Genomic DNA, 56,549 nt, shown 5'->3' on the forward strand with positions numbered 1-56,549 from the left:
CATAAATGAGTCGGCGCAATGTTTTCATGCGCTCGCCTCTTGGCGGCGACGTGGGCCCAGCAGCTGTCGCCAGCTCCAGTTGTTGTGGCGAATGTTCAGCCACATCAAGCTCAGGCACAGCATGCCGCCGTGCAAGCCAAGCACGTAGGGAACCCACTGAACTTTGCCCGCACCGATCCAGCTTTGGCCCAAGTTGATGAAGTTGTAATAGACCACAAAGATGAACAAGGCCAACGCCAAGTTACCGCCTCGTCCCACACGTGGGTTGGCGCTGGTCACGGCCAAGGCGACCACCAAGAGATTGATGGCGGCCAATGCCATGCCCAAGCGCCATGAGAGCTCGCCCAGGTAGGAGGGGATGGGTTGTTGAATCAAGCGCAGCGTGCTGAGCGCCTTGGGTGGCGCATCGGCGGCCACTTTGACGTCTTTGCCAATGCGTGAGCCATAGACTTTGAATTCGCTGATCTTCAGGTCGGGTTCGCCCACGGTTTGCTCGACACGCTGGCCCCTGTCGAGCATCAAGAAGCGCTCGCCATCAATCAGTTCAATTTGTCCGCCTTGGGCCGAGGTCATGGCTTGTTTTCCGTGGTCTGTCGAGGAGATGAAAACGTTTTTGCCTTTTTTGTTTTCCACGCTGTCTTTGTCCACAAAGAACACACGTTGGCCACTGGATGACTCTTGAAACAAACCAGGCGATACCCGTTCTAAATCGCCCCGGCGCTCAAAACGTTCGCGCAGCTCACTGATTTGGCTGTTTGACCAAGGCCACACCAAGAGCACCAGCACAGCCACGGTCACCAACATGGGCCAGGCAAAGTGCAACACGGGCGAGAGAAAGGCGCGCAAGCCTTTGCCGCTGGCCAGCCAAATCACCATTTCGCTGTCGAGGTACAAGCGAGAGAGCGTGCCCACGGTGGCAATGAACAAGCTCATGGTCAACACGGTGGGCAGGTGACCGAGCATGGTGTAGCCCATGACCAGACTCACTTCTGAGGGGTTGACGCTGCCTTGCGAGGCTTGGCCCAGGGTGCGGATCAGCATCATGGTCATGACGATCGTGACCAACACCACCGAGGTGGCGCCGAAGCTGCGAGCCAGCTCTTTACGGAGGGAGGAATGGAATAACATCAGAGCGAAAGAAAGACGCAATTATGAACTTTGAACTTAAGACGCTGGATTTGACCGCAGCAGCCGTGCTGAAAACCGATGCGCTGATTGTGCTGGTATCGGCCACGTTCAAGCCCGGACGTGACACGCTGTCGCAACTGATTGTTGAAGCCCGCAAGAGCGGTGACTTGGACGCCAGCCCGGCCAAGATGTTGAGTGTTTGGCGTGCCGACGGCGTGAGTGCTGGGCGTGTGTTGTTGGTCTCCATTGGCGAGGGCCATGCACGCCACGTGCGTCAAGCGGTCACGGCGGCGGTGAACGCGCTCAAGTCAATAGCGCCCAAAAGTTTGGCTATTTGCCTAGAGGATGCCACTCAGCAGCGCCTGCATGCGGCCACCCAAGCCGTGGCCGATGCCAGTTATGTCTACACCGCTACCAAGCCCACGGCCAAAGCCAGTGTGTTGAAACGCGTGGTGTTGGGTTTGCCCAGCGCCAGCCAAACCAAAGCCGCCAAGGCTGACTTTGACCATGCCTGCGCTCAAGTGGCGGGTGTGGCACTGGCCAAAGAATGGGGCAATCGTCCAGCCAACCATGCCACGCCGAGCATGCTGGCCAAGGTGGCACAAGCTTTGGGCAAAAAGCCCCGCGTGCGCTGCGAGGTGTTAGGGCCTGCCGAGATCCTCAAGCTGGGCATGGGCTCGTTTGCTGCCGTGGCACAAGGCTCGCGTGAGCCGATGCGTTTCATCGTGCTGCATTACAACGGGGCTGCCAAAAGTGAAGCGCCAACGGTGTTGGTGGGCAAGGGCATCACGTTTGACACGGGGGGTATTTCCATCAAGCCCGCCGCAGGCATGGACGAGATGAAGTTCGACATGTGTGGCGCTGCCAGCGTGTTGGGCACCTTCGAAGCTTTGGCGCAGTTGCAACCTGCCATCAACGTGGTGGGCTTGATACCCACCTGCGAGAACATGCCCGATGGTCTGGCGTTGAAGCCCGGTGATGTGGTGACCAGCATGAGCGGGCAAACCATTGAGGTGTTGAACACCGATGCCGAAGGCCGCTTGATCTTGTGCGACGCCTTGACCTATGCCACGCGCTTCAAGCCCCGTGCGGTGATTGACATTGCCACTTTGACCGGGGCGTGTGTGGTGTCGCTCGGCCATGTGCGCAGCGGTTTGTTCTCGGCTTCTGATGAATTGGCTCATGCGCTGCAAGCGGCGGGCGAAGCGGCGTTAGACCCTTGCTGGCGTTTGCCCCTGGACGACGAATACGCCGAGGGCCTGAAGTCCAACTTTGCCGACGTGGCCAACGTCGGTGGGCGTGATGGCGGGGCCATCACTGCCGCCAAGTTCTTGCAGCGTTTTGCCAAAGACTACCCCTGGGCGCACTTGGACATTGCGGGCTCGGCTTGGAAGAGCGGCGCGGCCAAAGGGGCCACGGGTCGCCCTGTGGGCTTGTTGTTGCATTACCTCTTGAGCGTGGTGCCCGCCGCCAAAGGCCGGGCCGCGACCGTCCCCGCCAAACCCGTGGTTCGTCGTCGCGCACCTGCACGTCAGGCATGACCGAAATTGCTTTTCACTTCAATGCGCCCGACAAGCTGGCCTATGCCTGCCGCTTGTTGCGCAAAGCTGTGGCCAGCGGAGCCAAGGTGGTGGTGACGGGCGATGAAACCAGTTTGCAAACCTTGGACACGCTGCTGTGGACCTTTTCTGCGTTGGAGTTTTTGCCGCATTGCCGTGCCGACAGCCCGCTGGAGCAGCGCATGGTGTCGCCCATTGTGTTGGCTGCGCAAATCGACGGCAACGAGGCTTTGCCGCATCACCAGGTGTTGCTCAACTTGAGCGATGCCGTGATGCCGGGTTATGAGCGCTTCGAGCGCACCATCGAGGTGGTGACCCTGGATGAGCAAGACCGACAGAACGCACGTCAACGTTGGAAGCACTACGCCGACCGGGGCTACGCCATCACACGGCATGATTTGAAGTTGCGAGAGAACGCATGAGTTGTTCGCGTTGCTCGAAAGTTATGATTTTCTCGTCCTCGTTTTATCCATAAGGAGTTTTCCATGCGCACCCCTTTCAAACTCACGTTGATCGCCAGTTTGGCCGCACTCAGTGGCTTGGCGTTTGCACAAGAACAAGTGGTCAAAATTGGCCATGTCGGGCCCGTCAGCGGCGCGATTGCGCACTTGGGCAAAGACAACGAGAACGGTGCCCGCTTGGCGGTGGAAGAACTCAACGCCAAAGGCGTGAGCATTGGCGGCAAGAAAATCAAATTTGAGTTGCTGGCTGAAGACGACGCGTCCGATCCCAAGCAAGGCACAGCCGCTGCGCAGAAGTTGGTGGATGCCAAAGTGTCTGGGGTGGTGGGGCACTTGAACTCAGGCACCACGATTCCTGCATCCAAGATTTACAGCGATGCGGGCATCCCGCAAATCTCGCCTTCTGCCACCAACCCCAAGTACACCCGCCAGGGCTACAAAACGGCATTCCGTGTGGTGGCCGATGACGTGCATCTGGGCGGCACCCTCGGGCGCTATGCGGTGAAAGAACTCAAAGGCAAATCGATTGCGGTGATCGACGACCGCACGGCCTATGGCCAAGGCGTGGCCGAAGAGTTTGAAAAAGCCGTCAAGGCCGCAGGCGGCAATTTGGTGGGCCACGAGTTCACCACCGACAAAGCCACCGACTTCATGCCCATCTTGACCACGATCAAAGGTAAGAAGCCTGACATTGTGTTTTTTGGCGGCATGGACGCCGTGGGCGGGCCGATGCTCAAGCAAATGAAGTCGCTGGGCATTGCTGCCAAGTTCATGGGGGGCGACGGCATTTGCACCACCGAGTTGGTCAAGCTCGCGGGCGACGCCATGGCCGATGGCCAAGTGATTTGTGCCGAAGCAGGTGGTGTGGATGGTGCCTTGAAGAAAGGCATGGAAGATTTTGGTGTGAAGTACAAAAAACGCTTCAACGACGACGTGAAGCTGTACGCGCCCTATGTGTATGACGCGGTCAATGTGATGGTGGACGCCATGCAACGCGCCAAGTCCACCGACCCCACCAAGTACTTGCCTGAGCTGTCCAAGACTGCGGGCTACAAGGGCGTGACGGGCACCATTGCCTTTGATGCCAAAGGCGACATCAAGAACGGTGCGCTCACGCTGTACACCTACAAGGCGGGCAAGCGCGATCAAATTGCCGTGGTGCGTTAAGCCTTGATGGCAACGCCCATGAGAAGAACCACCTTCGGGTGGTTTTTTATGGCTTGGGCGGCAGGTAGGCGAACGCGATGTAGGCAAAGGGCTTGTGCAGCGGAAAGCGCAAGCCCTGGCTGGCCACCGTCAACTCAATCGCTTCAGGCGTTTGTCCTTGTGCGCTCAGCCAGGCGCGCATGTCTTGTTCGCAGCTGCTGGATTCTGGCTTGTCGACCGGGCCCAAGGGACACAGCAACAAACCTGCTTGTTGCTGCCAGTGGGGCAAAGGCGTGACAGTGGCAGGAAACTGATCGGGCACACCGGGCACCACCCGCAAGGCAGGATTGCCATAAAAGGCGAGCAGGGCGTTCTCAGCCCATTGCCCCCCTACCCAACGCAGGGCTTGGTCAGGGTAGCGTTCATGCCAAGTGGCCAGCAATGCTTGCGCGGCTTCGCGCCGTGGCAGGTAGTGGTTGGGGGTGCCGTTTTGGGCTTGGTGCCAGGCGTACCAAGGGCTGACCAGCACCACCAAGGCACACCAGACCATGAAAACTTTGGTGAGTTTGGCGCTAGGGTCTTGAACATTGCCGAGGCTCAGGTTGCGCAACCACAACAACGAAAACCCATAGCCGATGGGAATGGCCCAGGGCATGGACAGCTCGACAAAACCTGTGATGCCAAACACCAAGGTGATGGCCCAGGGCAGAATCGCGACCCAAAACAAAGTGTCACCCCAGCCTTGTGGTTGCCAACTGCGCAGCAAACGCTGTGGCCAGCCACGCAACCTTTGCCACAAGCTCAGGTTGTTGGGGGCGTACACCCAAGCGCACAACAGCCAGGGCAGCAGCCAGTAGGCCGCAGGGGCCAACGCAAATTTAAGCACCATGCCCCAGCTCACACCGTCGTCACTGCCTTGTTCGCCGACATAGCGCAGGGTGACCCAGTCGTGCGCCTGAAGCCACAGCAGGTGAGGGGTCAGACACAACACAAACACGCCCAGGGTGAGCCAAGGTTTGTAAGTGGCAAACCAACGACGTCCGTTGGCAGAGGCGAGCGAGCTCATGAAAATGGCCAGCAAAAACACGCCGCTGTAATACTTGCCGAGCATTGCCAGCGCACTCAGTACCCCCAGCGCCAGTGACCACAGCACACCTGCCCGTCCCGTGCTGGCGACGCAACGCACCCAGGCCAAGACCACCCAAGGCCAGGCACTGAGCAAGATGGCATTGGCGTTGAACTTGACCGCCAAGGTGCTGTACGGAAAAGCCAGGCACAGCAGCAGCACCGCAGGCAATGCCAACTCAGGGCGCTCGATGGCCTGAGCCAAACGGTAAACGCCGAACAGTCCCAGCGCCACGTTGAGATAAGACAACAGGTGGTACGCCGCATCTAGGTGGGGGAAAACGGCAAACCATGCCCCTGTGACCCAGGCAAACAAAGGTGGGTGTTTGGCGCTGCCCCAGGCCCAGTTTTGCCCCCAGGCAAAGTTCTCCAGCATGTCGGCATAGCCGTCCAGGTTGGTGTCTGAGATGCCATGCGCCAGCACCCATGCCAGCACGTGCAGGCCAAGAACAAGGCCCACACCGGTTGTGAATCGGGGGGGAGAGACGGTAGAAAGGGGAGGGGGTGACAGTGACAGAAGGGGCTTTCAGAGTGAAAAAATTATAGAAGTCTTGGCTGGTGCCAAGCAGACATCCACGTGCTGAGGCTATAAAAATCAATCACTTACGATTTTTTTATGTTTTTTTCATTTCATGTGTCCACCAAATCTTGCCGTCATGCGTTGTTTGCTGATCAAGTTCTGAGGAGCCTGCAATTGGATAAGTCAGTATTTCAAATGGATCCCCCTGATGTGGCGCTGGAGCGTCGCTTCAAATTCGTTCCCCCCGAGAAGTCTGGGATCAAAGCCACCTTTGACCGCATCCGTGCGCAATTGGCGCAAGAGGCGGAGCAACGCAGCCGCCCGGCCTCACGCATTTACTCTGGCTTTAGGGCTGTGAAAGCTTAAGTCGTCACTTTGTCTGTCGCAGACAGACACACCTACAACGGGCCCCTTGGTGGGCCCGTTTCGTTGGGATAATCGCTTTTTTATCTGAGCGCACAGCGCTTTTTATAGCCTCATGTTGTTTGTGCTCAGTTCTTTGGCCCCGGTGGTCTTGTTGATCGCCATTGGCTTTTGGGTCGGGGTGCGTGGTTGGGTCAGCTCAGACGGGGCCAAAGAAATCTCTAACCTCGCGTTCATGGTCTTGGCACCCGCCTTGTTGTTTCGCACCATGAGTCAGGTTCATCTGGACCAGTTGGATGTGCAGCCCGTGGCCATGTACTTTGTAGGGGCGATTGGCTTATTCGCTGTGCTGTTCTTGAGCTTGGGTTGGAACCGCCGCGCCACTGTGCTGGCCTTGGCGGCCACCTTCAGCAACACCGTCATGCTGGGCATTCCCTTGATCGGGTTGATGTATGGCCCGCCTGGCTTGGTGTATTTGTTCACCCTGATTTCTTTACATGCACTGGTCATGCTGACCTTGGCCACCGTGGTGTTGGAGTTGGTGCTGGCGCGTGAAGCTGCCTTGGACCCCACGGTAGATTCAGCCCAGCGCCATCCGCTGATGACCATTGCCGTGGCTGTGCGCAATGCGGTGATTCATCCGGTGCCATTGCCCATCTTGCTGGGGCTGGCTTGGGGTCAACTGGGTTGGGTGATGCCCGAGGTGTTGGACAAACCGATTCAGTGGATGGGCAGCACCTTTGGGCCTTTGGCCTTGCTACTGGTCGGCATCACCTTGGCCGGGGTGTTGCATGACGTGCGTCAATCTTGGGCCGGACAGAGCCGATCAAAGGCCATGCGGCCCTTGTGGGTGGCCACCAGTTTGGCCTTGCTCAAGAACCTGGGCCACCCCTTGCTGGTGCTGCTACTTGGCTGGGCTTTTGGCGTGACAGGCTTGGCACTGGCGGTGATGGTGAGCGCAGCCTCCATGCCCATTGGTGCCAATGTGTTTTTGTTTTCCCAACGCTACGCCGTGGGTGAGGATGCAGTGCCAGCGGCAGTCGCGCTATCGACCTTGTTGGCGATTGTCACGGTGCCTTGGGTGTTGAGTTGGGTGAATTGATGCCTTAAGAACGGGCGGGATAAGGCTCAAGCCAGTTCAGCAATCAATTCAATTTCCACGCAGGCACCCATGGGCAGTTGGGCTACGCCAAAGGCGCTGCGCGCGTGGGCACCTCTGTCGCCAAAGACTTCGCCAATCAGCTCGCTGCAACCGTTGGTCACCAAGTGCTGTTCGGTGTAGTCGGGCGTGGAGTTGACCAAGCTCATGACTTTCACAATGCGTTGCACTTTGTTCAAGTCGCCCACTGCCGCGTGCAAGGTGCCCAGCAAGTCGATGGCGACCGCGCGTGCGGCGGCCTTGGCTTGTTCGGTGGTCATGTTGAGGCCCAGTTGTCCGACCCAGGCTTTGCCGTCTTGCTTGGCGATGTGGCCGCTCAAGAACACCATGTTGCCGCTTTGCACAAACGGTACATAGGCTGCCGCAGGCACAGCCACGGGGGGCAGGGTGATGTGGAGGGCTTGCAGGCGGTCGTAAATGTTCACGGTGTGGTCCTAAAAAAATTTCAAGTCGAAATTTTAGAAGGCTCAGACAGCAGCGGGGCCGATTCGATGGCAAGACCGTCGATGGGGAACACGGTGACGCCCACTTCTAAGGTGTGGCTGGCGCCACCGTGGATCACGCCACGTACGGGGGAGACATCGCCAAAGTCGCGTCCGAACGCCAGGCTGACATAGTCTTCGCCCGGTGAGTTCAAGCCCCAGCGGTCGTTGGTGGGGTCGAGGTCAAACCATTGGCCTTGGGTGGTGAGTGTGTCGTCCACCACATCGGGCACATAGACAGACACCCAGGCATGCGAGGCATCACTGCCAATCAGGCGGGGTTGTCCAGCGGGTGGCTCGGTCAGCAAATAGCCGCTCACATAACGCGCTGCCAAACCTTGGGTGCGCAAGCAGCACAGCAGAATGTGCGCAAAGTCTTGGCAGACGCCCTGGCGCTTGGCCAAGGCCTCGCGTGCGGGGGTGTTCACATCGGTGCTGGCGCTGGCGTATTCAAACTCTTGATGAATGCGCGTCATCAAATCGCAGGCCGCAGCCAACACCGGTCGCTGGGGGGTGAAGCTGGCGCGTGCAAATTCAGCGAACTCGGCATGCGGGGTGACGTAGGGCGAAGCGAACACAAATTCGTTGGCAGCAACCCAAGCTGCGCCTGCGTGATAGACAAAGTGGTCTCGCACTTTTTCCCAGCTGGGCGTTTGTGCCACTTGGTTCAAGTCAAACGGTGTGGCGTGGGTTTGCACCAAGCTGCTGGCTTCCATGTGCAGTGTGCTGTGTGCCACGGGCAATGAAAAGAAGCTGCGCAGGTTGCCAAACACATCGGTGTGATCGCTGCGTGCGGCAGGCGCTGGCGCAATTTGCAAGGCCGCATTGCGTACCGTTTGCGAGGGAAGGTTGCGCGGCAACAAATGCGCCATGTGCTGGGCGGTTTCTACTTGCGGTGCGTAGTGGTAGGTGGTGGTGTGTAGGACGTGCAAAAACATGGTCAAGCTCCCACACTGTCGCTGTCTTGGGTGTGGCTGAAGTACTGCCCTGAGATGGCATCAGACACTTGCCAGGCAGCTTGTACGCAGGCCAACAAGTAAGCGCGAAGTTGGGGCAAGTGACCTTGGGCATCGCGTTGACACAGGGTATCGAGCTCAGTGTGTTGCACATCTGGCACCAGCTTTGCCAATGCATCGGGTTGCCCCATGGGGGTGCCGGCCAATTTGGACAAGCGCGCACGCAGTGAGCGTGTCACCCAAGCGAGCGAGCGTGGGTTGTCGTTGTCTTGCATCAGCAACTCGACCAACGGCGCGAGTTCACGGCTTTGCTGGTATTGGGATTGGAAGGTGATGGTGCTGTCAAACAAGGCCAGCAATGCGGTGAAGTGTGAGCTGTTGTCTAGGGTGGTGCTGAGCAAGGGGCCCGTGGCCGTGTCTTCTTTGGGCAGATCAAAAGCGCCCACCTCGACCGCTAGATCCAGGGCTGCGGATAAAAAGCCCAAGCGCTCTACGTGCCTGCCAATACTGAGCAGTTGCCAACCGTCGTCGCGTGTCATGCGGTCGGTTTGTGCACCTGTGATGGCGGCCAGCGTGGCGCTGGCGGCTTCGAGCGCCTGCAAGGCTTGAATGGCTGAAAACTCGGGCCGAGACAGGGTGTGTTTGCAGTCGGCACTGAATTGTTCGACGCAATGCACGATGGCATTCCAGTGTTCGGGGGACAAGCGTTCACGCAGCGAGGACGCGGCTTGATGCACAGCGCGCAAGTTGTAACCCACGCTGGTGGTGTGTTCGTCTTGGTCCAGGCAGGCGATCAAGGTGCGTTCGAAAACGCGCCGCCGTGTGGCCATGTTGGGTGTTGATGCACTGGCGTCGTCGGCGGTGCCGGTGGGGGCGGACGGAACGCCCACAGGGATCAAGCCCTGACGCTGGGTGAGCAGCTGCAACCAGGACCACAGACTGCGTGAGGTGGGGTCTTCACCGTTCAATGCTTCCAGGCACAAGCGCACCAAGCGCACCATGTTCTCACTGCGCTCGGTGTAGCGGCCTAACCAATACAGGTTTTCTGCGGCGCGGCTGGTGACCACGCGTGGCCGATGCGTGAAGTTCACGGAGCTGGTGCTCTTGACCAGCAAGGTACTGCGATCCACATCGGCATCGGTTTGTACCCAGACATCCGCACTGCTGCCCCCGCGCTGCATGGACGCAATTTCGGCATGCGGTGCCGCAATGCGCGCTAAACCACCGGGCAAGACACGCCAGCTGTCGGGGCCGCTGCGCAGCGCAAAGACGCGCAGCATGACCGAGCGGGCGACGATGCCTTCTTGTGCGTTTTTCCAAGTTGGCATTTGCGACAGGGGCACATACGCTTGCAGGGTGTGACGGTCCGGCTGGCGCGTGATGCGGCCCACCCATTCGTCACGCTGAGATTCGGTGAGTGAGCGCCCCAGGGTCGCGTCAAAACTGCCATGACTCTCAGACCCAGGGTAGGTGGGCTTGATGACCATTTGGTCGAGTTGCGGCAGCACCGACGACAAGGCCGCGCGTTCGCCGCACCACCAGGTGTCCAAGGCCGGCAGTTGCAAGGTTTCGCCAAGCAGGGTTTGGCTCAAGGCGGGCAAAAAGCCCATCAGCGCGGGTGACTCCAAGAAGGCTGAGCCGGGTGTGTTGGCCACGACCACATGGCCTGCACGCACGGCCTGTAGCAAACCCGGAATGCCCAAGGTGGAGTCGGCACGCAATTCGAGCGGATCTAAAAATTCGTCGTCCAGGCGTTTGAGCAACACATGCACGGGCTCTAAGCCACGCAAGGTGCGCAGGTACAAGCGCTCGTCGCGCACAGTTAAGTCACTGCCCTCGACCAAGGTCAGGCCCAAGTAGCGCGCCAGGTAGGCATGTTCGAAATAGGTTTCGTTGTAAGGCCCGGGGGTGAGCAGTGCCACATGGGCTTGGGCACCTGCGGGACTGTGTTGCTTGAGGGACTCGATCCACACCCGGTACGTGGCCGCTAAGCGCTGCACGTTCATGGTTTCAAACGCTTGCGGAAATTGGCGTGAAATGAGCAAGCGGTTTTCCAGCAAATAGCCCAGCCCCGAAGGCGCTTGCGTGCGCTGCGACACCACGGCCCATTGACCGTCGGGCCCGCGCGCCAAGTCAAACGCGGCAATGTGCAGGTGCGTGCCACCGACCGGTTGGATGCCATGCATGGCGCGCAAATAGCCGGGGTGACCTTGCACCAGAGCGGGCGGGATCATGGCTTGGCGAATCAGTTGCTGCGGGCCGTACACGTCGGCCATCACACGCTCCAACAGGCGTGCGCGTTGCTGAACACCGGTGTCAATCTGCTGCCAGCTTTGTGGCGTGAGGATGAGTGGGAACAGGTCAACGGCCCATGGCCGCTGAGGACCGCCTTGGTTGGCGTAAACGTTGTAAGTGATGCCGTTGTCGCGCACCTGGCGGGCCAGCGTTTGCGTGCGTCGGTCGAGGTCGTCTAGGCCGACTTGCCCCAAGTGGTCGAAGAATGTTCGCCAGGGTGCTGCCAATGCTTGAGAGGGCTGAGGCAGGGTGGCCGCAGGGGTGCTGATACCTCGACCAAGGAGAGGGCTGAGTGACTGGGACTGCGATTGCGACTGCGACTGCGACTGCGACTGCGACTGAAATTGCCCCGCTGCGTGGGCCAGGGATGACGTTGGGGTTTGCGTTTGCGAGACAGGGGGCGCGGGTTCTTGGACAGATTGACTGCTCGTGCCCAGCAGCTCGTCGAAGTGCCCCTGGTCTGCGTGGTGTGACAAAGCGCTCACCACATCAGCCAAGGCTGTTGGGGGTGAGGGCTTGGCGGTTTGCGTTTGGGGTGTCTCCACAGTGGACACATTGTCTCACCGGCGCAGGCTCATCGGCGCAAGTCCAGCGTGAACGGAAACTCTTTGCTGGCAGCGACACCCACGGTGGCAGGGCCAATGTCGAGTTTGCCGGGTGTGTGTCCAAGCGGGAAGAAGCGCGACAGGCGACGGCTTTCGGCCTCGTTGGCATTGACAGGCAAGGTCTCGTAACTGAGCCCACCTGGGTGAGCCACGTGGTATTGGCAACCTCCCACGGACCGTTTCATCCAGGTGTCCACGATGTCAAAAATCAGTGGCACATGCACACCAATGGTCGGGTGCAAGGCCGATGACGGAGCCCATGCGCGGTAGCGCACACCGGCCACGTATTCGCCCACGGTACCGGTGGGTTGCAGGGGCAGGGCGCGGCCATTGACGGTGACGGTGTGGCGGCTGGGGTTCAAACCGGTGACGTGCACTTCGATGCGTTCAAGAGACGAGTCCACATAGCGCACAGTGCCGCCGCTCGACCCCTCTTCGCCCATGACGTGCCAAGGTTCCAAGGCGTTGCGCAGGGTCAAGGAGATGCCCAAGGTGTTGAGCCCCCCCGCACGTGGGAAGCGGAACTCAAAGTGGGGTGCAAACCACGCCGGGTCGAAATGAAACCCGGTGTCGCCCAGCTCGGTGAGCACATCGTCAAAGTCGGCTTTGACAAAGTGAGGCAGCAAGAAGCGGTCGTGTAGCTCGGTGCCCCAGCGTGTGGCCGGAGCTTCGTAGGGTTGCTCCCAAAAACGAGCCACCAGGGCGCGCAGCAGCAACTGCTGCACCACGCTCATGCGGGCATGGGGGGGCATCTCAAAGGCACGCAACTCCAGCAAGCCCAAGCGTCCGGTGGACGAGTCGGGTGAGTAGAGCTTGTCGATGCAAAACTCTGAGCGGTGGGTGTTGCCCGTGACGTCAATCAGCAAATTGCGCAAGCTGCGGTCGACCAACCAGGGTGGCAAGTCGACGCCGTATTTGGCGCGGTTGTTGCGGATTTCGGTCAACGCAATTTCGAGTTCGTAAATTTGGTCGTTGCGCGCTTCGTCCACGCGGGGTGCCTGGCTGGTGGGGCCAATGAACATGCCGCTGAACAAATAGCTCAGGGACGGGTGGTTGTGCCAATACAAAATCAAACTGGCCAGCAGTTCGGGTTTGCGCAAGAACGGACTGTCAGCTGGCGTGGCACCCCCCATAACCACGTGATTGCCGCCGCCTGTGCCGGTGTGGCGGCCATCGGTCATGAATTTTTCGGCAGACAGACGCGACTCGAAAGAGGCTTGGTACAAGAACTCGGTGTGCTCCACGATTTCTTGCCAGTTGTGGGCCGGGTGGATGTTGACCTCGATCACGCCGGGGTCGGGTGTGACGGCCAAAACTTTCAGGCGTGGATCGCGCGGTGGGCCATAGCCCTCCAGCACGATGCGCATATTGAGTTCTTGGGCGGTGGCCTCGATAGCGCTGAGGAGTTCCAAGTAATCTTCCAACCGCGTCAAGGGCGGCATGAAGACATACATCAAGCTCTGCGCTGCGCTGCCTGCCTTGCCTGCCAATTCGACGTTGGGGCCGTTGGCCCGAGCCGGGTCGCGCACTTCCACGCAAATGGCGGTGCGGGTGATCCACGCTGCCGACTGAAATTTGGTGGGTGGAGTGTTGGGGTCAATGGTGCCTTGCACAGGGGGGGCTTTGCCACTGCCGGCAGGGGCCATGCCTTTGACAGCAACCAAGTTCTCGGCATAGTGGTTGGCACCCAATGCCACGGTGCCGCCCTCGGCAAAGCCGCCACCCGTCACGTGGGCGTTGTAGTGGGTGAAGCGGGCGTGGTGCGCGTACTGTGCTTTCAAGGCCGCAGCATGCGGCAGTGGTTGACGCTCGGCGTAGTGGTCTTGCGTGATGGGATAAGGGTAGTCGGCTGCGGTGACCCAAGGCAATGAGTCCAGCGGCAGTCGATAGCCCATGGGAGAGTCACCTGGCACCAGGTACATGCGCTCGTCGCGCAAGAACCAAGAGCCACTGCTCCAGCGCGGGCCAGGCAGCTCAGGTTCGTTGGCTTTGAGGGGGAGCACATAGCCCACGACTTGTTTGAGTCCTTGGGTAAAGACTCGGTGCAGTCGGGCACGCTCCATCTCGTCTTCTAGACGCGAGTCAAACGGATCGACGTTGCCGGGCAGGCGGCGTTCGCGCCAGAGGTAGTACCAGGTGTCTTCAAAACCGGGGGTGATGTGTTGACCGTCCAGCCCTAGTTTGCGGGCCAAGGTGTGGGTGAATTTTTCAGCGTCCTCGCTGGTGTAGTGGCTGGGCACGCGTTCGTCGGCAAACAAATCGGGGTTGTGCCAGCAGGGCTGACCGTCTGCACGCCAGTAAATGCCCAAGGCCCAGCGAGGCAATTGCTCACCCGGATACCACTTGCCTTGGCCAAAGTGCAGAAAGCCACCTTGGCCGTATTCGTCGCGCAGCTTGTGCACCAATTCGGTGGCAAATGCACGTTTGGTGGGCCCCAGGGCGTCGGTATTCCATTCCGGTGCGTCACGGTCATTGACGGCCACAAAGGTGGGTTCGCCACCCATGGTCAGGCGCACATCACCCTCGGTGAGGCGGCGGTCCACTTCGTCACCCAGGGCCAGCACTTCCATCCACTGGTCTTCTGTGTAGGGTTTGGTCACACGGGGGGACTCAAGCACCCGAGTGACTGTCATTTCATGGCTGAACTCAACCTCGGCTTCATCCACCAAGCCTTCAATGGGCGCAGCACTGGAAGGTTGGGGCGTGCAGGCCAAGGGAATGTGTCCTTCTCCCGCAAACAGGCCGGAGGTGGGGTCTAAGCCAATCCAGCCAGCACCGGGCAGGTAGACCTCGCACCAAGCGTGTAAGTCGGTGAAGTCGACTTCGGTGCCGCTGGGGCCATCGAGTGACTTGACGTCGGGCACCAGCTGAATCAAGTACCCCGATACAAAGCGGGCCGCCAAGCCGCATTGGCGCAACAGCTGCACCATCAGCCAAGCACTGTCACGGCATGAGCCGCTGCCCAGGGTGAGGGTTTCTTCAGGCGTTTGCACGCCGGGTTCCATACGGATCAAGTAATCGACGTCTTGATGCAGTTTTTGGTTGATTCGAACCAAGAAGTCGATGGTGCGAATGGGGTCGCGTTGGAGCGCTTCCATGTCAACCGACTGGCAGTAGGCCTGAAATTGAGGTGTCAGGGGGAGCTTGTCCAGGTAGGGGGCCAGCTCCAGGGACGTAGCTTTGTCGTAGCTGAAAGGAAATTTTTCGGCGGTGGGCTCAAGGAAGAAGTCAAACGGGTTGTAGACCGCCATCTCTACCACCAGGTCCACGGTGACCTTGAATTCGGTGGTTTTTTCGTGGAAAACCAAGCGCGCCTGGTAATTGGCAAACGGGTCTTGCTGCCAGTTGATGAAGTGTGCGGGCTCTACTTTGAGCGAGTACGACACCACATGGCTGCGGCAATGCGGGGCAGGTCGCAATCGGATGACTTGTGGGCCCAGTTCTACCAGCCTGTCATAGCTGTAATGGGTGACGTGGTGGAGTGCAGCATGGATAGACATACCTCCATTAAAGCAAAACATGCGCCAAGCAGGCTGCGTCATGCTGGTGCGCTCAAGCTTTTTGTGTAGCCGCCGATACGGGAGACATGCGTACATTCCATCTCATTGCTGTTTTATCTGTTTGGGTTCTCGGGCTGTGTGGCTCGAACACGGCCTTTGCTGAGTGGAGCGAAATTGCCAAAGACGAAGACGTGGCCTATTACTTCGACAAAGATGCGGTGATGCCAGTGCATGTGTCGCGTTACGCCTGGACTTTGGTGGACTTTCCCAAGGGCGAAAAGACGTCCAACGGCGAGAGCTACAAGTCGGTGATGACACGTTGGCGTATGTTTTGTAAAACCGATATGGTGGTGCGCTTGTCGGTTAGCTATTTCGAAAAACCCATGGGCAAGGGCAAAGAGGTTGCGGCAGAGGATGCACCTGAGTTTCGCTTGCGCGAAGCACCGATTCGCCCCAACACCTATTTGGCCGCATTGAAAAAAGAAATTTGTAGCGCTAAGCCTGCGGCTTGAGGCTTGCCGCAAGTACTACCACGCCGCATGCTTGGGGCCAGAGAACGGTCTTTTGAGCGGGCACGTGAGTTTGTAAGCGCGCCTTGTACTGCGCCCTTATGGCTTGGCTAAATTACGAGACCTTGATGCCCCAAGGTCCACTCTGTGTTTTCTTTTCTTTCTCCCTTTTGCGTGGGTTGGTTTGTCGGCACGGCTTGGCAATTACAGGAACGCGACCTCATGGCCTGGTGGTGTTACGCCGGCTGCTGTGTGGCTGGGCTGCTGCTCTGGTGCGCCTGTTTAGGAATCAAGCCTTCTGCCCAAGCGTCTCGGAGGCATTGGCTGGCAGGCGCGCTTTGTGTGGGCGCGTTGGCGTTGGCGTTTGGTCAATCGGGTTGGCGTGCAGCCCACCACCTGCAACAAACACTGGCCCCAGACTTGGAGGGGCGCACGCTGTCGCTGGTGGGGGTGGTGTCCGCCATGCCTCAGCGCCTGGGGGACAGCTGGCGTTTTCGCTTCGATGTGGAAGACGGACCCGTGGGGGTGCCACCGCGGTTGTTGTTGGGTTGGTATGGCAACAACACCTGGGGCATAGCAACCGCAGGCACGACGCAACCACCGCCTGATTTACGTGCCGGTGACCGTTGGCGTTTTGATGTGCGACTCAAAGCACCCCATGGGCACATCAACCCGCATGGCTTTGACTACGAGTTATGGCTGTGGGAACAAAGCCTCCAAGCTACAGGCTATGTGCGCACAGGCAACAAAGACAACGCGCCTGAATGGTTGGGCCGCACGCAGAGACATTGGATTGAGCGTGCGCGACAAGGGGTGGGCGAGTCGATCGATGCCCAGGTCAGTGACCGACAGATGGCAGGCCTTGTTGCTGCGCTGTTGGTGGGCGATCAAGCGGCCATTGAACGGGCCGATTGGGATGTGTTTCGTGCCACAGGCGTGGCGCATTTGATGGCAATTTCTGGCTTGCACATCACGGGCTTGGCATGGATGGCGGCCTTGTTCATGGGGGTGTTGTGGCGGCATAGTGACCGATGGTCACCGCGCCAGCCCTGGAGCTTGTGGTTGCCCGCGCCACAGGCGGCGCAGCTTTTTGGGTGTGCTGTTGCGTTGACTTATGCGCTCTTTACTGGTTGGGGTGTTCCTGCGCAACGCACGGTGTGGATGCTGGTGACGGTGAGCCTGTTGCGCTGGCAGGGGCGTCGTTGGCCGTGGCCGCACACTTGGGGCGTGGTCTGTGTGGTGGTGCTGGCGTTGGACCCTTGGGCCATGATGCAAGCTGGTTTTTGGTTGAGTTTTGTGGCCGTGGGCGTACTGTTTGCCTCTGGCAGTCCAGCGTGGGTTGAGACAGAAACGCTGAGGCAGCGTGTTTGGCAAAGGGTGTTGGGTGTGCTGCGCGAACAATGGTTGATGAGTGTTTGCTTGGCTCCGTTGAGCTTGTTACTGTTTCATCAGGTGTCAGTGGTCGGTTGGTTGGCCAACTTGGTGGCTGTACCTTGGGTGACGTTGGCGGTGACGCCTTTGTGTTTGTTGGGCTTGCTGTATGCCCCGTTGTGGTCGCTGGCGGTTTGGTTTTTGCAAGTCTTGATGGCTTGCCTGAGCTGGATGGCCGCTTGGTCTTGGGCCACCTGGTCTGCTCCTGCGGCACCTGGGTGGGTGGCGATGGCAGCCATGCTGGGCATGGGGCTGTGGGCGCTGCGTTTGCCGGGGTGGATGCGCTTAGGGGGCGTGTCTTTGGTGTTACCCCTGTTGTTTTGGCAAGCCCCTCGCCCTGAGCCAGGTACGTTCGAGTTGATTGCAGCAGACATGGGGCAGGGCCATGCGGTGCTGCTGCGTACAGCGTCACACGCTTTGTTGTACGACACCGGCCCGCGCTATTCGGCTGAAACCGATGCCGGACAGCGTGTGTTGGTGCCACTGTTGCGCAGCTTGGGGGAGCGCTTGGATGCGGTGATCATCAGCCATCAAGACAGCGATCACAGCGGTGGCGCGATGTCTGTGTTGGCCATGCAGCCACAGGCTCGGGTCTGGACGTCTATGCCTGAAAGTCACCCCCTACAAGCCCTTTACCCTATGGAACGCTGCGAGCGTGGCCAGCATTGGCGTTGGGATGACGTGCAGTTTGAAGTTTTGCACCCGGACCCAGAGGACTATGCCCGTCGTGCCAAACCCAACGCCATGAGTTGTGTGTTGCGTGTGCAAAGCGCGAGCGGTTCTTCTGCGTTGTTGGTGGGGGATATTGAAGCGCCGCAGGAGATGCGGTTGATCCAGCAAGCCTCAAGTTTGCAAGCTGACTGGTTGTTGGTGCCACATCACGGCAGTGCCACCTCCTCGACGGCTGAGTTTTTGAGCGTAGTGCAGCCTCAGGTGGCGGTGGTGCAGTCGGGTTACCGTAACCGATTTGGTCATCCACGGCCTGAGGTACTGGCACGTTATGACGCACGAGGGGTACTCGTGGTGCAGAGCGCCCGTTGTGGTGCGTCAACTTGGCACAGTGATGGCCCTATGTTGGTGCGTTGTGAGCGTGAGCAGCAACAACGCTATTGGCACCACCATTTACCATAGTCTCAAATATGGCATTTAATTTGCTAAGGTATGGGCAGGAGTTCCAAGATGCACAAGTTCGATGAAATGTATGCCCAGCTGCCCTACATACCGGAGCAGGTCAGGCCCCACTACAAAAGCTACTTGGACTGGTTAAGCCGGCAAGACCCTCAGGCGATGCGCGGACGCCGTGAGGAAGCCGAGATGATTTTTCGTCGCGTGGGCATCACCTTTGCGGTGTATGGTGACAAAGACGAAGAAGGTGCCGGCACCGAGCGCCTGATTCCGTTTGACCTGATCCCGCGTGTGATTCCGGCCCATGAGTGGCGTGACATGCAAAAGGGGCTGGTGCAACGTGTGACCGCGTTGAACCGCTTCATCTATGACATCTACCACGGGCAAGAGATCCTCAAGGCGGGTGTGATACCGACCGAGCAAATTCTCCACAACGCCCAGTTTCGCCCCGAAATGATGGGGGTGGATGTGCCACACAACGTGTATTCCAGCATCAGTGGTATCGACATCGTGCGAGCCCCTAATGCACAAGGTGAGGGCGAGTACTACGTGCTCGAAGATAACCTGCGGGTGCCCAGTGGGGTGAGCTATATGTTGGAAGACCGCAAGATGATGATGCGGCTGTTTCCCGAGTTGTTCAGTCAGCACCGTGTGGCCCCTGTGGCCCATTACCCCGATTTGTTGCTAGAGACCTTGCGCGCCAGTTGCCCTGCGACCACCGACAACCCCACGGTGGTGGTGTTGACACCGGGCATGTACAACAGCGCTTATTTTGAACATGCGTTTTTGGCGCAGCAAATGGGCGTGGAGTTGGTTGAAGGTCAAGACCTGTTTGTGAAAGACAACTTCGTGTACATGCGCACCACGCGCGGCCCCAAACGGGTGGATGTGATTTACCGGCGCGTGGACGACGACTTTTTGGACCCCAAGGTGTTTCGCTCGACATCGACCTTGGGCTGTGAAGGCTTGATGGATGTGTACCGAGCCGGACATGTGAGCATTTGCAATGCCGTAGGCACAGGCATTGCTGACGACAAGTCGATCTACCCTTATGTGCCGCAAATGATCGAGTTCTACTTGGGCGAGAAACCCATCTTGAACAATGTGCCAACTTTTCAATGCCGTAAGAAAGACGACTTGCAATACACGCTCGATCACTTGAGCGAATTGGTGGTGAAAGAAGTGCACGGCGCAGGCGGGTATGGCATGTTGGTAGGGCCCGCAGCCACCAAGGCTGAGATTGAAGACTTTCGACGCGTTTTGATGGCCAAGCCCGATGGCTACATTTCACAGCCGACCTTGAGCTTGTCGAGCTGCCCGACCTATGTAGAGAGTGGCATTGCGCCGCGTCACATCGATTTACGCCCCTTCGTGCTCAGTGGAAAAACCGTGCAAATGGTGCCTGGCGGTTTGACCCGCGTGGCATTGAAAGAAGGCTCACTGGTGGTGAACTCGTCGCAAGGCGGGGGCACCAAAGACACATGGATTCTTGAGGTTTAACTATGCTGAGCCGCACCGCTGACCACCTGTTTTGGATGTCCCGCTATACCGAGCGGGCCGAAAACACTGCACGTTTGTTGGACGTGAATTACCAAACCTCGCTGTTGCCGCAATCGGCTGCTGTGGCCCAAATGGGTTGGCAGGGATTGCTCTCCATCAGTGAGTTGTTGCCTGCCTACGAGGCTTTGTATGCCGAGATCACACCTGAAAACGTGATGGCTTTCATGGTGAAAAACGAGGACAACCCGTCATCGATTATTTCTTGTCTTAAAGCCGCGCGTGAGAACGCGCGTGCAGTGCGCGGTAGCCTCACCACCGAGGTGTGGGAAACACAAAACCAAACCTGGTTGGAGATGCTGCGCAAAATCAAAGAGGGCGAGTTCGAGCGTGACCCTGGTCAGTTTTTCGAATGGGTGAAATTTCGCTCGCACCTGTCGCGCGGCGTGACGGTGGGCACCATGTTGATGGACGAGGCCTTGCACTTCATGCGTTTGGGCACATTCCTGGAACGCGCTGACAACACGGCACGTTTGGTGGATGTGAAGTTTCACGCGGTCGAGAGCGATTTCTTTGGCGCTGCTAATGCACAAGATCAAGAATACGACTTCTACCACTGGAGTGCGATTTTGCGCAGCGTGTCTGGCTTTGAGATTTACCGCAAGGTCTACCGCGATGTGATTCAACCCGAGCGCGTGGCGGAGTTGCTGGTGTTGCGCCCCGACATGCCACGCTCTTTGCATGCGTGCTTGAACGAGGTGGTGAGTAACTTGGCCATGGTGTCGTCTGACTCAGCCATTGAGAGTCGCCGTCGTTCGGGCAAGTTGTTGGCAGAGTTGCAGTACGGCAAGATTGAAGAGATCTTGGCCAATGGCCTGCATGCTTACTTGACCCAATTTTTGGACCGAGTGAACGACATCGGTGCGAGCATCAGCCGGGAATTTTTGGTACCGACCTGAACACTCGTGCTTAGATGGCGGCACGAAAAAAGGGCGTACGCGTGTGACCGCATACGCCCTTTTTTCTGTGGGAGAGTGGCTTTAGCCGCCGCGACGCATCAGGTCGAAGAAATCGACGTTCGATTTGGTGGCCTTCATGTTTTTCAACATCAACTCCATCGACTCGATCTCGTCCATGTTGTACATGAACTGACGAAGGATGCGGGTCTTTTGCAAGATCTCAGGAGCCAGCAGCAGTTCTTCGCGACGGGTACCGCTGCGGTTAAGTTGAATGGCTGGGAACACGCGCTTTTCGTACAAGCGACGGTCCAGATGGATTTCGCAGTTGCCGGTGCCTTTGAATTCTTCAAAGATCACCTCGTCCATGCGACTGCCGGTGTCGATCAAGGCTGTGGCAATGATGGTGAGTGAGCCACCTTCTTCGACCTTGCGTGCTGCACCAAAGAATCGTTTGGGGCGCTGCAAAGCGTTGGAGTCGACACCGCCTGTCAACACTTTGCCGGATGAGGGCACGACGTTGTTGTAGGCGCGGGCCAGACGGGTGATGGAGTCGAGCAAAATGACCACATCTTTTTTGAGTTCAACCAAACGCTTGGCACGTTCAATCACCATCTCGGCCACGTGCACGTGACGTGCAGCGGGCTCATCGAATGTGGAGGCAATCACCTCGGCTTTGACTGAACGCTGCATTTCGGTCACTTCTTCAGGGCGCTCATCTACCAACAGGACCATCATGTGGCTGTCTGGGTAGTTGGCGGCGATGGCGTGGGCGATGTGCTGCATCATCACGGTTTTGCCGCTCTTGGGCGGAGCAACCAACAACGCGCGTTGACCTTTGCCAATAGGCGCAATGATGTCGATGATGCGACCCGTGATGTTTTCTTCGCCTTTGATCTCTTGTTCGAGCTTCATCTGCTCGCGTGGGAACAGAGGGGTCAAGTTCTCGAACATGACCTTGTGTTTGTTGTTCTCAGGCAAGTCGCCGTTGACTTGGTCAAGCTTGGTCAGTGCAAAGTAGCGCTCGCCGTCTTTAGGAATACGCACTTCACCTTCGATCATGTCGCCAGTGTGCAGGTTGAAGCGACGCACCTGACTCGGGCTGATGTAAATGTCGTCGGTGCTGGCGGTGTAGCTGGTGTCAGGGCTGCGCAAGAAGCCAAAGCCATCGGGCAAGATTTCAAGCACGCCATCGGCAAATACTTGTTCACCTGCGCGGGCGCGTTTTTTGATGATGGCAAACATCAGCTCTTGCTTGCGCATGCGGCCGGTGTTTTCGATTTCGAGTTCTTCGGCTTGTTTCAGCACTTCAGACACGTGCAGTGCCTTGAGTTCGTTCAGATGCATCAGGTGACTCCAAGGGGAGTTCGTTAAATAAATTGGGGGGAGGTCAAAAAGTAGGCGGAAGGTGCCTCACAGACCAGAACTCGAGACCGGGATGGTATCCGTTGACCTCATGGGCGAACGGTTAGTTCAGAATTGATTATGACAGGAAAAAAGCCCGCGATTTTTGCAATCAGCGGGCTTATATGGCAGATTTGAAAATCAGGCCGTGGATTCAGGCCAATTGTTGATCGATAAAGGCCGTCAGTTGTGCTTTGCTCATGGCCCCGACTTTGGTCGCTGCCAGTTGGCCGCCTTTGAACAACATCAGTGTGGGAATGCCACGGATGCCAAATTTAGCTGGGATGTCACGGTTTTCATCGACGTTCATCTTGGCGATTTGGAGTTTGCCAGCGTAGGCAGTAGAGACTTCGTCCAAGATGGGGGCGATCATTTTGCAAGGACCGCACCATTCTGCCCAGTAGTCGACGAGCACAGGCTTGTCCGCTTGCAAGACATCGGCTTCAAAGGTGATGTCGGTGATGTGTTTGATCAGATCGCTAGCCATTGTGATTCCCTCTCTAAGTTGGCGATAACGCTACAGTTGGGGCATTGTGGCAGAAAGCAAGTAACCTCATGAAAACTTTGAACATTGATGTGATCTCTGATGTGGTGTGTCCCTGGTGTTTTGTGGGCAAGCGTCGCTTGGAGGGGGCGCTGGCATTGTGGGCCGCCGAATATCCGGATGTGCTACCTCAGGTGCGCTGGCACACGTTTCAGCTCAACCCCGAGATGAGCCCACAAGGCATTGACCGAGAGACCTATGTGCGCACTAAGTTTGGTGACCGTGCCGACTCTGTGTATGACCGTGTGACAGGTGTCGGCCATGAGGTAGGCATTGCGTTTGAGTTTGACCGCATTGCGCGTCAACCCAATACCATCGTGCCGCACAGTTTGATTGCCGCGGCTGAACCGGGCCCCGAACAAGAACGCATGGTGGAGGCTTTGTTTCAGAGTTACTTTATCGATGGGCGTGACTTGACTAATCCCGATGAGTTGCAGGCTATTGCCAATGCAGCAGGCTTAGACCCCGAGCTGGCCTATCAAGCGATTCATGATTCGGCGGTTCATGCACAAACGGCTGCGTGCGACAAAGAGGCGCGTGACATGGGGGTGAGTGGTGTGCCATTTTTCATCTTCAATGGCCGTGTAGGTGTGTCGGGGGCGCATGAGAGCCAAAGCTTATTACAAGCCATGCGCGAATCCCTGCAAGAGAAAGACTGATCTTAGGCAGACCGATAGGGCGAACGCTCGGCCAAGTGCTCCATGTAACCGTCGACACCTGCTGTTTCGCGCTCCAAGAACCTTGCCACGGCATCAGAGAACGCAGGGTGCGCCAACCAATGGGCGCTGTAAGTCGTGACAGGCATGAGCGCGCGTGCCATTTTGTGTTCGCCTTGGGCACCGCCTTCAAAGCGACCCACACCGTGGTCGATACACCAATTGAGTGGCTGGTAATAACAGGCTTCAAAGTGCAAGCAGTCCACACGCTCGAGTGCGCCCCAGTAGCGCCCATAAGCCACTGCTTCGGGAGTACCCAAACCTTGCAGCGCGATCAAGCTGCTGGCAATGGGGCGTTGCTCACGCTCAGCGATAAAGAGCAGCCAGTTGTCGGGCATGTCGCGCTGCATGCTGGCAAAGAACTCACGGCTGAGGTAGGGGGCATTGCCATGTTCGAGGTACGTGCGTTCATAACACTGGTAGAAAAAATCCCAGTCCTGAGTTTGAATGTCCGCGCCTTGTAGGCTGCGAAATGTGACGCCTGCGTCTGCGACGCGACGACGTTCTTGCTTGATCTTTTTGCGTTTTTCTTGGTTGAGACTGGTTAAGAACGCATCAAAGTTTGCAAAGCCTAGGTTGTGCCAATGAAACTGCACGGTCTGGCGTTGCAGCAAGCCCTGTGACCCACATGCAGTGCGGTCAGCGGGGCTTGTGAAGAGTAAATGTAAAGATGACAGATGTTGGCTTTGGCAGAGCGCCACACACGCTTTCAGCAAGGCGAGTCGGGCAAGTGCATCGCTGGCTAACAGGCGTGACCCAGGAACTGGCGTGAAGGGCACTGCGGCCAGGGCTTTGGGGTAGTAGTTCAGTCCGTGATCGGCATAAGCTTTGGCCCATGCCCAGTCGAAGACGTATTCGCCGTAAGAGTGGTCTTTGAGGTAGAGGGCGCAGCCAGCGACCAAGTTGCCATCCAACCACAGGGTGATGAATTGCGGGTGCCAGCCCGTGTCTGGTGTGGCGCTACCACTGGTGTGCAGTGCCGCCAAGTAGGCGTGTTGCATGAAGGGCGAGGGCGTGTCTTGTTGCGCACAGAGCGCATCCCAGTCTTGCTGTGCGATCTCTAGCGGGTTATCAAACACGCGAATGACATAATCACTGCGCTGTTTTGCTCTGTTTTCTGTGGACTGTGTGCCTATTTCCATGAACCTCAAACTCTGTGTCGCTCAGTTAAATTTTGTCGTTGGTGACATGGCTGGGAATGCGCGAAAAATCATTGCCTGTGCTCAAGATGCCTACGCCCAGGGTGTGCGTTTGGTGCTGACCCCAGAACTCTCTCTGTGTGGCTATGCGGCAGAAGATTTGTTTTTGCGTCCTTCGTTCATTGCTGCATGTGATGATGCCTTGAAAACGGTGTCCCAGGCATTGGCCGGGTTAAAGGGCTTGCATGTGGTGGTAGGGCATCCGCATGGCGACGACCAACGTACCCGCTCGGTGTCAGTGCAGCGGCGTTTGAATATGGCAAGCGTGGTGTGCGAGGGACACGTGGTGGCGCGTTATGCCAAACGTGAACTACCCAATTACCAAGTGTTTGATGAACGGCGTTACTTCACACCGGGCAAAGAGGTTTGTGTGTTTGAGGTGGAGGGTGTTAGCGTTGGACTGCTGATTTGCGAAGACGCTTGGTTTGAGGCACCTGCCCTAGACGCCAAGGCTGCCGGGGCAGAGTTGTTGGCGGTGATCAATGCTTCACCTTTCCATGTGGGCAAAGGCGATGAACGTGAGCAGGCCATGCGTGTGCGTGTGCAAGCCACAGGTTTGCCTTTGGTGTATGCCCATTTGGTGGGTGGCCAAGATGAGGTGGTGTTCGAGGGACGCTCGTTCGCCTTGAATGCCGATGGGGGCGTAGCGGCACGTGGCAAAAGTTTTAACGAAGAGCATATGGTGTTGACGGCATCAGCCGGTGAGCCTTTGCGTCTTGATGGCCCGGTTGCCGCAGAAGGTTCGTTCGAGTCTGACTTGTGGCACGCCCTGGTTTTGGGGGTGCGCGACTATGTGGGCAAGAACGGTTTTCCGGGAGCGTTGTTGGGCCTCTCAGGCGGTATCGATTCGGCTTTGGTGTTGGCGATTGCAGTTGACGCCCTCGGGGCCGACAAAGTACGCGCTGTGATGATGCCGTCTCCTTATACCGCCGAGATCAGCTGGGTGGACGCGCGCGATATGGCGCATCGCTTGGGGGTGCGATACGACGAGCTGTCGATCGTGCCGGAGTTTGAAGCATTTTTGAGTTCACTCCAAGCCGACTTTAAAGGCACAAGCCTTGATGCGACGGAAGAAAATATCCAAGCACGTATTCGCGGTACCTTGTTGATGGCGTTGTCCAATAAATTTGGTTCTATCGTGTTGACCACGGGCAATAAGAGTGAGATGGCCACGGGTTATTGCACGCTGTACGGTGATATGGCGGGTGGTTTTGCCGTCATCAAAGATGTGGCCAAAACTTTGGTGTTTAAGCTCGCTCGGTGGCGCAATGCAAACGATCCATACGGAACAGGCGTTCAACCTATTCCTGAGCGCATCATCACACGTCCACCGAGTGCCGAGCTACGCCCCGACCAAAAAGACCAGGACAGCCTGCCGCCCTACGAGGTGTTGGACGAGATCGTCTCGCGGTTTATGGAAAACGACCAAAGCTCAGCCGACATTGTGGCCGCAGGTTTTGCTGCCTCCGATGTGGACAAGGTGACACGCTTGATCCGCCTGAACGAATACAAACGTCGTCAATCGCCAGTCGGCATTCGCGTGACGCACCGCAGTTTCGGTAAAGATTGGCGTTATCCTATTACCAATAAGTTTCGCGCCTGAGCGCACGCTGTTTCTCGAATCTCCAAGGACTGACCATGAAGCAAATTACTGCCGTTATCAAACCATTCAAACTTGAAGAAGTCCGCGAAGCTTTGGCCGAGTGTGGCGTGACAGGTTTGACGGTGACCGAAGTCAAAGGCTTCGGGCGTCAAAAAGGACATACCGAGTTGTACCGCGGCGCGGAGTATGTGGTGGACTTTTTACCCAAGGTCAAGGTTGAGGTGGTGGTGAAGTCCACCGATGTTGATCTGTGTGTGGATGCGATCGTGCGTGCTGCGCGCACCGGCAAGATTGGCGACGGCAAGATCTTCATCACTTCGGTTGAACGCGTGGTGCGTATTCGCACGGGCGAACTCGACGAAACCGCGATTTAATTCAAAGCGCTGCGAGTTTGGCTTCGGGGGCGAAGCCAGCAGCTTGCACCAGCTCGCGCAGTAGTTCGCTTGCCACCGTACCGGTACGAATCAAATCCATTTGCCAATCACTCAAAAAGCCTTGTGTGACGCTGTTGCTGGCGAATTGCAATAAGCCGTCGTAATAGCCTTCGGTGTTGAGCAATCCAACGGGCTTGTCGTGGTAGCCCAACTGCCGCCAAGTCCAGACTTCAAAGAATTCTTCGAAAGTGCCAATCCCACCGGGTAAGGCTAAGAAGACATCAGCACGTTCAGCCATCATGTGTTTGCGTTCATGCATGGTGTCGACCACATGAAGTTCTGTGCAGGCCGTGCGTGTGTTCTCTTTGCTTTGTAGTGCTTTGGGAATGATGCCGACTACCCGCCCGCCGGCATCTGCGGTTGCTTGTGCTACCAAACCCATCAAGCCATTGTTCCCCCCGCCATACACCAACTGGCCTTGATGACGCCCAATCCAGTGACCAACTTCCTTGGCTACCTGTGCGTAAGCCGGTACCACGCCAGCGCGTGAACCACAGTAAACACAGACGGAAAAAGCAGGGGAGGATGTCATTTGAAAAAGTGTGTGTAGAGGGCTGCAGCCCAAACGCCGCTGCACAGTAACAAGCTGAGCAAGACGGCGGCGCTGCCCATGTCTTTGGCACGTTTTGAGAGTTCATGCCATTCGGGCCCCATGCGATCAATGGCCGACTCAATGCCTGTATTGAGCAATTCCACCACCATGACCAAGATCACGGTGCCAACGAGCAGCGTTGTTTCTACCCATGACTGCCCCAGCCAAAAAGCCAAAGGAATTAAGAGGAAGGATGCCAAGGCTTCTTGCTGAAAGGCTTTCTCATGCCAAGCTGCACGTAAGCCGCTGAGCGAGTAGCCCAAAGCGTGCCAGACACGATTCAGTCCGGTTCTATTTTTCTGCGGATTACTTTCTTCCATGGGCGAGACTTTAACGGCTCGCGGGGGGCTCGTTGACCAAACGTGTGCCTGCCCAGATGTCATGCCAAAACTGGCCTTGTGCTTGAAAGCGGCTGGTCAATGCCCACACCATGATCCAGCCGACGCAAATGACCAAAGTTTCTGAACCTGTGAGCTCATAAGGAGCAACGACTGCCAACGGTGGCAAGAACCAGATCCAGCTCAGCACATAACGGCATAAGGCGCGTGTTTGCGTGACAGGATTTCCTGATGCACTGATCAGGCGGATGTGCCAGGTTTTCATCGCCAAGGTTTGGCCTTTGTGTCCAAACCACGTGAAGTAGATTGCAAAGATCAAAAACAAGAATGCCTGCAATCCATGGCGGTTGTCCAAGGCATGCCGTGTCTGGCTCAAGGTGCTGAATAAATAACCCGAAATGAAAACGACACCAAACAGCAACAAACCTTCGTAAAGCCAACAGGCCATGCGTCGTAAAAGACGAGGGGCTTGCATCGACCCACGGTCGATGAACTCGGTTGACTCGCTCATTGCGCGGTGACCGAACTGTCGGGTGGGTTATTTGAGGGCGTGCTTGATGTTGCCGCTGCAGTACTTGGCAGTGGAGGCAGCAGCGTTGTGGGGGCTGCTTGTTGGGTGTCGATGCGGGGCAGGGGCTTGGTGCTTGAGCCCGTGGTGGGAGGCGCTGCCAGTTTGTTTGCAGAAATAGGTCTGACGGCTGGTGCCGCACCCAATGTGGCGTTGGGTTGTTGGGTTGCCAGTTTTTGTTTGGCTTCCGGGCTCAAGGCTTGGTAGGCCTCCCACTTGGTGCGCTTTTCGTCTTGTGGTAACTGTTTGACGTCTGCGAAATTCAAGCGTGCCAGGGTGCGTTGCTGGGGGCTGAGTGCGGCCCACTCGCGCATGCGTCCTTGGACGATGGATTTTTCATCGCTGGAGAGTTGCGCGAAATTTTGAGAGATCGCCAGCCACTTGCGTTTATGCGGCTCGGTCATGGTGGGCCACAGTTGCGCCAGTGGTGTCAACGCTTGTTGTTGTGCCGCTGTCAAATCGTGCCAAAGAGGCCGTGCACTGGCATTCGAGGTTGCTGTTTGCGTGTTGGTTGTCTGTGCCTGGACAGTCCAATGACCGTACGTCACCACAAACATCGCCAGTAACTGTGCGGTTAGTAAGAGCGTGGTTTTGGTGATGAAACGCATGCGATACGGCTCGTAGGTGACGTTATTCTTGCCGCTCGGTCGTGAGCGGCGTCTTTAAGAACTGAAGAAAGCCCGGATCGGCATAGGCCGTGGGAGGCAGATCGTCACTGAGCATGGCAGAGTCAACCTCAGCCAACTCACTCGCGCGGTTGTCGTCCAAAATATTTTGAATCAGCGCCAAACCTGCAATCAAGGCGATCAGTGGCAGCAAAGCAGCCAGGCGACTCCATAAATTGAGTCCTTCATCGCCAAAATGGAGCATGCCAACGCCGCCTTGAACGGTCACTTGCTGGCTGGTTTGTAGACGACTTTGCGTGGTCAAACGAGCAGCCACTGCACGGGTTCTGGCCGCTCGCAGTCGTTCTGTGATGTCATGGGGCAGATCCATGCTCGCCGCATCCAGTCGAGCGGCGACGGCAAACCCAAATTGGTCTTGTGAATGAGGGGTTGTTGTAGATGTGGTCATGGTCGTAGCCCTTTGGCGGTGAGTGCTTTGCTGAGGGATTGGATAGCACGAGAACAGTGCGTTTTCACACTGCCCTCTGAACAACCCATGGCAGTAGCCGTCTCAGAAACGTCTAAGTCCTCCCAGTAACGCAGTAGGAAGGCTTCCCGTTGACGTGCTGGGAGATTTTGTATTTCTTCTTCTATTTCTCGCACATTGGCCGTGCTGGCGAAATTGTCTTCGGCGCTTTGAGTCAATTGCGAGTCGTTTTCGGTACTCAAAGACTCCAATAAATCGAAATCACCGTCTTCTTTACCTGAGTCAAAGTCGCTAAAGTTGCTAAACAGCGCACGGCGGGTTTTGTTACGTCGAAACCAATCCAACGTGGTGTTGGAGAGAATGCGCTGAAACAACATGGGGAGTTCACTGGCTGGCTTGTCGCCGTAGTGCTCAGCCAGTTTCATCATGCTGTCTTGAACGATGTCCAGTGCGGCCTCATCGTCCCGCACGTGGTAAACCGACCTCTTGAAGGCCCGTTTTTCAACACTTTGCAGAAAGTCTGAGAGTTCTTTTTCTGAAGCCACTAGCGCGCAGGATGAATGAATGAGCCGCGATTATGGCATTCACGTGCGGATAATTGACCCATGCTGTTCGGCTTGGCCCTTGCTTGATGCCATAATCGAAGGTTGCAATTCGACAAAAATAAGGCAAACGGGTCTCAGTTCGGCGCGAACACTCATAGGCGCTCATGGCTGATGGTCCAAAGTTTCGACGCTACCCCACAAGGGTGGGCGAAGAAGCACCCCGGGTTTTTCGTTGACGAAATTCACTAAGGTTGATCATGGAAATCAAAAACGCGCAAGCAAATTTTCCCGCTATTGCAGACGGGAAATCTCACGAATTGATGGGTGCCGAAATCCTTGTGAAGGCACTTCAAGCTGAAAACGTTCAGTACATCTGGGGTTACCCAGGTGGGTCAGTTCTCTATATTTACGACGCCTTGTACAAACAAGACACCATGCAGCACGTGTTGGTGCGGCATGAGCAGGCCGCCGTGCATGCCGCGGATGGCTACGCGCGTGCAACCGGGGAGGTCGGTGTTGCACTGGTAACGTCTGGACCCGGTGTGACCAATGCTGTGACAGGTATTGCAACAGCCTACATGGACAGCATCCCCATGGTGATCATCACCGGTCAAGTGCCCACCGCGGCGATTGGCTTGGATGCCTTCCAAGAGTGCGATACCGTGGGCATCACACGCCCAATCGTGAAACACAACTTTCTTGTCAAAGATGTTCGCGATTTGGCCGTTACCCTGAAAAAGGCCTTCCACATTGCACGCAGCGGCCGACCAGGCCCCGTGGTGGTGGATATTCCTAAGGATGTCTCGTTCAAGAAAACGACGTATGAAGGGTATCCGGCGGATGTGCAAATGCGCTCCTATAACCCTGTGCGTAAAGGCCATGGCGGGCAAATCCGCAAGGCCTTGCAATTGTTGATGGCCGCCAAGCGGCCCTACATCTACACCGGTGGTGGCGTGTTGCTGAGCAATGCTTCGGCAGAGTTGCGCAGCTTGGTCGATATGTTGGGTTACCCATGTACCAATACATTGATGGGTTTGGGGGCTTATCCGGCCAGTGATCCCAAGTTCCTGGGTATGTTGGGAATGCACGGCACCATCGAGGCCAACAATGCCATGCAGCATTGCGATGTCTTGTTGGCTGTTGGCGCACGTTTTGATGACCGTGTGATTGGCAATCCAAAGCACTTTGCTCAAAACGAGCGAAAGATTATCCATATCGACATTGATCCATCCAGCATTTCCAAACGTGTCAAAGTCGACATTCCTATTGTTGGGGATGTCAAAGACGTGTTGACCGAGATGATTGAGATGGTCAAAGAGTCGGGTCTCAAACCCGATGGGAATGCGTTGGGCGCATGGTGGGAAACCATTGATGGTTGGCGCAAACGTGATTGTTTGAAGTACGACCGCACCAACACCAGTGTCATCAAACCCCAGTACGTGATTGAAACCTTGCATCGCATGACCAAGGGAACAGACACCTACATTACCTCCGATGTTGGGCAACATCAAATGTGGGCTGCGCAATATTATGGGTTTGATGAGCCACGTCGTTGGATCAACTCAGGTGGGTTGGGCACGATGGGTGTGGGCATTCCATACGCGATGGGTATCAAGCTTGCCAAGCCCGATAGCGAGGTGTTTTGTGTCACGGGTGAAGGTTCGGTGCAGATGTGCATTCAGGAGTTATCGACCTGCCTGCAATACAACACCCCGATCAAGATCATGGCGCTAAACAACCGCTATTTGGGGATGGTGCGTCAGTGGCAAGAAATTGAATACTCTGGTCGCTACAGCAGCAGCTACATGGACGCCTTGCCTGATTTTGTCAAGCTGGCAGAGGCTTATGGCCATGTGGGAATGCTGATAGAGCGCCCCGAAGATGTTGAACCAGCTTTGCGCGAAGCGCGCAAACTCAAGGATCGCACGGTGTTCATGGACTTCAGAACAGACCCCACTGAAAACGTGTTTCCAATGGTTCAAGCTGGCAAAGGCATTACCGAAATGCTGCTTGGCAGCGAAGACCTGTGATCAGGGAGAAAAAGACATGAAACACATCATTTCCCTGATGCTCGAAAACGAACCCGGTGCTTTGTCGCGCGTGGTCGGTTTGTTCTCGGCACGTGGCTACAACATTGAATCCCTGACCGTGGCACCCACGGAAGACGCCAGCCTGTCTCGCATGACCATCCAGACCCATGGTTCAGACGATGTGATCGAGCAAATCACCAAGCACTTGAACCGCCTGATTGAAGTGGTCAAGGTCGTAGACCTGACCGAAGGTGCTTATACCGAGCGAGAGCTGATGTTGGTCAAAGTGCGTGCGGTAGGCAAAGAGCGCGAAGAAATGAAGCGCATGGCTGACATCTTTCGCGGTCGCATCATTGATGTGACGGAGAAGAGCTACACCATTGAGTTGACGGGTGATCAATCCAAGAACGATGCATTCTTGGAAGGCATTGACCGCAGTGCAATTCTTGAAACTGTTCGTACAGGTGCGTGCGGCATTGGCCGCGGTGAACGCATTTTGCGTGTTTGATTTCTAACCATTCCAAAAATTTTTTAGGAGAGACCATGAAGGTTTATTACGACAAAGACTGTGACCTGAGCCTGATCAAAGGCAAAACTGTAGCCATCATTGGTTACGGTTCCCAAGGACATGCCCATGCACAAAATTTGAATGACAGCGGCGTCAAAGTCGTTGTTGGCTTGCGCAAAGGTGGCGCTTCATGGGACAAAGTTGGCAAAGCCGGCTTGACCGTGATGGAAGTCAACGATGCAGTCAAAGCCGCTGACGTGGTGATGATCTTGTTGCCTGACGAGCAAATCGGCGAGGTCTACACCAACAACGTTGCTCCCAACATCAAACAAGGTGCTTCGCTGGCATTTGCCCACGGCTTTAACGTCCACTACAACCAAGTGATGCCACGTGCTGACTTGGATGTTTGGATGGTGGCTCCAAAGGCGCCCGGCCACACCGTGCGTAATACCTACACACAAGGTGGCGGTGTTCCGCATTTGGTGGCTGTGCATCAAGACAAAAGCGGAAAAGCCCGTGATTTGGCTTTGAGCTACGCCATGGCTAACGGTGGTGGCAAGGCCGGCATCATTGAGACCAACTTCAAAGAAGAAACCGAAACTGACTTGTTTGGTGAGCAAGCCGTGTTGTGCGGTGGTGCGGTTGAGTTGTTGAAGATGGGTTTTGAGACTTTGGTTGAAGCTGGCTATGCGCCTGAGATGGCCTACTTTGAGTGCTTGCACGAATTGAAGTTGATCGTTGATTTGATTTATGAGGGCGGTATCGCCAACATGAACTACTCCATCTCGAACAACGCCGAATTCGGTGAGTACGTGACGGGCCCTGAAGTGATCAACGAAGAGTCACGCAAAGCCATGCGTCACGCTTTGAAGCGCATTCAAAACGGTGACTATGCCAAGATGTTCATTCAAGAAGGCCGCTTGAACTATCCAAGCATGACCGCACGCCGCCGCAACACAGCCGACCATCAAATCGAGGTGGTCGGTAGCCAACTGCGCGCCATGATGCCTTGGATCGCCAAGAACAAGCTGGTCGATCAGACCCGCAACTGATCTTTTCGTTCCTCAACAACAAAGGCCACCTCGGTGGCCTTTGTTGTTCTTGCTGGGCAGTGCCAGCCTTTACACTCAACGTCTACTTTTCGGAGCCAGACCTATGTCGGACTTACACGATCACGCAGAGGAATACGTGCCTCGCAAACCCAGTAAGGGCATTTATGTGTTGCCCAATCTATTCACGTTAGCCGCCTTGTTTGGTGGTTTCTATGCCATCGTGATGGCGATGAATAACCATTTTGAAATGGCTGCCATCGGTGTTTTTTGTGCCATGGTGCTCGACAGCTTGGATGGTCGGGTGGCGCGCATGACCAATACACAGAGCGCGTTTGGCGAACAAATGGACTCGTTGGCAGACATGGTTTCATTTGGCGCGGCACCCGCATTGATTTCTTACGAATGGGCCCTCAAAGGGGTAGGCCGTTGGGGGTGGGTGGCCGCGTTTGTCTACATTTCATGCGCCGCGTTGCGCCTGGCACGCTTCAATGTCAACACAGCCGTTGTTGATCGTCGCTTTTTCCAGGGTTTGCCATCACCTGCTGCCGCTGCGCTGGTGATGGGCTTCATATGGTTAATGAACGACATGGGATATCAGGGGGCTGACGTGGTGTGGCCTATGTTTGTGATGTGTTTGTATTCCGGCTTGACCATGGTCACGAACGTGCCCTTTTACAGCTTCAAAGATGTTCAGATGAAGCGTAGTGTTCCGTTTGCAGTGATTGTGTTGTTGGCGCTGGTCATCGCCGTGATCAATATCCATCCGCCGATAGTGTTGTTCGCATTGTTCATGTTGTACGGTTTGAGTGGTTACGCCTTGTACGCATGGCGTCGTACCAAGGGCTTGCAAACCAGCGTCATCAGCACATCCACCGACGAGCCTGATGAGCAAGGTCTGCACAAGTGACAGGGTCGCGACTGAACAATTCTTTTTTGTGCTAAATTCAATACATGCAAAATTTTTCGCTGGCCCTACGACTGCTAACCCCCAACGGGCGGAGTTGGTAGCGCACGCGCGAACCCAAACAAGGCCCGTATGCACCTGCAGCGGGCCTTTTGCTTTGGGGTCGAGACACACGTTGTAGGTTTTCTGAGATTCAAGGAGTTCTGACCATGGCTGACAAGCTCATCATTTTTGACACCACTTTGCGTGACGGCGAGCAATCGCCTGGCGCTTCTATGACGCGTGACGAAAAGCTGCGCATCGCACGTCAGTTGGAACGTCTGAAAGTCGATGTCATCGAAGCAGGGTTTGCAGCCAGCTCGAACGGTGATTTTGAAGCTGTGCAAGCCATTGCCAACGCGATCAAAGACTCAACCATTTGCTCTTTGTCCCGCGCCAATGACCGAGACATCAGTCGTGCTGCTGAAGCTCTCAAAGGAGCCAACAGTGCACGCATTCATACATTCATTGCAACCTCGCCGTTGCACATGGAAAAGAAGCTGCGCATGTCACCCGAGCAAGTCCTTGAACAAGCCAAGCAAGCTGTGCGTTTTGCCCGTAATTTGGTGGGAGATATTGAGTTCAGTCCCGAAGACGGCTATCGCAGTGAGATGGACTTTTTGTGTCGTGTGATTGAAACCGTCATTGCAGAAGGGGCAACTACCATCAACGTGCCAGACACCGTGGGGTATGCCGTGCCTGAGTTGTATGGAAACTTCATCAAGACCTTGCGTGAGCGTGTACCCAACAGCGACAAAGCCATCTGGTCTGTCCATTGTCACAATGACTTGGGAATGGCCGTGGCAAACTCTTTGGCTGGCGTAAAAATTGGCGGTGCACGCCAAGTGGAATGCACGATCAATGGCTTGGGTGAGCGCGCTGGCAATTGTTCATTGGAAGAAGTTGTCATGGCTGTTAAAACACGCAAGGACTACTTCAACTTGGAGTTGGGCATTGACACACGTCAAATTGTTGCAGCCAGCCGTATGGTGAGCCAAACCACGGGCTTTGTAGTGCAACCTAACAAGGCCGTGGTTGGAGCCAATGCCTTTGCGCACGCTTCAGGCATTCATCAAGATGGCGTGCTCAAAGCCCGTGACACTTACGAAATCATGCGAGCGGAAGATGTAGGCTGGAGTGCCAACAAAATTGTTTTGGGCAAACTCAGTGGTCGCAATGCTTTCAAGCAGCGCCTGCAAGAGTTGGGTGTAGAGATGCAAAGTGAAAGTGAAATAAACACCGCGTTTGCCAAATTCAAAGAACTTGCTGATCGTAAAAGTGAAATCTTTGACGAAGACATCCTGGCATTGGTCAGTGAAGAGAGTGTTCACAACGACAAGGAGCAGTTTGCGTTTGTATCGTTGTCACAACACAGCGAAACCGGTGAACGACCACAAGCCAGTGTGGTTTTCACTGTGGGCGGTAAAGAGGTACGCGGTGAGTCTGACGGTAACGGCCCGGTCGATGCGTCACTCAAAGCAATTGAATCCCATGTCAAAAGTGGTGCCGAGATGGTGCTCTATTCCGTGAACGCCATCAGCGGCTCCACGGAGAGCCAAGGCGAGGTGACCGTGCGCCTGCAAAACAGTGGTCGCGTGGTCAACGGCGTTGGTTCTGATCCTGACATTGTGGTGGCTTCTGCCAAAGCTTATTTGGCCGCGTTGAACAAGCTGCAAAGCAAGGCTGACCGGGTGGCTGCGCAAGGTTGATTCAACGACGAGTACCTTTACTGGTTTGATCAAAAAAATCACGCAAGTCTTTGATCTTGCGTGATTTTTTATTTTTGGTAAACTGATAGCTACTTTGCATTTCAAGAACAAGGAACGACACTTGAAACAACTGCTCATCGCCACATCTTTCAGTTTTTTAGGAGCTTTGTTTGCTGTTTCGGCCCAGGCTGCAACACCGAATAAAACCAAAGCAGAAAAGTCCAAGCCGGCAGTTGTCAAGGTGCACATGCGTCGCAAGGCCGAGAAGGTCATTGCTGCAAAACCTTCGTTTGGTCAAATAGCAGGCCTGCATGCCACATCTGATCATTTGGATTTGAAATCTAGCGTGGCGTACGTCATTGACCAAGATACCCAAGAAGTTCTCTTGAGCAAAAACGACCAGGCTGTCTTGCCTATTGCATCCATTACCAAGTTGATGACAGGCGTGCTGATCAGCGAAGCCAAGCTGCCTTTAGATGAATCCATCACCATCACACAAGATGATGTTGACACGGAGAAGGGCAGTAGTTCACGCCTGCGCGTCGGAACCACATTGACACGCGGCGAGTTATTGCACCTCGCGTTGATGGCCAGTGAAAACCGTGCGGCACATGCTCTGGGCCGTACCTATCCAGGTGGGTTGTCTGTTTTTGTCAATTTGATGAACGCCAAGGCAGCCCAGCTAGGAATGCGTGATACCCGTTATGTCGAGCCCACAGGATTGTCCAGTCACAATCAGTCAAGCGCGAAAGACTTGGCAACATTGGTTGGCTCCGCGTACAACGACCCGATGCTGCGTGAACTCTCCACCTCCCCAAGCTATCAAGTTGAGGTTGGTAATCACACCTTGCAGTACAGAACGACCAATCGTTTGGTGAAAAATCCTAACTGGGATATCGGCTTACAAAAAACAGGTTATATCTCCGAAGCAGGCCAATGTTTGGTGATGCAAGCCAAAGTGGCCGGACGCAAGCTCATCATGGTGTTCTTGGACTCTGCGGGCAAACTGAGCCGTATTGCCGATGCGGAGCGCGTACGCAAATGGGTTGAAATCAACCATGCAGGTCGCCCACAAACCTGATACTGATTCAACCGTTACTCAAAAGCCGGCAGTACTGCTGGCTTTTTTACTTTCAAGCATGGCTGTCTTTGTAGCCCAGTGCGTATGAAATGGCCTGAGTGGTCATTTGTAGTTTGGGTAACCAGGTTTCATCCAGACGATCTGCCGGAGCAGAGATGGACAGGCCTGCCACCAATTTGCCTTGATCGTCGTAAATGCCAGAGGCCATGCAACGCACGCCCAACTCCAGTTCCTCGTTATCACGTGCCACTCCGTATTGACGCACTTTAGACAGTTCGCGCTCCAGTACGGGTAATTGCGTGATGCTGTTGCGGGTCTGACCACTCAAGCCCGTGCGCGTGGAGTACGCGCGCACGCGCTGCGGATCATCCATGGCTAAAAAAAGCTTGCCCACAGAGGTCAGGTGCAGTGGTGCACGTCCACCGATGGCTCTGACCACCTGCATTCCAGAACGTTCGCTGAACGCGCGTTCAACATAAACGATTTCATCGCCCTGTCGCACACTCAAATTGACCGGTTGCTGAATAAGCTTGTGCAGTTCTCGCATGGGTTGTACGGCCGCGTCTCGTACATTTAGGCGGTCCTTGACTAAATTACCCAATTCCAGCAACCGCATGCCCAGTCGATAATTTCCTGCTTCAGGCCTGTCCACAAAGCGTCCAACAGCCAGATCGTTCAAGATCCGATGAGTTGTCGATGGGTGTAAGCCCGTTCGTTCGCTGATTTCTTTGAGCGAGATGGCTTCTTCTCGTGATGCCAAGACATCAATGAGTGAAAAAATTCGCTCAATAACTTGAATGTTTGGCGTTGCAGGAACACTGGATTTACGCATCCGGTTATCTTACCTTGTGAAATCAGCAGTCTGTCCAATCACCCGCGATCAGACACTGATGCGGTTTGAAATTGGCTTTGTAGCGCATCTTGGGGCTGTCTTCTATCCAATAACCTAAGTAGGCGTAACGCAGTCCCAATTGGCGCACCTGTTCAATTTGCCACATCACGTTGTAAGTCCCATAACTGGCGCCTGCTTGTGGGTCGTAGAAGGTGTAGACAGCAGATAAGCCATCGTCAAGCAAATCCAGCACAGACACCATTCTGAGCTCACCCAACGTTTCATTTCCACTGGGCTCGCGAAACTCGACCAAGCGTGAATTGACACGGCTTTGCAAAAGAAACTGGGTGAATTGATCCACGTTATCTTGGTCCATGCCACCGCCTGCATGCCGCTGTGCTTGGTAACGTTGGTACAAAGCGTAGTGCTCTGGGATGTAGCCTAGGTTGAGGATGCGAGCTTCCAAATGTTCGTGTTGACGCCAAGCTCTGCGCTGGCTTCGGGTGGGGACATAGTCTTGTGCTTTGACACGCAAAGGCACGCATGCACGACAGCTGTCGCAATAAGGTCGGTAGGTGAACAAACCACTGCGGCGAAACCCTTGCTTGACCAAGTCCGAATAAACATCACTTTGGATCAAATGACTCGGCGTTGCGACTTGAGAGCGCGCAAATCGATTGGGTAAGTAACTGCAAGGGTAGGGCGCCGTGGCATAAAACTGCAACGCTTGAAAGGGTAAGTCTTGGAGGTGTGTCAATCGAGACCTCGTGGCAGCATCACTGTGTTCCAGTATATCGACCGATATTGCCACGCCATTGGGGGGGCTTCGCGCGCTTGAATCACGTCGTGAATGAATTGTTTGCGTGAGATCTCACGCGCGCCCAACGATCCCAAATGCTTGGTATTTTGCTGACAGTCAATCCAATGTGCGCCTTGGGCACGGGCAAACGCAACCAGAGCAGCCAAAGCGACTTTGGATGCATTGGGTTGCAAAGCGAACATGGACTCGCCAAAAATGCAACGTCCGATCGAGACGCAATACAAACCGCCGATCAACTCATCGTTAACCCAAGTCTCTACGCTGTGTGCAAATCCTGCTTTGTGCAGCGCTTCATAAGCTTGCACCATGTCATCCACAATCCATGTGCCGTTTTGACCCGGTCTTACTGCATTGGCGCAGTGGCGTATCACGCGAGAAAATGCGGTGTCGAACTTGACGTTGCAGCAGGGGTCTTGAATAAAAGCTTGCAGCGTTTTACGCATGGATCTGTGTAACTTGAAAGCTTCCACTTGGAGCACCATGCGAGGGTCAGGTGACCACCACAGCACAGGTTGTGTTTCGTTGAACCATGGAAACATGCCCTGGCTGTAGGCCTCATGAAGACGTGCGACAGACAAACCACCTCCCGCAGCAACCAACCCGGCAAGCCCTGAATCTGCTTTCAAGGCTGTATCTGCAGCAGGCAAGGGGGTTTCAGCTTCCAGCCAGGGAATCAATGGTCTATTGCGGTTCATGGGGACATTTTGAATCAAGCGATTTGAAAGCATTTTTAACCATATAGGGTCATATTTTTACGAAACATAGCCCCTTGTGTTTCATCTGCTTTGTTATCTTGGAAAACCATAGGCCAGTTGCAAATTCAACTCCCTACAATGACAAGCTTTGTGCCATCCAGCGATGGGCAACATGCTTTCAGAATCCGGAGTTTCTTATGCAACTGATGTGGGTGTCAGGGCCCACCGCCGCGGTGCGGACCATTTCTATCACCACCCGTAAGGTGATGGTTGGTGCATGTGTGTCTGCATTTTTCTTGGTGTCTTTTGGCGTTTTATTGCATTTCATTGGTTTTCGAATTGCCATTGAATTTAGCCCCAGTTTGGCCAGAAGTTTGGGTGGTGTTACCACAGAGGCTGAGCAACAACGTGTTGAGTCGGTCTATAGGGAGCGACTTGAAAAAATGCGCCAAAACCTGAGCGCCACGGTTCAAGAAATTAGGCAGCTTGAAACACTCAAAAATCGTTTCATGGATATCGCAACCCCCATCAACCTGCGCGACAAGATGGGGAAAAAAGAAGATGCACGTGGTGGCCCCTGGGTAGCGCCGCGCTTGCAAAGCAACAGCTCCAATGTTTTGAGTCAGGACCTGAGTGTTGCAGTCGATGAGTTTTCGCAGACCCAGATAGCGGTGAAAAATCTGAGTCAAAGTTGGGCGACACAACTTAATTGGCTGCATGCGCTGCCCACCGGTGTGCCGGTTGACAAAGATTTTCGCGTGACCAGTGGATTTGGTATTCGCAATGATCCTTTCACAGGTCAGTTGGCCATGCATGAGGGGCTGGATTTTGTGGCCGCAATGGGCGCCCCCGTGCTGTCCACAGCCGCAGGCACCGTCACACGCTCGGCCTGGGACGCTTCTTATGGCAATGTGGTAGAGGTCAGTCACATTGAAGGCTTCATCACCCGTTATGCTCATCTGAGCAAACGTATGGCGCAGGAAGGTCAACAAGTTCGCCGTGGTGAGGTTTTAGGGCAACTCGGTAGCACAGGGCGTTCTACAGGACCACATCTGCACTACGAAATCATGCGTCATGACCGGGTCATGAACCCAACGCAAATGCTGATTCAAATCAACGCCCAATGAGTCGCGCACCGTCAAAAAGGTCCAGCATGTTTGAAAAACTCAAAGACAAATCGTTGTCACCTTCCCAGGAGCGCTTTGACACCATCATTGGACGCACGACACAGATTTATGGTCGCTTGGTCTTGCTCGACAGCGTGCGCATCGATGGCAAAGTTGTGGGCAATATCGAAACCACGAAAGACAACAAAGTCACCGTTGCAATAGGTCTGACGGGCGAGGTTTCGGGCGACATCACGGCACACCGTGTCATGGTCGCTGGGCGCGTCGAAGGCAATATTTACGCCGCAGAGCGTGTTGAGTTCCACAAAGAGTCTGTCGTACAAGGTGATATTTCTTATGGCTCGATCGCTGTGGAACACGGTGCACGTTTGTTGGGATTGGTGATTCAAAATCCCAGCAGCGCTGCAGCAGCCAACAGCAACACCGATGCAAAAAATGTGATTCGCAAGGCCCAGGAATCAAGTGGCTGATGCGGTGTCAGGAGAGGATCGTTCCATCGACGAGTTAAGTTTGAATGGGTGTTTAACAAGCAAATATGAAACGATTTTTTGCGACATCGCTAGCGATTCTTTTGCTATGGACCCGTTTGGGGCATGCGCAAGACTGGCCGAACAAACCGATCAAATTGATCGTGCCTTTTCCTGCTGGTGGACCGACCGATATGGTCGGACGTGAGGCCGCCAACATCTTGCGTGACGAGTTGAAACAACCTGTTGTGGTGGAGAACCGTCCTGGCGGTAATGGGGGTCACGGGCCACGGCGTCTTGGCTAAAGCTGCGCCTGATGGTTACACGATAGGTCTGATGGTCATCACAGTCGCCATTGCCCCGCATGTGGGCGAAGTGCCCTTTGACACCTTCAAAGACTTCACACCCATCACCAACTTTGTGTCGATGACGCCGATCTTGATCGCGAATAAAGACACACCTTTCAATCATTTGTCTGATGTGGTCAGAGCCGCCAAGTCCCAGCCTGCTAAATATGCTTACGGAACGCCAGGACTCGCCACGGTGCCGCATTTGGCCGCTGAACTGTTGCAGCAACAAGCGGGCATATCGTTTCTTCACGTGCCGTACAAAGGTGCGACGCAACAAATTCAAGACTTGATCGGTGGCTCGACACAGCTTGACTTTCAAAGCTCTCTGGTCGTTGCCTTGCCGCAAATTAAAGCCGGAAAAGTCAAACCAATTGCGGTTTTTTCCGCCAAACGATCTGCTCAATTGCCCGATGTCCCGACTGTTGCAGAGTCGGGCTATCCCCAGCTCGTGGTCCAGCCTTGGTTTGGCATCGGTGCGCCTGCAGGTGTGCCGCCGGCAATCGTTCAAAAACTGCACGCCACTTTGGTGAAGGGCATGAACCAACCCGAGGTGTTGGAGCGTTTTGCCAGCATCGGTGCGACGGTCCAGCCTAGCGTCACACCGACAGATTTTGGCAACTTCATTCGCAAAGAACATGAACGTTGGGGCAAGGTCATTCGAGATGCCAACATTCGCACTGAATAAATAGAGCTAAATATTTGATCACCCACCTGCTCATCCGTGAGTCTAAAAAAACTAGGAGACATGTCATGCAATTCACCCTCAAAGCTTCGCTGCTCAGTGCCATCACGTTGGCTCTTGTTGCCAGCGTGGCCACTGTGTCAGCGCAGAGTTTTCCCACCAAACCGGTTCGTGCCGTCGTGCCATTTTCTGCAGGTAGTGGTCCTGATTCTGTGGTCCGCATGGTGGGCGAAAAACTCAACCGTGAATTGGGCCAGCAGTTGGTGGTGGACAACAAGCCAGGTGCCAATGGTTGGTTGACGATTGGCGAGGTCAAACGCACCCCCGCCGATGGCTACAACCTGATGTTGGTGGATGCCACGCATATGTCCTTGCAGCAGCATCTCTACAAACAAATGCCATTTGATCCAGTGAAAGACTTTGATCTTGTGGCGCCTCTCTACACCACCAATTTTTTCATTGTGGTCAGCGCCAATTCACCCTGGAAAAGCGTGAGTGATTTGATTGCTGCGGCAAAAGCCAAAGACAACGAAATCACGTATGGCAGCTGGGGCATCGGTAGCGTGGCCCATGTGGGCACCGCCATGCTGGAGAGCGCCACGGGCACCCAAATGCGCCACATTCCATTCAAAGAGTTGCCACAGCTCTACACCGCAGTCTCGACAGGTGAAGTGGACTGGGCTTTTGGCACGGCAGCTTCAGCTGGACCGCTGTACAAAGCCAAAAAAGTGAAGTTCTTGGCCTATGCGGGTACCAAGCGTTTGGCGGGTTACACCGATGTGCCAACCGTGGGTGAGGCAGGTGGCCCCAATAATTTTGAATTGAACACCTGGGTCGCTTTTTATGCACCCAAAGGCGTGCCCAAAGCAACCGTGGATCGCCTCTACAGCAGCACCCAAAAAGCCATGGCGGAGCCGGATGTGAAGGAGCGTTTGAACGCCGTAGGATTTGAGCCTTGGATGGTCGCACCCGCTGACGCCACCAAAGTGGCAGAAGCAGACCGACTGCGTTTTGCCGAAGTGGTCAAGAAGGCCAAAATTTCCGTGGATTGAGTTCAGAAAAATCTTGAATCAATCCAAGCCCCTGCGCCGATGCAGGAGCTTTTTTTATGGGCTCCACGCCGCCATCACATGGCCGAAATAGCGTCCACCATCAATTTGATGGAGATGATGAACAAACCAATTTGAATCAATCGGAAGAACCAGGCATCGGCGATCTTTTTAGTGAGGTAGGCACCCAAGACCGTACCAATCAACGCCATGGGAATCAGAAACATGGCACTCATCAGATCTTCCATCGTGTAGGGGCGCAGCTGCTGATAAGGCAAAATTTTTGCCGCATTGATGACTGCAAATACCAACGTGGCAGTCCCTGCGAACTCGGCCTTGGGCAGGCGCTGAGGCAGCATGTAGACCTGGAATGGTGGTGCACCTGCATGCGAGATGAAACTCGTGAAGCCCGCCAACGATCCCCAGAACAAACCTTTGCCCACATGAGCGGGCTGTGTGGCTTGGTTGGCTTGTTTTCTCAGCCATGTGTTCAAACAAAAGCCAATACCTATCACCCCCAACAGCAGTTTGATGGCGATATCGGAGATGTAAGACGCCGTGAGCCAGCCAATGACCACGCCCAGCACACCGGCCGGAATCAAAATCTTGAGGTTGGGCAGGCTGAAATTTTTACGGTACAGCCAAACGCCCACCACGTCAGAGATTACATAGATGGGCAGCAACAGCACCGCTGCCTTCATGGGGGAAATGACCAATGAGAGGATAGGCACCGCCAGCATGCCAATGGAGGGTAGGCCACCTTTGGATAGACCAATCAACAACGCCCCCAAATTGGTGATTAAAAAAAACTCATCAATGATCATGTGGGCCTTTGTTGAAAGTGCCTTACAACAAAAAAAGCCCCTGCGTCTCAGGGGCTTCAGTGCGTACGGCGTGACGTGCTGGAGTTCTAATTTTAGTCAAACGCCCGGCAGGGTGTGTCTTCTTGGTGCCACGCAGGTCGCTTCGATCACAATGCAGCAAAGGACTCGCGCATGACTGACACACCAAGCTCCTTGCCAACGCCCAAGCCAACACCAGGCGCGTTGAGCATGCTCTTACCCTTTCTGCGGCCCTATCGGCTGCGCCTCACCCTGGCTGGACTCTTCTTGCTGCTGGCAGCAGGCACTACCTTGGCGTTTCCCTGGGCACTTCGAATGCTGATTGATCAAGGCTTGGCTAGCCCTGATGCCAGCGATCAACTGGTCGTCCACTTTGTTGAACTCTTTTTGGTGGCGGCTGCTTTGGCTGTGTTTTCAGCCTTGCGGTTTTACTTCGTCACATGGCTGGGCGAACGTGTGACCGCAGACATTCGCAATGCGGTGTATGCGCACGTGCTCAGACAAAGTCCATCTTTCTTTGAAACGACCCAGACGGGGGAAGTCCTGTCTCGATTGACCAATGACACCACCTTGATTCAAACCGTGGTGGGATCGTCCTTGTCGATGGGGCTGCGTAACCTCATCATGGGTCTAGGCGCTTTGGCCATGTTGATTTGGACCAATCCGTTCTTGATGCTGCAAGTGCTGGCCGTGCTGGTGTTGGTGGTGTGGCCCAGCGTGATGTTGGGGCGTCGTGTCAGACGTTTGTCACGTGCCAGCCAAGACCGCGTGGCCGATGCCAGCGCCATCGCATCTGAAGTGCTCAATGCCATTCCTGTGGTGCAAAGCTACAACGCCCAAGCCAAAGAAACCCAGCGGTTCAAGATGTCCACGCAGCAAGCGGTAGGCACCGCACTCAAGCGTGCCAAAGCCCGTTCTTTGCTGGTTGGCTTCATCATCTTGACCACCAGCGCGGCCTTGTTGTGGGGGCTCTACCAAGGCACGTTGGCGGTTCAACACGGCACCACCACTGCTGGCGAGCTGGGGCAGACCGTGGTGTACGTGATTTTGTTGGCCAGTGCCTTTGCCGTGTTGGGTGAGGTGTACGGTGACCTGCTCAGAGCGGCAGGTGCTGCTGAACGTTTGATGGAGTTGCTCCATGCTGAATCTGACTTGTTGTTACCACGGCATCCTCAGCATCCGGCATGGCCCGCAGCAGGGTCGTCGGTCGTCTTGCATGCGGTCACATTCCGTTACCCATCGAGGCCTGAGCTGCCTGCCGTGAAAGACTTTGCGGCACAGGTTGATGCGGGACAAACCGTGGCAATTGTTGGCCCCAGTGGTGCGGGAAAAAGCACCATCTTCAACTTGCTGTTGCGTTTTCATGACCCTGACCAAGGCGAAATTTTGCTTGACGGTGTTGCGTTGCCCAAGATGGACTTGCATGATTTGCGCCAACGCATCGGCATCGTCCCGCAAGATGCCGTGATCTTCTCTGGGACTGCATACGACAACATTCTGTATGGTCAGCCCGATGCATCACGCGAACAGGTGTTGGCTGCAGCGAAGGCTGCATTTGCTGATGAATTCATTGAAAAGTTGCCACAAGGCTATGACACCTTTTTGGGCGAGCGAGGTGTTCGTCTGTCGGGCGGGCAGCGTCAGCGTATCTCCATCGCGCGCGCCATTTTGAAAAATCCGCCTTTGTTGCTGTTGGATGAAGCCACCAGCGCTTTAGACACACACAGCGAGCGCATGGTGCAAGCGGCGCTGAGCATGGCGATGAAAGGGCGCACTACCCTCGTGATTGCCCACCGCTTGTCCACCGTCCAGCGTGCCGATGTGATTTGGGTCATGGAGCATGGTGCGTTGGTAGAGGTTGGAAACCACGCGCAACTGCTGGAGCGCGCTGGCTTGTATGCCAATTTGGCAGCATTGCAATTTGGCAATTGAATGAAAAAAAGCCCCGGTCCTAAGACAGGGGCTTTGATTTTTCTGGCGGAGCAGGCGGGATTCGAACCCGCGGTGGGCTATTAACCCACACACGCTTTCCAGGCGTGCGACTTAAACCACTCATCCACCGCTCCGAAGCTCGGCATTGTAGCAGTGGGCGAGTACACTTCGCCGCTGTTGTTTTGTCAAAGTCCGTACTGCCCGGGGTCCCGCATGAAATTTCGCTTTCCCATCGTCATCATCGACGAGGATTTTCGTTCCGAGAACACCTCGGGTTTGGGTATCCGTGCCTTGGCCGAAGCCATTGAAGGCGAGGGCTACGAGGTCATGGGGGCCACCAGCTATGGCGACCTGAGCCAGTTCGCGCAACAACAGTCGCGTGCCAGTGCCTTCATTTTGTCGATTGACGACGAAGAATTCACACCGGGTCCCGACTTAGATCCTGCCGTGCTCAATTTGCGCAACTTCATTGAAGAAGTTCGGCGCAAAAACGCCGATGTGCCGATCTATGTGTACGGTGAAACCAAAACCTCGCGTCACTTGCCCAACGACATCTTGCGCGAATTGCATGGCTTCATCCACATGTTCGAAGACACGCCTGAATTTGTGGCGCGCCACATCATCCGTGAAGCCAAGAGCTATTTGGAGAGCGTGCAACCCCCGTTCTTCAAAGCCTTGCTCGACTATGCAGAAGACGGCTCTTACTCTTGGCACTGTCCAGGCCACTCGGGTGGCGTGGCCTTTTTGAAGAGCCCCGTCGGCCAGATGTACCACCAGTTCTATGGTGAAAACATGTTGCGTGCCGACGTGTGCAACGCGGTGGAAGAGTTGGGTCAATTGCTCGACCACAACGGCGCCATTGGTGAGAGCGAGCGCAACGCGGCGCGTATCTTCAACGCAGACCATTGCTTCTTTGTCACCAACGGCACCAGCACCTCCAACAAAATCGTCTGGCACCACACCGTGGCTCCTGGTGATGTGGTGGTGGTGGATCGCAACTGTCACAAGTCGGTGCTGCACGCCATCATCATGACCGGTGCCGTGCCCGTGTTCTTGAAGCCCACACGCAACCACTACGGCATCATTGGACCCATCCCCAAAAGTGAGTTTGAACCTGCTGCCATTCAAGCCAAGATCAAAGCCAACCCTTTGCTCAAAGGCGTGGACGCCAAAAAGGTCAAACCCCGTGTGTTGACCCTCACGCAGTCCACCTACGACGGCGTGCTCTACAACACCGAGACCATCAAGAAAATGCTTGACGGCTATGTGGCCAATCTGCACTTTGACGAAGCTTGGTTGCCGCATGCTGCCTTCAACCCGTTCTACGGCACCTACCACGCCATGGGCAAAAAGCGTGAACGTCCCATGCACTCGGTGGTGTATGCCACGCAGTCCATCCACAAGTTGCTGGCGGGTATCAGCCAGGCCAGTCATGTGCTGGTGCAAGACTCGCAAAAGACCAAGTTGGACCGTCACCTGTTCAACGAAGCCTATTTGATGCACACCAGTACCAGTCCGCAGTACAGCATCATTGCTAGCTGTGACGTGGCGGCGGCCATGATGGAGCCACCCGGCGGCACCGCCTTGGTGGAAGAAAGCATCGCCGAAGCTCTGGATTTCCGCCGTGCCATGCGCAAAGTCGACGAAGAGTACGGCAAAGACTGGTGGTTCAAAGTCTGGGGCCCCGATGAGCTGGTGGACGACGGCATTGGCCGCGCTGAGAGCTGGATCATCAAAGGCACGGGCAAGTCGTCCAAATGGCACGGCTTTGGCAAATTGGCTGACGGCTTCAACATGCTTGACCCCATCAAGGCCACCATCGTGACGCCAGGGTTAGACCTGAACGGCAAGTTTGACAAGAGCGGTATTCCCGCCAGCATCGTCACCAAGTTTTTGGCAGAGCACGGTGTGATCGTTGAAAAGACGGGCCTGTACAGCTTCTTCATCATGTTCACCATCGGCATCACCAAGGGCCGTTGGAACTCTTTGTTGACAGCGTTGCAGCAGTTCAAAGATGACTACGACCGCAATCAGCCCATGTGGCGTATCCTGCCCGAGTTCTGTCAAAAGCACCGTGCGTATGAACGCATGGGCTTGCGTGACTTGTGCCAGCACGTCCACACCTTGTATGCCAAGTACGACATTGCACGGTTAACCACAGACATGTATTTGTCGGACTTGACCCCGGCCATGAAACCCAGTGACGCGTACGCACAAATTGCGCACCGCAACACCGAGCGCGTGCCCGTGGATGAGTTGCTGGGGCGCATCACGACCAGCTTGGTCACGCCTTATCCTCCCGGTATTCCTTTGCTCATTCCGGGTGAGGTGTTCAATAAGAAAATCGTGGACTATCTCAAGTTTGCACGCGAATTCAACTTGCAATGCCCTGGCTTTGAAACCGACATCCATGGCTTGGTCGAAGAGGTCGCTCCAGACGGCAAGAGGTCTTACTTTGCCGACTGTGTGAAGCAATAAAAAAGAGCGCCTCGGCGCTCTTTTTTGTGATCTGAGGTGCTGGATTTATTCGCCAGTAGGTTCGGCAATACCGCCCACCACTTGGCTGAAGCCCCCGTCCACATAGGTGATTTCAGCCGTCATACCGGCAGCCAGGTCGCTCATCAAAAATGCCGCCACATTGCCCACATCGTCAATCGTCACGTTGCGACGAATGGGGGAAGCCTCGGCGACCACACTCAAAATTTTGCCGAAGCCCTTGATGCCGCTGGCTGCCAAGGTTTTGATGGGACCTGCGCTGATGCCGTTGGCGCGCAAGCCACGACCTTTGGCACCCAAAGACTCAGCCAGATATCGCACCGAAGCTTCCAGCGAAGCTTTGGCTAAACCCATGGTGTTGTAGTTGGGGACCGTGCGAATCGCACCTAGGTAGCTCAAGGTCAACACGGCTGCGTTGTCGTTGAGGTAGGGCAGGGCTGCTTTGGCCATGGCAGGGAAACTGTAGGCGCTGATGTCGTGTGCGATTTTGAAACCTTCGCGGCTCAGGCCGTCCAAGAAATCTCCCGCGATGGCTTCGCGCGGTGCGTAACCGATGCTGTGCACAAAGCCATCAAAGGTGGGCCAATGGGTCGACAGGTCTTTGAATAACTGATCAATTTGGGCGTCATCGCCTACGTCGCAATCAAAAATCAACTTCGAGTCAAAGTCTGCGGCAAATTCGGTGATGCGGTCTTTGAAGCGCTCGCCTACATAGCTAAAAGCCAACTCAGCACCTTGGCGATGACAGGCTTTGGCGATGCCATAAGCGATGGAACGGTTGGACAACACGCCGGTGATGAGTAGTTTTTTACCAGCGAGAAAACCTGTGTGTGCAGTCATGAATGGAGCTCCGAAAAAATCTTGCAGAATTGTCGCATGCGAGGTTTGCTGTATTTGTTGCTTTTATGGGCTTGTGTGCCGTCCTGGGCCGGGCATGCCTACGCACAATTTGGCGATGTCAAATACCCCGGCACCTTTCATCACTTTGACTATGTCAACCCCGACGCGCCCAAGGGTGGGGAGCTGGTGTTGGTCTCGCCCACACGGTTGTCAAGCTTTGACAAATACAACCCGTTCACACTCAAAGGCAATGCTGCGCCTGGTTTGTCAGGCTTGGTGTTTGAAACGCTGCTGACCGGCACCCTGGATGAGCCCACCACCGCCTATGGTTTGCTGGCAGAAGATGTCAGCGTGTCGAGTGACAAACGCTCCGTCACCTTTCGCTTGCGCGCTCAGGCGCGCTTCAACAACGGTGACCCTGTGTTGGCCAGTGACGTGAAGTACTCATTTGACAAGCTCACCAGCAAAGAAGCCGCACCACAATTTCGAACCTTGTACGCAGAAGTCATCGGCGCCAAAGTGATCGATCTCAGCACGGTGCGCTTTGACTTTGCACGCGCCAATCCTGAGTTGCCTTTGATCGTTGGCAACTTGCCTGTGTTCAGTCAGAAATGGGGCATGAAAGAAGGTGTGTCTCAACCGCTGGACAAAATCGTCACAGATCTGCCGATTGGCAGTGGTCCTTACAAAATCGGGCGCGTGGTGTTTGGCCGCGACATCAGCTATGACCGAGATCCACACTATTGGGCGCGCGATGTGAACGTACGGCGTGGGCTGTTCAATTTTGATCGCATCACCTACCGACTCTACAAAGACAACACGGCTCAGTTGGAAGGTTTCAAGGCCGGAGAGTTTGATTTCATCCAGTCGTTTGTGGCACGCGAATGGGCGCGCGCGTACACAGGCAAATCTTTCAACAGCGGTCAGCTCATCAAGCGCGAACTCAAACACGGCAATGCCGGTGACTTTCAGGGCTTTCTGTTCAATACCCGCTTGCCCAAATTCCAAGATGTGCGTGTCCGCGAAGCGATTGGGTTGGCCATGGACTTTGAGTGGATGAATCGCCAACTGTTCTACAACGCTTACCAGCGCGTGCGCGGCTACTTTGTGGCCAGTGATTTCGAAGCCACGGGCTTACCTGACGCCGCCGAGTTGGCTTTGCTCACGCCTTTGCGTGCACAGCTTGCACCTGAGGTGTTCAGTGCACCTGTGCCGATGCCGCCACGCACCGAAATCGACCCTGCGTCGGGCCAGTCTTTGCGAGACCATTTGCGCCAAGCCAAAGCGTTGTTGGCGCAGGCTGGGTGGACCTACCGAGAGGGTGCTTTGCGCAATGCGCAAGGTGAGCCGTTTACCTTGGAGTTTTTGGACAATTCCGGTGCGATGGGGCGTGTGGTCACACCGTTTGCCAAAAACTTGGAGAAGCTGGGCTTTGTGGTGAATTACAAAGTCATCGACTTTGCGGTCTTGCAAAAGCGTTTGGACGTGTTTGATTTTGAAATCATCAGCAACCGCAATGTGGGCAGTGAATCGCCGGGGACCGAACTGATGGAACGCTTTGGCTCCAAAGCAGCAGGCACTGAGGGCTCTGGCAATTTCATGGGCATCCAGGATTCCGCCGTAGACGCTTTGCTCGAGAAGGTGATTTCATCCAAGACCAGGCCACAACTCATCACGGCTGTGCGTGCCCTAGACCGCGTGTTGCGCCACGGTCATTACGCTGTTCCCCATTGGTATGGCGGTGTGCATCGTGTGGCCTGGCGCAATGGGCGCTTCGAACAACCTGCGGTCACCCCTCGTTATTACCAGCCCGAGGCTTGGGCTGTGTCTACCTGGTGGGCCACGCGTGATAACCAAGCCACATTAGCGGCTGAAACAAGAGGACAACCCTGACATGCTCAGCTACATCCTCAAACGTTTATTGCTCATGGTGCCTACTTTGTTTGGTGTGTTGCTGATGACGTTTGCCGTCATCCAATTCGTCCCTGGTGGACCGGTGGAGCAAATGGTGTCTCAGCTGCAAGGTCGTGACAGCGGAGGCGAGGGCGCTGCTGCCAGTGGCGCTGGATACCGAGGGCGTCAGGGCGTTGACGCGGCACGGATTCAAGAAATCAAACAGCTCTATGGCTTTGACAAACCAGCCCCTGAGCGCTTTTGGCAAATGTTGCAACAGTTTGCGCGTTTTGATTTGGGTAAAAGTTTTTTCTATCCCAAAGATGTGTGGGATCTGGTGCGTGAAAAGCTGCCGGTCTCCATCAGCTTGGGACTGTGGACCTTCTTTTTGAGTTACCTCATCTCGGTTCCCTTGGGCATTGCCAAAGCCGTGCGCGCGGGCTCTCACTTTGACATGCTCACCAGTTTGCTTGTGCTGACGGGCTATGCCATTCCAGGCTTTGTGCTTGGGGTCGCCTTGCTGGTCGTGTTCGGCGGTCAATTGCAGTGGTTTCCACTGCGAGGCTTGACCTCGGCCAACTGGGAGCAACTCCATTGGGGGGCGCGCATCGTGGACTACCTCTGGCACATCGTGTTGCCTGTCACCTCCAGCGTGTTGGGCGCGTTTGCTGTCACCACCATGCTGACAAAAAACGCTTTTCTGGAAGAAATTCGCAAGCAATACGTCCTGACTGCACGTGCCAAAGGCCTGTCCGAGCGTCGCGTGTTGTGGCGCCATGTGTTTCGTAATGCTTTGATCCCCTTGGTCACGGGTTTTCCGGCGGCTTTCATTGGCGCTTTTTTCACTGGATCGTTGTTGATCGAGACCTTGTTCTCGCTCGATGGTTTGGGCCTGTTGAGCTACGAGAGCGTGATGCGTCGTGATTACCCCGTGGTGCTGGGGACTTTGTATCTGTTCACATTGATTGGCTTGTTCACCAAGCTCATCAGTGATCTTTGTTATGTCTGGGTGGACCCACGTGTCAAATTCGACTAACACCCCTCAATCACCCAGCCAACGTGCTTGGCAACGCTTTCGCCGCAACCGTTTGGGTTTTTACAGCCTGTGTTTGTTCGTCTTCATCTTCGTGTTGAGCCTCTTTGCCGAGCTGTTGTCGAACGACAAACCATTGATCGCGCGCTACCAAGGCCGCTGGTATGCCCCCATCGTTCAAACCTTGCCAGAAACCACGTTTGGCGGTGATTTTTCCACCCCGACCGATTTTTTAGACCCCTTCATCCAAAGGCAATTTGCGCAACCTGGCAACTGGGCACTGTACCCACCCAACCCTTACCACCACAGCACCCTGAACTACTTTGCGAAAGAGCCCAATCCTGCTGCACCGTCGCGTGACAACTGGCTGGGCACGGATGACCGTGGCCGCGACGTGGTGGCGCGCTTGCTGTACGGCTTTCGCATCTCGGTGTTGTTTGCCTTGGCGTTGACCTTGTTTGGCACGGTGCTCGGGGTGTTGACAGGGGCCTTGCAAGGCTTCTTTGGGGGCAAAACAGACTTGGCCATGCAACGCTTCATCGAAATCTGGAGTGCCATGCCGGAGCTGTATTTGCTCATCATCTTCTCGGCCGTGTTTGACCCCAGCATCACCTTGCTGTTGGTCTTGCTGGGGCTGTTTGGTTGGATGGGCTTGTCGGACTATGTGCGAGCTGAGTTCTTGCGCAATCGCCAGCTCGACTATGTGCGTGCGGCGCGTGCCCTGGGGTTGTCCAATCGCCAAATCATCTGGCGTCACGTGCTGCCCAACAGCTTGACACCGGTGGTGACTTTTTTGCCATTTCGCATGAGTGCGGCCATCTTGGCGCTGACCTCGCTTGACTTTTTGGGTTTGGGCGTTCCTCCGGGCACACCCAGCCTGGGTGAGCTGTTGGCCCAAGGCAAGAACAACATCGATGCGTGGTGGATTTCGCTCTCCACCTTTGCCGTGTTGGTGGTGACCTTGATGTTGTTGACCTTCATGGGCGATGGTTTGCGCGATGCGCTCGACCCCAGAAAGGCCGAGCGATGAGACTGCCCTTGCTTCAAGTACGCGATTTGCACATTGCATTCGGTGCCACCGAGGTGGTGCACGGCATCAGCTTCAACATCGAACATGGCGAGAAGTTGGCCCTGGTCGGGGAGTCCGGGTCTGGCAAAAGCCTCACGGCGCTCAGTCTGGTTCGTCTGGTGGAAGGTGCGGCCTTGTCTGGGCGCTGCTTGTGGACACCGCAAGATGCGGCAAGCTTGGCAGCCGTGTCTACGGACGAGATTCAAACCCGTGACTTGTTGAAACTCAAAGCACGTGAACTCGAAGCCATTCGCGGCCAAGACATTGCTTTCGTGTTTCAAGAGCCCATGACCGCCTTGAATCCGTTGTTCACGGTCGGCGATCAAATTGCCGAAGTGCTGCAACTCAAGCGCGGCATGTTGCGTGATGAGGCCTGGTTTGAGGTGATTCGCCTGCTCTCAGACACTGGCATTTCAGAGCCTCAGCGACGTGCGCACAACTACCCGCATCAGCTCTCAGGTGGGCAACGCCAGCGCGTCATGATTGCCATGGCCTTGGCGTGTCGTCCGCGTCTATTGGTGGCCGACGAACCCACCACGGCGCTGGACGTGTCATTGCGTGGCCAGATTTTGGATCTGCTCGATAGTTTGCAACAGCGCTACGGCATGTCGGTCTTGCTGATCACCCACGATTTGCAAGCCGTACGACGTTTTGCTGACCGCGTCTTGATCATGGAAAAAGGACAGGTGGTGGAGTCAGGGCAGGTGTCGGAGGTTCTCGAACGTCCCCAACACCCTTACACGCAACGCCTGATCGACAGCCACGCACCACGGGACGTGTTGGCTGCACGTGACGATGCGCCTGTGTGCATGCAAGCAAACAACTTGCGCGTGACCTACCCGGTGACCCGTGGTGGCTGGCGAGGTTGGCTGGGGCGCGGCGAGTTTGTGGCGGTTCATGGCCTTGATTTTGTGCTGCGTGCTGGCCAAACCTTGGGCGTGATGGGCGAGTCTGGTTCGGGCAAATCCAGCTTGGCGTTGGCTGCCTTAGGGCTGTTGCCTAGCGAAGGCACGCTGACCATTGACGGTCAGGCATGGTCAGGGCGTGCTCGTCAAGATTTGGCCTTGCGACGCAAAGTTCAAGTGGTATTTCAAGACCCGTTCTCGTCTTTGTCTCCACGCATGAATGTGCAGGAGCTGGTGTCCGAGGGCCTGCGCTTGCACAACCCACAACTCGATGAGCTGGGCTGTTTGCGCCGCCTGCTCATCACCCTGGCTGCCGTGGGTTTGACCGAGTCAGAGTTTCCGGGCTTGTTGCAACGCTATCCCCATGAGTTCTCAGGCGGCCAGCGCCAGCGCTTGGCCATCGCGCGAGCTCTGGTGGTCGATCCTGAGGTGCTGGTGTTGGACGAGCCGACCAGTGCCTTGGATGTGGCCATTCAAAAACAAGTGCTTGAGTTGCTGCAACGTTTACAGCGCGAACGTGGATTGAGCTATTTGCTCATCACGCACGACGTGACCGTGGTGCGCGCCATGGCTCATCAGGTGCTGGTCATGCAAGGCGGGCAAGTGGTGGAGTCTGGCACGGTCGACGCGGTATTGGATCAGCCTCAACATGCCTACACACGCTTGTTGGTGGCGGCTGCGCGTTAGCGCAGCGGTGGCACAGGCAACAAAGCGCCCTCTAAAGTGCCGCTTTTGACCAGTTCGTTGTAGAGCAGCGCTTGATAGCGGCGGTTGAAATATGGCGTGGTCGAGTGATAAGCGGCAACACCAAACCATGTGTTGCCATACTTGGCGATGTTTTTTTTCAAATGCCAAGCAGCCACATAACTTGCGACGCATGCATCCAACAAATGTTCGGGCGCTACACCATGCTTGGCAAGTTCAGGAAAATTGCTTGAGTTCATGCCCCCCATACCCACGTCAAGGGTGCCGTTGGTGTTGCGCGTCACGGTACCTGGATTCAAACGAGTTTCCACCCGCAAAATGGCACGCAACACATCATGGTTCACTTGGTGAAACTGTGCGGCAGGAACAATGCAGCGTTCTTGTTCGGTGCTGAACGCCCGTGGTGCCTGTGGCGCTTGGCCATGGGCGAGATCCATGACCCACAGCAGCAAGATCCATGTGATCAGGCGAGCAAGCGATAACGGGGAATGCGTGCGCATGGTGTGGGGGCAAAGCGGCGGGCAGGCCTCTGGATTGAATGCTAATGGATGCATTGTCCATGAGCCCGATGGTTTTTATCCACGTCCGGCGATCAGAGGCGTTTGGGCGCCTCGCTTGCATTGGGATTGTGTGTTGGCGGTTCTTTTCTAACAATCTCTTTGCAAATCAAGCATTTAGACGTTACAATGAGCGCTTCACGACCAAACGGGCGGGTAATTACCGCCCGTTTTTTTTGGTCGATTGTTTTTTGATTCTTTGAACTTAGGGCTTTTGTCGACGTGGCTTTGCAGCAAATAGTAGAACAAACTGTGACAGGTTTAGGTTACGACTTGGTAGAGATTGAACGCTCTGCCGGGGGGCTGTTGCGCATCACGATTGACTTGCCTTGGACGCCAGAGACGCCAGTTCAATTTGTCAACGTCGAGGATTGCGAGCGCGTGACCCGTCAGTTGCAGTTTGCACTGGAAGTGGATGGGGTGGAGTACCAGCGCTTGGAAGTGTCCTCACCGGGCATTGATCGGCCTTTGCGCCACCAGGCGGACTTTGAGCGCTTTGTCGGCGAAGAAGTTGACCTCACGCTCAAAGCACCTATGGGCGTTGCTGCTGCCGGTCAGGTGGCAGCCAATCGCAAAAAATTCCGTGGCACCTTGGAGCGTACGGACGACGGCCTTGGCTGGCAAATCACTTGGCGTGACGCGCCCAAAGCCAAGCCCGGTCAAAAGATCAGTCAAAAAAGAGCCGAGACCCCGCTGCATGCGTTGGGTTTCACGTTGGACGAGTTGCGTGAAGCACGTCTGGCACCGATTGTGGATTTCAAGGGCAAAAAGCCCCGTTGAACTTTGGTCTTGAGAAGGAGTAGTCGTCATGAACCGCGAAATGTTGATGTTGGTTGAAGCCATCTCGCGCGAGAAAAACGTCGAGCGCGATGTGGTGTTTGGTGCAGTTGAATCTGCATTGGCACAAGCCACCAAAAAGCTCTACGAGGGTGAGGTGGACATTCGTGTGGCCATGGACCGCGACACGGGCGATTACGAAACTTTCCGCCGCTGGTTGGTGGTGCCTGACGCTGCCGGTTTGCAAAACCCAGAAGCCGAAGAACTGCTGATGGATGCACGCGAGCGTGTGCCTGATGCGGA

At 55.5% G+C, this 56,549-nt stretch carries 53 protein-coding genes and 1 tRNA gene (2 of these 54 only partly in view); 31 read left to right on the plus strand and 23 right to left on the minus strand.

Going from position 1 to position 56,549, the window contains the following annotated elements; genetic code table 11:
• Nucleotides 1-28, minus strand: partial view of an LPS export ABC transporter permease LptG gene (gene lptG, locus B9Z41_RS02455; protein WP_100144618.1) — the 5' portion only. It extends 1,073 nt beyond the left edge of the window; only the first 28 of its 1,101 coding nucleotides appear in the window; the start codon lies at nt 26-28; its stop codon lies beyond the left edge, outside the window.
• Entirely contained in the window at nt 25-1,128 is a 1,104-nt protein-coding gene (gene lptF, locus B9Z41_RS02460) for an LPS export ABC transporter permease LptF (protein WP_100144620.1), read from the minus strand. The genes lptG and lptF overlap by 4 nt, the downstream gene beginning before the upstream one ends.
• A gap of 23 nt (nt 1,129-1,151) precedes the next feature.
• Between lptF and B9Z41_RS02465 the strand changes: the two genes are divergently transcribed.
• The 3 genes from B9Z41_RS02465 (at nt 1,152) to B9Z41_RS02475 (ending at nt 4,315) form a co-directional block, all read left to right on the plus strand.
• A complete protein-coding gene (locus B9Z41_RS02465) occupies nt 1,152-2,669 on the plus strand; it encodes a leucyl aminopeptidase (RefSeq protein WP_100144622.1) in 1,518 nt (505 codons plus the stop codon).
• On the plus strand, nt 2,666-3,109 hold the full coding sequence (locus B9Z41_RS02470) for a DNA polymerase III subunit chi (RefSeq protein ID WP_100144625.1): 444 nt from the start codon (nt 2,666-2,668) through the stop codon (nt 3,107-3,109). Before B9Z41_RS02465 ends, B9Z41_RS02470 begins: the two co-directional genes overlap by 4 nt.
• A 63-nt stretch (nt 3,110-3,172) precedes the next feature.
• The gene (locus B9Z41_RS02475) at nt 3,173-4,315 is read left to right on the plus strand and encodes a branched-chain amino acid ABC transporter substrate-binding protein (protein ID WP_100144627.1); all 1,143 of its coding nucleotides are present in this window, start codon (nt 3,173-3,175) and stop codon (nt 4,313-4,315) included.
• Between the two features lie 46 nt (nt 4,316-4,361).
• On the opposite strand, the gene B9Z41_RS02480 is transcribed toward B9Z41_RS02475, so the two are convergent.
• Nucleotides 4,362-5,879: a glycosyltransferase family 39 protein gene (locus B9Z41_RS02480; RefSeq protein WP_143474136.1), complete on the minus strand. Its 1,518-nt coding sequence runs from the start codon at nt 5,877-5,879 to the stop codon at nt 4,362-4,364.
• A gap of 255 nt (nt 5,880-6,134) precedes the next feature.
• Between B9Z41_RS02480 and B9Z41_RS17015 the strand changes: the two genes are divergently transcribed.
• Entirely contained in the window at nt 6,135-6,305 is a 171-nt protein-coding gene (locus B9Z41_RS17015; RefSeq protein ID WP_158236122.1) for a hypothetical protein, read from the plus strand.
• Between the two features lie 112 nt (nt 6,306-6,417).
• Nucleotides 6,418-7,404, plus strand: a complete 987-nt coding sequence (locus B9Z41_RS02490) for an AEC family transporter (protein WP_100144633.1) — start codon at nt 6,418-6,420, stop codon at nt 7,402-7,404.
• Nucleotides 7,405-7,430: 26 nt separating this feature from the next.
• Here B9Z41_RS02490 and B9Z41_RS02495 read toward each other — a convergent pair whose 3' ends face one another.
• From B9Z41_RS02495 to B9Z41_RS02510, 4 genes are read right to left on the minus strand one after another with little or no spacing between them, the layout of a single operon-like run.
• Complete coding sequence (locus B9Z41_RS02495; RefSeq protein ID WP_100144635.1) at nt 7,431-7,886, minus strand: RidA family protein; 456 nt, start codon at nt 7,884-7,886, stop codon at nt 7,431-7,433.
• Between the two features lie 20 nt (nt 7,887-7,906).
• Entirely contained in the window at nt 7,907-8,881 is a 975-nt protein-coding gene (locus B9Z41_RS02500) for a transglutaminase family protein (RefSeq protein WP_100144637.1), read from the minus strand.
• Nucleotides 8,882-8,883: 2 nt separating this feature from the next.
• A complete protein-coding gene (locus B9Z41_RS02505) occupies nt 8,884-11,739 on the minus strand; it encodes a circularly permuted type 2 ATP-grasp protein (protein WP_199172916.1) in 2,856 nt (951 codons plus the stop codon).
• Nucleotides 11,740-11,768: 29 nt separating this feature from the next.
• On the minus strand, nt 11,769-15,299 hold the full coding sequence (locus tag B9Z41_RS02510; RefSeq protein ID WP_100144641.1) for a DUF2126 domain-containing protein: 3,531 nt from the start codon (nt 15,297-15,299) through the stop codon (nt 11,769-11,771).
• 86 nt (nt 15,300-15,385) lie between these two features.
• On the opposite strand from B9Z41_RS02510, the gene B9Z41_RS02515 reads away from it, so the two are divergent.
• The 4 genes from B9Z41_RS02515 (at nt 15,386) to B9Z41_RS02530 (ending at nt 20,820) form a co-directional block, all read left to right on the plus strand.
• On the plus strand, nt 15,386-15,811 hold the full coding sequence (locus B9Z41_RS02515; RefSeq protein ID WP_100144643.1) for a surface-adhesin E family protein: 426 nt from the start codon (nt 15,386-15,388) through the stop codon (nt 15,809-15,811).
• 219 nt (nt 15,812-16,030) lie between these two features.
• Nucleotides 16,031-18,370, plus strand: a complete 2,340-nt coding sequence (locus B9Z41_RS02520; RefSeq protein ID WP_100145110.1) for a DNA internalization-related competence protein ComEC/Rec2 — start codon at nt 16,031-16,033, stop codon at nt 18,368-18,370.
• Between the two features lie 48 nt (nt 18,371-18,418).
• Complete coding sequence (locus B9Z41_RS02525) at nt 18,419-19,864, plus strand: circularly permuted type 2 ATP-grasp protein (protein ID WP_100144645.1); 1,446 nt, start codon at nt 18,419-18,421, stop codon at nt 19,862-19,864.
• Nucleotides 19,865-19,866: 2 nt separating this feature from the next.
• Nucleotides 19,867-20,820 (plus strand): alpha-E domain-containing protein, encoded by a 954-nt coding sequence (locus B9Z41_RS02530; protein ID WP_100144647.1) that lies wholly within the window; start codon nt 19,867-19,869, stop codon nt 20,818-20,820.
• An 81-nt stretch (nt 20,821-20,901) separates the two neighbouring features.
• Here B9Z41_RS02530 and rho read toward each other — a convergent pair whose 3' ends face one another.
• Nucleotides 20,902-22,164: a transcription termination factor Rho gene (rho, locus tag B9Z41_RS02535; protein ID WP_100144649.1), complete on the minus strand. Its 1,263-nt coding sequence runs from the start codon at nt 22,162-22,164 to the stop codon at nt 20,902-20,904.
• Nucleotides 22,165-22,375: 211 nt separating this feature from the next.
• Nucleotides 22,376-22,708, minus strand: a complete 333-nt coding sequence (gene trxA / locus B9Z41_RS02540; protein WP_100144652.1) for a thioredoxin TrxA — start codon at nt 22,706-22,708, stop codon at nt 22,376-22,378.
• Nucleotides 22,709-22,776: 68 nt separating this feature from the next.
• Here trxA and B9Z41_RS02545 point away from each other — a divergent pair, with 68 nt between their 5' ends.
• Nucleotides 22,777-23,424, plus strand: coding sequence for a DsbA family protein (locus tag B9Z41_RS02545; protein WP_100144654.1), 648 nt, complete (start codon nt 22,777-22,779; stop codon nt 23,422-23,424).
• 2 nt (nt 23,425-23,426) lie between these two features.
• On the opposite strand, the gene B9Z41_RS02550 is transcribed toward B9Z41_RS02545, so the two are convergent.
• Nucleotides 23,427-24,623, minus strand: a complete 1,197-nt coding sequence (locus tag B9Z41_RS02550; protein ID WP_100144656.1) for a GNAT family N-acetyltransferase — start codon at nt 24,621-24,623, stop codon at nt 23,427-23,429.
• Between B9Z41_RS02550 and B9Z41_RS02555 the strand changes: the two genes are divergently transcribed.
• On the plus strand, nt 24,622-26,283 hold the full coding sequence (locus B9Z41_RS02555) for an NAD+ synthase (RefSeq protein WP_100144658.1): 1,662 nt from the start codon (nt 24,622-24,624) through the stop codon (nt 26,281-26,283). The genes B9Z41_RS02550 and B9Z41_RS02555 overlap by 2 nt on opposite strands.
• 35 nt (nt 26,284-26,318) lie before the next feature.
• On the plus strand, nt 26,319-26,657 hold the full coding sequence (locus B9Z41_RS02560) for a P-II family nitrogen regulator (protein ID WP_100144660.1): 339 nt from the start codon (nt 26,319-26,321) through the stop codon (nt 26,655-26,657).
• Between the two features lies 1 nt (nt 26,658).
• Here B9Z41_RS02560 and B9Z41_RS02565 read toward each other — a convergent pair whose 3' ends face one another.
• Genes B9Z41_RS02565 through B9Z41_RS02590 form a run of 6 tightly spaced genes read right to left on the minus strand, consistent with a single transcriptional unit; the run spans nt 26,659 to nt 29,852 of the window.
• Nucleotides 26,659-27,249, minus strand: a complete 591-nt coding sequence (locus B9Z41_RS02565) for a TIGR00730 family Rossman fold protein (protein WP_100144662.1) — start codon at nt 27,247-27,249, stop codon at nt 26,659-26,661.
• A complete protein-coding gene (locus tag B9Z41_RS02570; protein ID WP_100144664.1) occupies nt 27,246-27,629 on the minus strand; it encodes a diacylglycerol kinase in 384 nt (127 codons plus the stop codon). Before B9Z41_RS02570 ends, B9Z41_RS02565 begins: the two co-directional genes overlap by 4 nt.
• A gap of 10 nt (nt 27,630-27,639) precedes the next feature.
• Nucleotides 27,640-28,158, minus strand: coding sequence for an RDD family protein (locus B9Z41_RS02575; protein WP_233202471.1), 519 nt, complete (start codon nt 28,156-28,158; stop codon nt 27,640-27,642).
• Nucleotides 28,155-28,823, minus strand: a complete 669-nt coding sequence (locus tag B9Z41_RS02580; RefSeq protein ID WP_100144668.1) for a DUF3106 domain-containing protein — start codon at nt 28,821-28,823, stop codon at nt 28,155-28,157. Before B9Z41_RS02580 ends, B9Z41_RS02575 begins: the two co-directional genes overlap by 4 nt.
• A gap of 22 nt (nt 28,824-28,845) precedes the next feature.
• Nucleotides 28,846-29,289 (minus strand): DUF3619 family protein, encoded by a 444-nt coding sequence (locus B9Z41_RS02585; protein ID WP_100144670.1) that lies wholly within the window; start codon nt 29,287-29,289, stop codon nt 28,846-28,848.
• A complete protein-coding gene (locus B9Z41_RS02590; RefSeq protein WP_100144672.1) occupies nt 29,286-29,852 on the minus strand; it encodes an RNA polymerase sigma factor in 567 nt (188 codons plus the stop codon). The genes B9Z41_RS02585 and B9Z41_RS02590 overlap by 4 nt, the downstream gene beginning before the upstream one ends.
• Before the next feature lie 257 nt (nt 29,853-30,109).
• Between B9Z41_RS02590 and B9Z41_RS02595 the strand changes: the two genes are divergently transcribed.
• The 6 genes from B9Z41_RS02595 to B9Z41_RS02620 all read left to right on the plus strand — a co-directional run bounded on the left by B9Z41_RS02595 (nt 30,110) and on the right by B9Z41_RS02620 (nt 37,175).
• The gene (locus tag B9Z41_RS02595; protein WP_100145112.1) at nt 30,110-31,882 is read left to right on the plus strand and encodes an acetolactate synthase 3 catalytic subunit; all 1,773 of its coding nucleotides are present in this window, start codon (nt 30,110-30,112) and stop codon (nt 31,880-31,882) included.
• Between the two features lie 16 nt (nt 31,883-31,898).
• Entirely contained in the window at nt 31,899-32,390 is a 492-nt protein-coding gene (gene ilvN / locus B9Z41_RS02600; protein WP_100144674.1) for an acetolactate synthase small subunit, read from the plus strand.
• Between the two features lie 35 nt (nt 32,391-32,425).
• Complete coding sequence (ilvC, locus tag B9Z41_RS02605) at nt 32,426-33,442, plus strand: ketol-acid reductoisomerase (protein ID WP_100144676.1); 1,017 nt, start codon at nt 32,426-32,428, stop codon at nt 33,440-33,442.
• 103 nt (nt 33,443-33,545) lie between these two features.
• Nucleotides 33,546-34,349 (plus strand): CDP-diacylglycerol--serine O-phosphatidyltransferase, encoded by an 804-nt coding sequence (gene pssA, locus B9Z41_RS02610; RefSeq protein ID WP_100144678.1) that lies wholly within the window; start codon nt 33,546-33,548, stop codon nt 34,347-34,349.
• 206 nt (nt 34,350-34,555) lie between these two features.
• Nucleotides 34,556-36,094, plus strand: a complete 1,539-nt coding sequence (locus B9Z41_RS02615; RefSeq protein WP_100144680.1) for a 2-isopropylmalate synthase — start codon at nt 34,556-34,558, stop codon at nt 36,092-36,094.
• Nucleotides 36,095-36,215: 121 nt separating this feature from the next.
• Nucleotides 36,216-37,175, plus strand: coding sequence for a serine hydrolase (locus B9Z41_RS02620; RefSeq protein ID WP_143474137.1), 960 nt, complete (start codon nt 36,216-36,218; stop codon nt 37,173-37,175).
• 52 nt (nt 37,176-37,227) lie between these two features.
• Here the strand turns inward: B9Z41_RS02620 and B9Z41_RS02625 are convergent, their stop codons facing one another.
• The 3 genes from B9Z41_RS02625 to aat are packed head-to-tail and all read right to left on the minus strand — an operon-like array spanning nt 37,228 to nt 39,522.
• Nucleotides 37,228-38,007 (minus strand): IclR family transcriptional regulator, encoded by a 780-nt coding sequence (locus B9Z41_RS02625; RefSeq protein ID WP_100144682.1) that lies wholly within the window; start codon nt 38,005-38,007, stop codon nt 37,228-37,230.
• 22 nt (nt 38,008-38,029) lie between these two features.
• Nucleotides 38,030-38,764 (minus strand): arginyltransferase, encoded by a 735-nt coding sequence (locus B9Z41_RS02630; RefSeq protein WP_100144684.1) that lies wholly within the window; start codon nt 38,762-38,764, stop codon nt 38,030-38,032.
• Entirely contained in the window at nt 38,761-39,522 is a 762-nt protein-coding gene (aat, locus tag B9Z41_RS02635; RefSeq protein WP_100144686.1) for a leucyl/phenylalanyl-tRNA--protein transferase, read from the minus strand. Before aat ends, B9Z41_RS02630 begins: the two co-directional genes overlap by 4 nt.
• A gap of 74 nt (nt 39,523-39,596) precedes the next feature.
• Between aat and B9Z41_RS02640 the strand changes: the two genes are divergently transcribed.
• The 5 genes from B9Z41_RS02640 to B9Z41_RS02660 all read left to right on the plus strand — a co-directional run bounded on the left by B9Z41_RS02640 (nt 39,597) and on the right by B9Z41_RS02660 (nt 43,200).
• Nucleotides 39,597-40,649, plus strand: a complete 1,053-nt coding sequence (locus B9Z41_RS02640) for a M23 family metallopeptidase (RefSeq protein ID WP_146183284.1) — start codon at nt 39,597-39,599, stop codon at nt 40,647-40,649.
• A gap of 26 nt (nt 40,650-40,675) precedes the next feature.
• Nucleotides 40,676-41,119: a polymer-forming cytoskeletal protein gene (locus tag B9Z41_RS02645; protein ID WP_158236123.1), complete on the plus strand. Its 444-nt coding sequence runs from the start codon at nt 40,676-40,678 to the stop codon at nt 41,117-41,119.
• A gap of 65 nt (nt 41,120-41,184) precedes the next feature.
• Nucleotides 41,185-41,421: a hypothetical protein gene (locus B9Z41_RS02650; RefSeq protein ID WP_100144692.1), complete on the plus strand. Its 237-nt coding sequence runs from the start codon at nt 41,185-41,187 to the stop codon at nt 41,419-41,421.
• Between the two features lie 31 nt (nt 41,422-41,452).
• Nucleotides 41,453-42,151 carry a tripartite tricarboxylate transporter substrate binding protein gene (locus B9Z41_RS02655; protein WP_233202473.1) on the plus strand — a complete coding sequence of 233 codons (699 nt, stop codon included), beginning with the start codon at nt 41,453-41,455 and terminating at the stop codon, nt 42,149-42,151.
• Nucleotides 42,152-42,216: 65 nt separating this feature from the next.
• Nucleotides 42,217-43,200, plus strand: a complete 984-nt coding sequence (locus B9Z41_RS02660) for a tripartite tricarboxylate transporter substrate binding protein (protein ID WP_100144696.1) — start codon at nt 42,217-42,219, stop codon at nt 43,198-43,200.
• Between the two features lie 74 nt (nt 43,201-43,274).
• Here B9Z41_RS02660 and B9Z41_RS02665 read toward each other — a convergent pair whose 3' ends face one another.
• A complete protein-coding gene (locus tag B9Z41_RS02665) occupies nt 43,275-44,021 on the minus strand; it encodes a sulfite exporter TauE/SafE family protein (protein ID WP_100144698.1) in 747 nt (248 codons plus the stop codon).
• A gap of 171 nt (nt 44,022-44,192) precedes the next feature.
• Between B9Z41_RS02665 and B9Z41_RS02670 the strand changes: the two genes are divergently transcribed.
• A complete protein-coding gene (locus B9Z41_RS02670; RefSeq protein WP_100145116.1) occupies nt 44,193-45,971 on the plus strand; it encodes an ABC transporter transmembrane domain-containing protein in 1,779 nt (592 codons plus the stop codon).
• A gap of 43 nt (nt 45,972-46,014) precedes the next feature.
• On the opposite strand, the gene B9Z41_RS02675 is transcribed toward B9Z41_RS02670, so the two are convergent.
• A tRNA-Ser gene (locus tag B9Z41_RS02675) sits at nt 46,015-46,105 on the minus strand.
• Nucleotides 46,106-46,184: 79 nt separating this feature from the next.
• Between B9Z41_RS02675 and B9Z41_RS02680 the strand changes: the two genes are divergently transcribed.
• Nucleotides 46,185-48,449: an arginine/lysine/ornithine decarboxylase gene (locus B9Z41_RS02680; RefSeq protein ID WP_100144700.1), complete on the plus strand. Its 2,265-nt coding sequence runs from the start codon at nt 46,185-46,187 to the stop codon at nt 48,447-48,449.
• Between the two features lie 45 nt (nt 48,450-48,494).
• On the opposite strand, the gene fabI is transcribed toward B9Z41_RS02680, so the two are convergent.
• The gene (gene fabI, locus B9Z41_RS02685; RefSeq protein ID WP_100144702.1) at nt 48,495-49,307 is read right to left on the minus strand and encodes an enoyl-ACP reductase FabI; all 813 of its coding nucleotides are present in this window, start codon (nt 49,305-49,307) and stop codon (nt 48,495-48,497) included.
• A gap of 36 nt (nt 49,308-49,343) precedes the next feature.
• Here fabI and B9Z41_RS02690 point away from each other — a divergent pair, with 36 nt between their 5' ends.
• Genes B9Z41_RS02690 through B9Z41_RS02705 form a run of 4 tightly spaced genes read left to right on the plus strand, consistent with a single transcriptional unit; the run spans nt 49,344 to nt 54,894 of the window.
• On the plus strand, nt 49,344-51,200 hold the full coding sequence (locus B9Z41_RS02690) for an extracellular solute-binding protein (protein ID WP_100144704.1): 1,857 nt from the start codon (nt 49,344-49,346) through the stop codon (nt 51,198-51,200).
• Between the two features lies 1 nt (nt 51,201).
• Entirely contained in the window at nt 51,202-52,236 is a 1,035-nt protein-coding gene (locus B9Z41_RS02695) for a microcin C ABC transporter permease YejB (protein ID WP_100144706.1), read from the plus strand.
• Complete coding sequence (locus B9Z41_RS02700) at nt 52,202-53,263, plus strand: ABC transporter permease (protein WP_100144708.1); 1,062 nt, start codon at nt 52,202-52,204, stop codon at nt 53,261-53,263. The genes B9Z41_RS02695 and B9Z41_RS02700 overlap by 35 nt, the downstream gene beginning before the upstream one ends.
• Nucleotides 53,260-54,894, plus strand: a complete 1,635-nt coding sequence (locus B9Z41_RS02705; protein WP_100144710.1) for an ABC transporter ATP-binding protein — start codon at nt 53,260-53,262, stop codon at nt 54,892-54,894. Before B9Z41_RS02700 ends, B9Z41_RS02705 begins: the two co-directional genes overlap by 4 nt.
• On the opposite strand, the gene B9Z41_RS02710 is transcribed toward B9Z41_RS02705, so the two are convergent.
• Nucleotides 54,891-55,412 carry a lytic transglycosylase domain-containing protein gene (locus B9Z41_RS02710; protein ID WP_158236125.1) on the minus strand — a complete coding sequence of 174 codons (522 nt, stop codon included), beginning with the start codon at nt 55,410-55,412 and terminating at the stop codon, nt 54,891-54,893. The two genes, B9Z41_RS02705 and B9Z41_RS02710, sit on opposite strands and share 4 nt — an antisense overlap.
• Nucleotides 55,413-55,691: 279 nt before the next feature.
• On the opposite strand from B9Z41_RS02710, the gene rimP reads away from it, so the two are divergent.
• Together rimP and nusA are read left to right on the plus strand one after the other, a co-directional pair.
• The gene (gene rimP / locus B9Z41_RS02715; protein WP_100144714.1) at nt 55,692-56,249 is read left to right on the plus strand and encodes a ribosome maturation factor RimP; all 558 of its coding nucleotides are present in this window, start codon (nt 55,692-55,694) and stop codon (nt 56,247-56,249) included.
• 28 nt (nt 56,250-56,277) lie between these two features.
• Nucleotides 56,278-56,549: the 5' end (the start) of a transcription termination factor NusA gene (gene nusA / locus B9Z41_RS02720; protein WP_100144716.1), read on the plus strand. Its footprint extends 1,213 nt past the window's final position; 272 of the gene's 1,485 nt are visible here — the first part of the coding sequence; the start codon lies at nt 56,278-56,280; its stop codon lies beyond the right edge, outside the window.

This window comes from Limnohabitans sp. JirII-31, assembly GCF_002778315.1.
In the GTDB taxonomy this organism is placed as follows: domain Bacteria; phylum Pseudomonadota; class Gammaproteobacteria; order Burkholderiales; family Burkholderiaceae_C; genus Limnohabitans.

What these genes read in the sequence shown, in the direction of transcription:
- lptF (WP_100144620.1), bottom strand. Translation starts at nt 1,128, where the DNA reads ATGTTATTCCATTCCTCCCTCCGTAAAGAGCTGGCTCGCAGCTTCGGC.
- B9Z41_RS02465 (WP_100144622.1), top strand. Translation starts at nt 1,152, where the DNA reads ATGAACTTTGAACTTAAGACGCTGGATTTGACCGCAGCAGCCGTGCTG.
- B9Z41_RS02470 (WP_100144625.1), top strand. Translation starts at nt 2,666, where the DNA reads ATGACCGAAATTGCTTTTCACTTCAATGCGCCCGACAAGCTGGCCTAT.
- B9Z41_RS02475 (WP_100144627.1), top strand. Translation starts at nt 3,173, where the DNA reads ATGCGCACCCCTTTCAAACTCACGTTGATCGCCAGTTTGGCCGCACTC.
- B9Z41_RS17015 (WP_158236122.1), top strand. Translation starts at nt 6,135, where the DNA reads ATGGATCCCCCTGATGTGGCGCTGGAGCGTCGCTTCAAATTCGTTCCC.
- B9Z41_RS02490 (WP_100144633.1), top strand. Translation starts at nt 6,418, where the DNA reads ATGTTGTTTGTGCTCAGTTCTTTGGCCCCGGTGGTCTTGTTGATCGCC.
- B9Z41_RS02500 (WP_100144637.1), bottom strand. Translation starts at nt 8,881, where the DNA reads ATGTTTTTGCACGTCCTACACACCACCACCTACCACTACGCACCGCAA.
- B9Z41_RS02510 (WP_100144641.1), bottom strand. Translation starts at nt 15,299, where the DNA reads ATGTCTATCCATGCTGCACTCCACCACGTCACCCATTACAGCTATGAC.
- B9Z41_RS02515 (WP_100144643.1), top strand. Translation starts at nt 15,386, where the DNA reads ATGCGTACATTCCATCTCATTGCTGTTTTATCTGTTTGGGTTCTCGGG.
- B9Z41_RS02520 (WP_100145110.1), top strand. Translation starts at nt 16,031, where the DNA reads ATGGCCTGGTGGTGTTACGCCGGCTGCTGTGTGGCTGGGCTGCTGCTC.
- B9Z41_RS02525 (WP_100144645.1), top strand. Translation starts at nt 18,419, where the DNA reads ATGCACAAGTTCGATGAAATGTATGCCCAGCTGCCCTACATACCGGAG.
- B9Z41_RS02530 (WP_100144647.1), top strand. Translation starts at nt 19,867, where the DNA reads ATGCTGAGCCGCACCGCTGACCACCTGTTTTGGATGTCCCGCTATACC.
- rho (WP_100144649.1), bottom strand. Translation starts at nt 22,164, where the DNA reads ATGCATCTGAACGAACTCAAGGCACTGCACGTGTCTGAAGTGCTGAAA.
- trxA (WP_100144652.1), bottom strand. Translation starts at nt 22,708, where the DNA reads ATGGCTAGCGATCTGATCAAACACATCACCGACATCACCTTTGAAGCC.
- B9Z41_RS02545 (WP_100144654.1), top strand. Translation starts at nt 22,777, where the DNA reads ATGAAAACTTTGAACATTGATGTGATCTCTGATGTGGTGTGTCCCTGG.
- B9Z41_RS02555 (WP_100144658.1), top strand. Translation starts at nt 24,622, where the DNA reads ATGAACCTCAAACTCTGTGTCGCTCAGTTAAATTTTGTCGTTGGTGAC.
- B9Z41_RS02550 (WP_100144656.1), bottom strand. Translation starts at nt 24,623, where the DNA reads ATGGAAATAGGCACACAGTCCACAGAAAACAGAGCAAAACAGCGCAGT.
- B9Z41_RS02560 (WP_100144660.1), top strand. Translation starts at nt 26,319, where the DNA reads ATGAAGCAAATTACTGCCGTTATCAAACCATTCAAACTTGAAGAAGTC.
- B9Z41_RS02565 (WP_100144662.1), bottom strand. Translation starts at nt 27,249, where the DNA reads ATGACATCCTCCCCTGCTTTTTCCGTCTGTGTTTACTGTGGTTCACGC.
- B9Z41_RS02570 (WP_100144664.1), bottom strand. Translation starts at nt 27,629, where the DNA reads ATGGAAGAAAGTAATCCGCAGAAAAATAGAACCGGACTGAATCGTGTC.
- B9Z41_RS02575 (WP_233202471.1), bottom strand. Translation starts at nt 28,158, where the DNA reads ATGAGCGAGTCAACCGAGTTCATCGACCGTGGGTCGATGCAAGCCCCT.
- B9Z41_RS02580 (WP_100144668.1), bottom strand. Translation starts at nt 28,823, where the DNA reads ATGCGTTTCATCACCAAAACCACGCTCTTACTAACCGCACAGTTACTG.
- B9Z41_RS02585 (WP_100144670.1), bottom strand. Translation starts at nt 29,289, where the DNA reads ATGACCACATCTACAACAACCCCTCATTCACAAGACCAATTTGGGTTT.
- B9Z41_RS02595 (WP_100145112.1), top strand. Translation starts at nt 30,110, where the DNA reads ATGGAAATCAAAAACGCGCAAGCAAATTTTCCCGCTATTGCAGACGGG.
- ilvN (WP_100144674.1), top strand. Translation starts at nt 31,899, where the DNA reads ATGAAACACATCATTTCCCTGATGCTCGAAAACGAACCCGGTGCTTTG.
- ilvC (WP_100144676.1), top strand. Translation starts at nt 32,426, where the DNA reads ATGAAGGTTTATTACGACAAAGACTGTGACCTGAGCCTGATCAAAGGC.
- pssA (WP_100144678.1), top strand. Translation starts at nt 33,546, where the DNA reads ATGTCGGACTTACACGATCACGCAGAGGAATACGTGCCTCGCAAACCC.
- B9Z41_RS02615 (WP_100144680.1), top strand. Translation starts at nt 34,556, where the DNA reads ATGGCTGACAAGCTCATCATTTTTGACACCACTTTGCGTGACGGCGAG.
- B9Z41_RS02625 (WP_100144682.1), bottom strand. Translation starts at nt 38,007, where the DNA reads ATGCGTAAATCCAGTGTTCCTGCAACGCCAAACATTCAAGTTATTGAG.
- aat (WP_100144686.1), bottom strand. Translation starts at nt 39,522, where the DNA reads ATGAACCGCAATAGACCATTGATTCCCTGGCTGGAAGCTGAAACCCCC.
- B9Z41_RS02645 (WP_158236123.1), top strand. Translation starts at nt 40,676, where the DNA reads ATGTTTGAAAAACTCAAAGACAAATCGTTGTCACCTTCCCAGGAGCGC.
- B9Z41_RS02650 (WP_100144692.1), top strand. Translation starts at nt 41,185, where the DNA reads ATGAAACGATTTTTTGCGACATCGCTAGCGATTCTTTTGCTATGGACC.
- B9Z41_RS02655 (WP_233202473.1), top strand. Translation starts at nt 41,453, where the DNA reads ATGGTCATCACAGTCGCCATTGCCCCGCATGTGGGCGAAGTGCCCTTT.
- B9Z41_RS02660 (WP_100144696.1), top strand. Translation starts at nt 42,217, where the DNA reads ATGCAATTCACCCTCAAAGCTTCGCTGCTCAGTGCCATCACGTTGGCT.
- B9Z41_RS02665 (WP_100144698.1), bottom strand. Translation starts at nt 44,021, where the DNA reads ATGATCATTGATGAGTTTTTTTTAATCACCAATTTGGGGGCGTTGTTG.
- B9Z41_RS02670 (WP_100145116.1), top strand. Translation starts at nt 44,193, where the DNA reads ATGACTGACACACCAAGCTCCTTGCCAACGCCCAAGCCAACACCAGGC.
- B9Z41_RS02680 (WP_100144700.1), top strand. Translation starts at nt 46,185, where the DNA reads ATGAAATTTCGCTTTCCCATCGTCATCATCGACGAGGATTTTCGTTCC.
- fabI (WP_100144702.1), bottom strand. Translation starts at nt 49,307, where the DNA reads ATGACTGCACACACAGGTTTTCTCGCTGGTAAAAAACTACTCATCACC.
- B9Z41_RS02690 (WP_100144704.1), top strand. Translation starts at nt 49,344, where the DNA reads ATGCGAGGTTTGCTGTATTTGTTGCTTTTATGGGCTTGTGTGCCGTCC.
- B9Z41_RS02695 (WP_100144706.1), top strand. Translation starts at nt 51,202, where the DNA reads ATGCTCAGCTACATCCTCAAACGTTTATTGCTCATGGTGCCTACTTTG.
- B9Z41_RS02700 (WP_100144708.1), top strand. Translation starts at nt 52,202, where the DNA reads ATGTCTGGGTGGACCCACGTGTCAAATTCGACTAACACCCCTCAATCA.
- B9Z41_RS02705 (WP_100144710.1), top strand. Translation starts at nt 53,260, where the DNA reads ATGAGACTGCCCTTGCTTCAAGTACGCGATTTGCACATTGCATTCGGT.
- B9Z41_RS02710 (WP_158236125.1), bottom strand. Translation starts at nt 55,412, where the DNA reads ATGCGCACGCATTCCCCGTTATCGCTTGCTCGCCTGATCACATGGATC.